Consider the following 57,671-nt stretch of genomic DNA (forward strand, 5'->3'; position numbering starts at 1 on the left):
AACATGTGTTCATTCCTTGATCTCGTCGCCGAAGGCAAGGTCGATGTCAAGTCGTTGATTACCGACACCTACGAAATCACTCGCGCTGCCGACGCGTTTGCGCGCATCGAATCCGAGAAGGTGCTCGGATTGCTGCTTAACTATGGCGAAGCCGTTGTCGAACGCAGACTACTGGTGTCCAATTCGCGCACCACTCACAATTCCGATACCATCACGATTGGATTTCTTGGCGCAGGAAACTTCTCGACCGGCGTCTTGATGCCGGCACTTCAAGGCAATAAGGATTTCCACTTGCAATCACTCTATTCGGCGACGCCGCACAAGGCGCGCGCCGTTGCCGACCAATATCGATTCAACGGAATCGCTGAGTCCGAAAGCGGACTGCTGTCCGACTCGTCGCTTGATGCTGTGATGATCGCAACACCGCATAATCTACATGCGGCCCAGGTCGTGCAGGCACTCAACAATGCGAAACACGTCTTCGTCGAGAAACCGTTGTGCCTCACGGCGGGCGAACTTGATAATATTCGAACTGCATATCAACTCTCAGGCACCACACTGATGGTCGGATTCAACCGCCGCTATTCGACTTGCGCGAACAAGATCAAGAATCACTTGAGCACGCGAGTCAACCCGGTGATGTTCACCTACACCATCAATGCCGGATACATCCCTAAACAAAACTGGATTCAGGACGATAACATTGGTGGCGGTCGCATTCTTGGCGAGGTTTGCCACTTCATCGACCTGATGACGAATCTTCTCGGTGAGCGCGTGGCAACTGTCAGAACCGACTCCATCAAGGGCTCAAGGGGACAGTATCTGAGCGACGATAATATCGTGATTCATCTCACGATGACAAATGGTTCAACGGGAGTTGTGGTTTATACGGCTATGGGTGACAAGTCATTTCCAAAAGAAACTCTCCAGATCTACTCCGATGGACAGGTACTCTCGATGTTAGACTTCCGCGAACTTTCGCTCTTCGCCAACGGCAAGATGCGAACGCTCTATCGCGGTGCCATGAACAAAGGCTTCGACGCAGAGCTAGCCGAGTTCAGCCGCATGATTAAGTCGGGTCAAACTTCCGAAGAAGCTGAGTCATACTTCCATTCAACCGAAGCAACAATTGGCGCGCTCTATTCGCTGCAAACCGGCGATTCGGTGGCGCTCAACTAAGGGACACAACATGACGGCGACAAAGAAACTGCGGATTCTCTATATTAGCCACTACTTTCCGCCCGAAGTCAACGCTCCGGCGGTGCGCGTCTCGCAGTTCAGCCGCATCTGGAAAGAAATGGGCCACACGGTCACAGTGGCTACCGGGTTTCCGAATCATCCGCACGGCGTCATACCTCCCGAATATCGCGGTAAGATCTTCGACACCGAAAATCACGATGGCGTCAAGGTCCTGCGCAGCTATGTCTACGCCGCTCCAAACAAAGGCTTCGTGAAGCGAATACTGAATTTCTTGTCATTCATGCTGTCTGCAATTGTCTCGTGCATTTTCCGCTCGGGCAAGCAGGATATCGTCATCGCCACCTCGCCGCAGTTCTTCGTCGCAGTTGCGGGCTATGTCGTCAGCTTGTTCAAACGCGCGCCCTTCATTTTCGAAGTCCGCGATGTCTGGCCCGAAGAGATCGTTGCCGTTGGCGCAATGAAGCGCGGAATAGTCATCAAGATACTCGAGAAGATAGAGATGTTCCTATACCGCCGCGCCGCCATGATCGTGGCTGTTGCGCAAGGCACAGTTGACATTCTGACCCAGCGCGGTATTCCGGCAGACAAAATCGTGCTCGTACCCAATGGTGTCGATTTCGAGCGCTTCAGCCAGGCCGTCGACGATCACGAAGTTCGCGATCAACATGATCTTAACGGTCATTTTCTCGTGTCATACATCGGCACGCACGGTATGGCGCACAATCTCGGCACCGTCATCGGTGCTGCTAATCGCTTGCGCGCACGCGATGATATTCGCTTCCTGTTCGTCGGCGATGGCGCCGACAAGGAACATCTTGTCTCGACCAGCAACGATTTGAAACTCGACAACGTGACATTTGTGCCGCAGCAGGATCGCAACCGCATAGCGAAATACTATGCCGCGTCTGATCTGTGCCTGGTACCGTTGCGCAAAGCTGACCTTTTCACAAAGAACATTCCGTCGAAAATCTATGAAGTAATGGCTAGCGGCAAACCGATGCTGATTGGCGCCAAGGGCGAATCCAAAAATCTCGTCGAGAAGGCGCATGCCGGAATCGCCGTTGAGCCCGACAATGATCTCGATTTGAGCGAAAAAATCGCTTTGATGGCTGATGACCGCAAGCTCGCACAGCGGCTGGGTGAGAATGGCCGCGATTTTGCCCGCAAGAATTGCAGTCATCAAGACTTGGCTGTTAGATATCTCTCACACCTTAACGACTGCCTCACGACTTAGGCCGGTGATCCCATGTTGCGCAAGAATATCGCACGATTCCGCAAAATCAATTTCTTGCTCGACAATTTCCTAACTCTTGCCGTTCTGGTGAGTTCAGTAGTCATCTACCACGCCATACGCGACTGGAATCATCAATTCGCGATTTCAGAACTGATCAGCTACCGGCACGCAACGTTGCTGCTGTTTGTCTTGAGCGCAGTGATCTACTTGCGCGGCGAACGTTATGTGTATCGCCTCAAAGGTGTGCGTGACTTTGCCCGCGAGGCTGCAACGATCGTAACGTATTCCGGGGCGCTATTCGTTGCCGGTATCTACTTGCTCAAGTTCCCGGTTATCCCGCGAATGCAGTTTGCGATTTTGATTCTTCTCCAGTTCAGTGCGTTGTTCGCTCTGCGTTATACACTCTTGAAGACATTGCATCGCTATCGCGCCCGCGGCTACAACCGCCAGCACGCGCTTGTCGTGGGAACACGCAATCGCGTTCGCGAAGTTGTTGATCAGATGATCGAACAGAAGCAATGGGGATTGAAGGCGGTTGGAATCATATCGCTTGATACCGTCGATCTCAATAAGGCGCTGTATCGCTATCGCGACATTCCCTTGATCGGCTCGCTTGACAAACTGCCCGACTTGATTCGAGAGAATCACATTGACTATGTCTTCTTCACCGTGCCGGGGCGTCGTATCGACGACGTGCGCGAGGCGATGTTGATCTGCGAAGAGATGGGCGTAATGGTCTGCATGCAGGCGGACTTTATTGAACTAACCGCGTCGCGCTATCAAGTATCTGAATTTGCCGGCAAACCGGCTATCGTCTACTCGCGCGAACCGGAGGTCACTACTGCCATTATGCTAAAAGCGATGCTCGACCGGGTAGCAGCCGTTTGTGGATTGCTGGCACTTTCTCCATTGTTGCTGTCAATTGCCGGGGCTGTTAAGCTCACTTCTCGTGGTCCGGTGTTTTTCGGACAGGAACGCTGCGGTCTGCATGGCAGACGCTTCAAGGTACTCAAGTTCCGTACCATGGTACAAAACGCCGAGTCATTAAAAAAGGCGCTGGTTCATCTCAACGAGATGGACGGCCACGCATTCAAAATCAAGGACGATCCCCGGGTGACTCCGGTCGGCAAAGTCCTGCGCAAACTTTCGCTCGACGAACTTCCGCAGTTGTTCAATGTTGCCAAAGGCGAGATGTCGCTTGTGGGTCCGCGTCCGCCGTTGCCTGATGAAGTTCGTAACTATGACTTGTGGCAGCGCCGCAAATTGTCGATGAAGCCCGGCATTACCTGCTTGTGGCAGGTAGGCGACCGCAATGACTCCTCATTCGATCAATGGATGCGACAGGATCTCGAGTATATCGATAACTGGTCGCTGATGCTCGACGCAAAGATTCTTCTACGTACCATTCCGGCAGTAATCAACGCTACCGGACGTTAATCCGCGTTTTCCGCACAGTCTGAGATTTGATTTAGTTGGAGAAGCGCCTGATCGCTACGCGGACCAGTCGCCATCGATGATTGTGTAAGACATTCTGCCGCGAGTCTCGCAGAAATCCTTTAGCCCCAGAATATACGCATGCCACCCTTGCGTGAAGCCCTTGGTGTCTGTCTCAGGAGCAAAGCCGGAATGCTTGACAGTAACGCGCGTCTTCTCGCCGATGCGAAGCAGGTCCCATGTGACCAAATCCCCAGAAGGACCACCGGAGTAACGCCAGTCATATACGAGCTTCTTGTTCTCTACCAACTCCACAATTTTGAGCGAGCCATCGGGATTACCGGCAGAGTCTTTCCAACCGGTTAAATACTTGCCGTCCACTTGCGGGTCTACTTCGGCCTCGCCGGAAAACCAAACGCGCAAATCGCGCTGATCGGTGAGCGCCTTGAAAATCGCCGGAGGCAAAGCTTCGATGAATAACTCGCGTCGAATCGTACCCTTGTCGAGCCGTGCATAATCGAGTCGATACGAAGGACGATTGACGTGAAGCAGCGACTGGAGATTGTAGAGATAAATCAGCCAGGCATCCATCATCATCGAGTTGTCGGGAATCTTGTCGTGTGTTACAAGGAAATCGCAGAAATTCCGTTTCTCGTCGATCTGCCAGGTCACTTCCGACTGCGTACCGTTAATCGGCCAGGTGAATTTGATCAGCCGATTCGGGTCAAGCTCGGTGATACTGCCGACGATTTCCTTCTCGCGAAAAGTCGTAGCCGCGCAGTTCTCGCCTGACATGCGGATAGCGCCGCGAATCTTGAGATTGACCTCGCCTTTATTGCAGAACCATATCGAGAGCTTCAATGGATTGGTGATCGCATCGAATATCTTCGTCGGTTCAGCATCAATGCGAATTTTCATCCGCAATCGTCTCTTCATAACACCCATAGAAAGTAAATATACTCCATTGGCTTGGCATTGCAACAGGAAATGGAGAGTCCTTGCGACCGGGACTCTGACTGTTTTTCGGTTGTCTGGTTGGACCTACATGTCGGGTCTACGATATCGCGTGAAGTTTCAGCATATTCGTGTCGCCATGGACATTGACCGGCGCCGACGCCACTATCACGACATTGTCGCCCTTCTTGACGATTCCGTCCTTTTTGAGGCTCCGTTCAACGTGGTTGATCATCTGATCGACCGACCGGAAATGCGGGACGAAACTCGGGAATACCCCGCGTAGCAGAGCCAACCGGTTCACGATGGCCCGGTGCGGCGTGAAGGCGATAATCGGAACAGACGCCTTCTCCTTGGAAAGCAATCGTGCTGACAGGCCGGATTGGGTAAAACAGGCGATCAGACGGGCATCGATTTCCTGAGCCATAGAAATAGCCGCTTCCGCGATTGCCACCGGGAACTCGCAGGCGGGTTTGCCGACGAAATTGAATACCGGCTCGAAACGGCTCTTCATTCGCGATTCGGTTGTATGGACGATCCTCGCCATCTGCGCAACCACCTCGACCGGATACTGTCCCGAAGCTGTCTCGCCCGAAAGCATCACGCAGTCGGTACCGTCAAGAATGGCATTGGCGACATCGGACACTTCGGCACGGGTCGGCGTGATGTTTTGCGTCATCGATTCCAGCATTTGCGTTGCCGTGATCACCGGTTTGTGCATCTCGTTAGCCGTAGTGATGATCGTTTTCTGAATCATCGGAACTTCGTCAAGCGGCATCTCCACACCGAGATCACCGCGCGCTACCATGATAGCGTCAGCGGCTTCGACAATTTCGGACAGCTTCTTGATCGCTTGCGGCTTCTCCAGTTTCGCGATTACAGGCGTATCGTAGCCGCGCTTGGCGATCTCTTTCTTAAGCTGAATCACATCTGCGGCTGACCGAACAAATGATAGCGCAATCCAATCGACTCCTTCTTCCAGACCAAAAGCGAGGTCTTTCAGATCCTTCTTGGTAAGCGACGGAAGTGTCAACGTCGAATGGGGCAGATTGATTCCCTTGTGCTCTTTAAGCAATCCGCCTTTGATGACTGTCGCCTTGGTAGACTCGTGGCCCGATTCGAGTACTTGCAGTCGGATCATTCCATCGTCGATGAAAATCAAATCTCCTGGTTTGAGATCGGGAATCAAGTTCGCCGGTGAGGCCGAAATCATCTGGGAATTCCCGAGGATATCGTGAGCCACAACGGTCAGTGTTGATCCGGTTTCGATCCTGACCGCGCCATCAGCGACGCGGCCAACACGAATCTTCGGCCCCGAAAGGTCCTGAAGAATGGCAATCGGCTGGCCCAGCTTGCGCGAGACTTTGCGGACGCGGGAAATCAACAATTTGTGGAAGTCGTGCGTGCCGTGAGAGAAATTGAGGCGGGCAACCGCCATGCCGTGGCGGGCAAGTTGCTCTATCGTGCGCTCGTCAGAGCTGGATGGCCCGAGCGTACAGATGATCTTAGTCGAGTCGGAATTATTTAGTTTCATACCCGACAAGTGAGCAATTTCGGATTCAAGTGTCAAGATTTAACACTTGTCGTAGACTGCTACTTAATGCGCAAATTCAGACCGGCAATCAGCTCAGTAATCCTCGCCTCTTCGCGGCTCGACAACTCGCTGTTAAACAGTGTCAGATACAGGTTCGCAGGTCCGAATTCGACTTCAGTCCCGAAATTCAGGAATATTTGTTCGAATTCGGCATAATAATCGGGCACATCCCGATACATCGCACCGACATTCAAATGAATCATGTTTCGGTCGTTCCTACTATACAGCGGCAGATGTATTCCGCCGCCGATCTGATAGAGCTTCTCGTCGTCATAATACGACGACTCGATGAAATAGTACTTAAAATCGACCGAAGCCAGATCGCGATAGACTGCCCCCACTCCCAGTTCTGCCGGAATCTTGACACTGCGTTCACCTGAATTTGTGAAACCGAGGTCCTCTTTGAGACCATAGTCTTCACCGCTCTTAAGCGATACGGCAAGGCGCATTTCTCCGAGTTGTTTGGTCAGGCCGAGCTGGAATAGCAGAAAGCGTTGGTCATCGCTAATGTCGACGATGTGAAACAAATTGTCCCGATAGTCGAGGCTGTAATTCAAGGCATGTACTGCAAAACCGAATCGCAAGTCGCTGTAGATGCGAAAGGCGATCGCGGCTGACAACTGCGTCAACTGCGTTTCCGACTCAACATAAACTGTCCGTCCAGTCGGGCCTTCGTAACCGATCTCAGCGTAGCGAATCGAGTGAGCAAAATCCCTGATGCGCGAAAGCGCCAATCCTCCAGTGAACTTTTCGTTGACTCTAATAGACTGACTAATCGTGCCAAAACTCGCATCAGGGCTCAAGTAGCGGCTTTCGTCCTGTGATCTGCCCAGCTCACCGTCAATGTAGACTTCCCAGCGATTGTGAGAGAAGAGATTTGCCGGATTGACCAGCAATGCCTGCGCACCATTGAGGAATGCGACACCTTCTCCGCCGCGGCTGTATGCGCCGGCACCCATGAATTTCATCGACAGATGAGAATGGCTGAATCCGGTGGCAAACTCATGCCACGGGTACGACGGTCCGCCGACCTTCGCCTGACCCGAAGCCGTCGATGCTCCAGCCATTGTGAAACTCAAGACGACTGCAACAACGAGCCACCATTTGGACGAATTGAAGATTTGTGCTTTCAAAATAGTCTCCCCTGCTCCGCTCAGCGGAGCTTTATTGATACTGCAAATAATGTATGCTATCAGGGCACGTCAAGCGAAAACGTCGACATTGGCAACTGCCACGCTGAAGCAACAAGTACGATCCTGCCCCGACTCGGAGATTGACAGCATCTATCAACTATCGTAGATTTGAAGACTATGAAGAAAACCGACGCCCGCAAACGCATCGACGAACTCGTCGAGCAGATCAGCTATCACAACCAACGTTATTATCAGCTCGATGATCCGGAGATTACCGACGCCGAATACGACCGGCTCTTCGACGAACTGACAAAACTCGAGTCGGAATTCCCTGAGTTAAAGCGCCCAGACTCTCCCACTCAGCGAGTTGGTGCGGCGCCGGCGACCGCATTTCGCTCCGTGCGCCGGGCGATTCCAATGCTGTCACTCAACAAGGCGATTACCCCGGATGAATTCCTCGATTTCGAACGCCGGGTCAATGAGATATTACTCGGCGATTCGGAAACAGTAGAGTACCTGACCGAACCCAAGTTGGACGGCTTAGCGGTTGAGCTAATCTATGAACAAAGCGTCTTCACACTGGGCCTAACTCGCGGCGACGGCACTGTCGGCGAGGATGTCACTGCCAATCTCAAAACCGTGAAGAACATCCCGCTCAAACTTGCCGACAAGAAGGTCTCACTGCTTGAAGTGCGCGGCGAGATCATTATCACCAAACCCGATTTTGCCAAGTTGAACAAGGAGCGCGAAGAAAAAGGCGAAGAACTCTACGCCAATCCGCGCAACACCGCGGCAGGCTCGCTGCGGCAGCTCGATCCGGCCATTTCAGCCTCGCGCCCTCTGCGCTTCCACGCCCATGGCGTCGGCAGGCTTGATGGTGTCGAAATCGGCAATCAGTGGGAGTTACTGCGGCTACTTACCAAACTCGGATTCGAAGTTACTCCCGAGGCTCAATTGCGCTTCTACGCCGAGGAAGTGCTAAAACGATACGAGTACCTGAACGAAAAGCGCGCATCGCTGGAATATGACATCGACGGCATGGTCGTCAAAGTCAACTCCTTCCGACAACAGCAGAAGCTCGGCGAATTGTCGCGTTCACCCCGCTGGGCGATCGCCATGAAATTCCCCCCGCAACAGGAAGAGACTATCGTTGAAGATATCGTCATCCAGGTCGGTCGCACCGGTGCGCTTACTCCGGTCGCCTGGCTCAAACCGGTCCGGGTTGGCGGCGTCGAAGTAAAAAGAGCGACACTGCACAACTATGACGAGGTAATCCGCAAAGACATCCGCATCGGCGACCACGTCATCATTCAGCGCGCCGGCGACGTTATCCCCGAAGTCGTCAAGCCGCTTGCCAACAAACGCACCGGCAAAGAGAAGGTCTTTGTAATGCCCTCGAATTGCCCGGTCTGCGACAGCGAGGTTGACCGCATTGAGGGCGAGGCCGTCCACCGCTGTCCGAATTTGTCCTGTCCGGCGCAAGTCGCCGAGCGAATCATCCACTTCGCTTCCAAAGGCGGCGTCGATGTCGACGGGCTGGGTCCGAAACTGATTGAGCAGATGCTTGAAAGCAAGCTGATTGGCAATTTCGCCGATTTATACAGCTTGCAATTGGACAAATTGACGGCGCTCGAACGGATGGGTGAAAAATCCGCCAAGAACATCATTGCCTCTATCGAGAAGAGCAAAGACGCCGACCTGCCCCATCTGATTGCAGCGCTCGGCATCAACAACGTCGGCGAGCACGTTTCCCGCGTGTTGGCAGTATCATTCGGTTCGCTGGAAGCTATCGCGCAGGCACAGGTAACGGAACTCAGCGCCGTCGAAGGGATTGGCCCGATTGTGGCTTCAAGCATTGTAGATTTCTTCGCCAATCAACAAAATCAGGGTGTAATCAACAAGCTTAAGACTACCTGGGGACAGTTCCCGACGCATGAGTCTTCAGCCGGGCCAAAACCGCTTGCCGGCAAGACCTTTGTCATTACCGGCGGACTGGAGAAGTACTCGCGCGATCAGGCAAAGAAGAAACTTCTCGACCTTGGCGCCAAAGTGTCATCGAGCGTATCGAAAAAAACAGACTATGTTGTTGTCGGCGTCGATCCCGGATCCAAGGCCGACGATGCCGCCCGTCTGAAAGTGGCAACGCTTTCAGAGTCTGAGTTTTTGAAACTTATCGGAGAGTGATGATATGAAAAATGATGACGGTCTTTCGCTAAACGAAATCGCTATACCGATTCTCGCACTCTCGGCGTTCACCGCGCTTTGTTACTTCGCCGCCGTCGTGCTCGTTCCGACAGTAATGGCAATAACCCTGGCCTATGTGCTCTGGCCCGCAATTGCGCGCCTGAAGAGATGGAAAGTTCCGCATCTGGTTGCCGTCATGATCGTAATGATTGTGGCGATTTTGCTGTTGTCACTGGTTGGGCTATTGATCTATGACCAAGGATCGGAATTTGTTGCGTCGGTACCGGCATACTGGGATCAATTCCAGGAATTGCGCCTGCAGAAGCTCCCCAATATGCCCGGATTCCTTGACACGCTGGTGAATTCCAATGTGAATGAACTACTGCAAAAAATTGACGTTACCAGTCTATCTTCAGTACCCAAATACTTCTTCAAGGGGGTCGGCTCGGTGCTGAGCTTCGTTGGTCAGGCAGTCTTGGTGTTCTTGCTTACGATATTCGTTCTGATCGAACAGCCCGCCTATCATCGCCGCCTGAAAAACATTTTCGGCGCCGGACGTGCGAAAGCGACCTCCGGAATGGTCGACGAGGTTTCAAACCGCATCGCGGGATACATCTGGGTGCGATTTATCACAATGGTCGGGCTGGCCATAGTGTTTACGGTTGGCTTGTTGATTGGCGGCGTCAAGTACGCCTATATCTGGGGTCCGTTGGCTGCGATTCTGAATCTCGTCCCCTACCTCGGCGCGTATGTCGGCGCTGTACCGCCGATGATCATGGCTCTGGTGCAGTTCAATTCGATTACCGCAGTGCTTCTGGTATTGGCGTTCTTCATGGCAGTTCAATTCGTGGAGTCGAATATCATCATGCCGCGCATGCTGCAAGGTTCGCTCAATATCAGTCTGCTCGCCCAACTGGTTTCGACAATCTACTGGGGCTGGTTGTGGGGAGCGGTTGGAATCGTATTGGCAGTGCCGATTACTGCCGCAATCAAGGTGTTTTGCGACAACGTTGATTCGCTCAAGCCGGTGGGCATACTGCTCTCGGGAGATGACTCTTGATCCGAGGTGGCTTGCGTCTCGCGGTCCTGATCGTTCGTCGTACATTCTCGCTCGACCGCACATCATCGATGGCGGCATCAATCTCGTTCTTTGCGATACTTTCGTTTCTCCCCTTCATGCTGTTGGCAGCGTCTGTGCTTGGACACGTTCTCGCATCTTCGGAGACTGCGCTCAAAGATGTTCTCGCCTTCATCGCGCAAAACTTCCCCGGAGCAGCGGCAGCCTCGCTTGAGACATTTAAGAATACTTCACATAGCGAAACAGTGTACGGATTCATTGCGGCACTCGGACTCCTATGGGCAGGCTCGAAGGTCTTCGACGTCACTGAGTACGCGATGAACAAAATTTGGCGCTGTCGCCGAGGCCGAACGTTTTGGGCGTCCAAGCTCATCGCGTTTGTTTGCATTCCGACGATGATGATATTCGTGCTCGTTTCAATTTTGCTCACCAGTATCATGCGCGCAGTTCAGCATGGGCAAATTCCGTTTCTGCAAATGTCGATCATCGAAGTTCCTGTCATCGGCGCGGTGATTTCCTTTCTTGCACCGGTCTTGATCTCGACCCTGCTCTTTACTTGGATATTCTACCTGCTCCCCAATCGCTGGGGACATTTGCGCAGTTCATTCTATGGCGCACTCCTGGCGGCGCTCTTGTGGGAAGCCGCCAAATTGCTGTTCGACTACTACGTCCGCAATTTTGAGCAGGCGTTTACCGTCTATGGTTCGTTCACTTCGGCGATCTTGCTGTTCTTGTGGGTGTACTACTCCGCCTTCGTATTCCTGATAGGCGCCGAGTTCGGCTCATTGTTGCAGGCAGTTAGGGAGCGACAACTTCGAATTGAAGCTGAAAAAGAAACGAGCGGATGAAATCACCCGCTCGCCTAAAGTACCTACTCTGAAGTATCTGACTACAGTTTTGCCGCAACCGCGTTAGCGACATCCATCGTCGAGGACTTTCCGCCCATATCGTAGGTGCGGACCTTGCCTTCCTTGATGACTTCGGCAATCGCTGTTTCAAGCCGATCAGCTTGTTTCGTCTCACCAAGCCATTCCAGCATCAACTTCGCCGCAAGGAATGTTGCCACCGGATTGACCTTGTATTGACCGGCGTATTTCGGCGCTGAGCCGTGCGTCGGTTCAAACACGGCATACTTATCGCCGATGTTTCCGGAACTGGCGAATCCAAGTCCGCCGACAAGCTGGGCGCACAGATCGGAGATGATATCGCCGAACATATTGCTGGTCACGATAACCGAGTAATCGTTCGGGTTCTTGATCAGCCACATGCACATGGCGTCGATATTGGTCTCCCACAATTCGATGCCGGGATAGTCGCTGTGCAGCTTGCGACCCTCGCGGACAAACACGCCGGAGGTTTCGCGCAGTACGTTCGGCTTCTCGACAATCGTTACTGCCTTCTTGCCGGTCTTCTTGGCTTCTTCGAATGCGTCGCGAATGATATTGCGCGATGCAGTCTTGGAGATCAGGCGGCACGACATCGCGACTTCGCCCTCGGGCATTTCCGCAAAGCGTTTCATCTTCTTGTTGTGGCTCGCCATCAGAGTCGACAAGTCCTTGGGGATGGGATAATATTCCACGCCGACATACAGGTCTTCGGTGTTTTCGCGGAATACGGTGATATCGATTCCGTCCTTGAAGTTCAACGGATTGCCCGGATAAGCCTTGCAGGGGCGCTTGTTCGTACGCAGATCAAATTCCTGACGCAGACGAACAATTGGAGAAGAATAAATCAGGTTCTTGCCCTTAAGGTCGCCGACAAGCTCTTCCTGTGCCTCTTCCTTTGGCTTGGAAGTTATCGCACCAAACAACGCGCAGTCGGTTTCCTTAAGTAGTTTGATCGTTCTATCTGGAAGCGGATTTCCTTCGCGGCACCAGAACTCCCAGCCGATGTCACCGTGTGGATACTCTGCATCGATCTTCATTTTGTCGAGCACGACGCGCGTAGCTTCCATGACATCCACCCCGACGCCGTCTCCCGGAAGCCACGCTATTTTGTACTTTGCCATACTTTACCCTTCAACTCACTTGAGATTCACGGTCAGGGCGAAGCGGTGAGCCGAGCCCAAACCAGATTTATAAGGAACAAATGCGTAATCAATCTCCCATATCGATTTCTTGAAACCGATTCCGGCCGCGAAATCCTCTTCATCGTAGCCGATCTTATATCCGCCGCGAATCGCCACCATTTTCGCGAAAGTTTTTTCGGCGCCGATATTGATACGGACATCCGACTCTTTTGGCGCAGTGGCTTCGACTGCAAGTATAAGATTATTTACATCGACGCTTGCCCCGCCGGCAAACGTCAACGGCAGATCAATTTCCTCTTCGCCGAATTTTGGCTTGGATCCCATGTGACGAAGCGCCAGACCGATTGTCATCTTGTCCATCGGCACGAATTGCAGACCGGCATCGAACATCACCGCATCAGCGGTGCGAGTTTCGATCTTCTCGGCAGCGTACTTTGCCGTAAACCCGGCAGTCATCTTGGGCGAAAACACCCGCGAATATCCTGCAAATACCAGCATATCTTGCGCATCGAATATCCCGATTGGTTCTTCGGAAGGACCGACTCGCTGTTCGAGTGATCCGACCTTGAAATAGTCGAATCCCGCCGTCACAACGCCGCCCAACATCTGCGTAGCACCGCCGATAAACTCCCGCCGGGTATCGAATATGCCTTCGTGGTGCATGAATCCAATCGATGAACCCGATGTCCGCGCTGTGGCGGCTGGGTTGAAGTAGACACCGAACAAACTCGTGTTGACCGATGTACCGACATCGCCCATACCCGCATTACGCGCTCCGGGCGACACCTTAAGGAAGTTGAACCCGACATTTCCCGGTTCTGCCGCGAGTAAAGATGAACTGAGAGCTACAGTAGCGGCACCTGCCATTATTGCCGCTGCCAATCGAACGAATTTTGACTGCATCAATTTAGAATCCTACCGAAAATCCGGCGATGGTTTCCCAACCGCCGATGTTTGGCGCTTGCTCGATCGCGATATCAAGCCGCGCGTCGAGACGATTCACCGGCACCTTGAAACCAACACCAAATGTCGGCTCGCCTGCCGAAATTCCGCCGCGAAGAGCCAGCTGAGGTACGATATAGAACTCGCCGCCGGCGTGAAATTTGACTGATTTCTGTTCGTCCTTTTCGCCTTCGACCGAAAGCAAGGCGCGCGATTTCAAGAATAACACCGAAGCGCCTGCCCGCACAGATATTGGCACATCGTCAGTGATATCTGAACCGAGTTCGCCTCTTTCCGCCCAGTAGTCGCCCGTATTCCACGGATACTTCGCTGCAATATTGCGAACGACCGCTCCGAAGCGAAGCAGGTCGATTGGTCCATCGAGTGCCAGAACTTCGCGATCGAGATGCACCATACCGCCGATGTCAAAACCAGCCGAGTACGACGAAGTCGATTCGAGTTTCTTGTGATAGTAGCGCACATTGCCGCCGAGCGTTAGATAGCGCGAGAACCGACGCGAGAAGGTTATCCCCAGCACTGCATCGAGATTGTCGAGCTCGCCGGTTTCGACGCCGCGTTCGTCTCTACCCATGATGCCGCTCATTGAAGCCATCTCGCCGGAAAATGCAATAGCCGCCTCGCCGCGCACCGGAAACAGCACCGCAACCTGTTGCAGTGATCGTCCCAATGACAAGTCGCGATAGGCGCCGCCGACACTGATGCGCTGGACCTGCGCTACTGCACCCGGATTGAAGAAAATTCCCGAAATGTCATCCGAGACCGCGGTAAAAGCGTTGCCCATACCCGTCGCACGCGGATGCACTGAGAGCTGCATGAATGCTCCGGCATAGCCGCCATAGTCAGCTGCGAAAGAAGTCGAAACCGTCAGCAGCGTAACTGCAGCAACTATCAGAGATCGTAGTGTCGTTTTCATGGAATCACCATAAACTTTCCCCACAGCTTATCGCCGCCGGTGGATTCAAGCAAGTAGAAATATACCCCGGCAGCCACCTCATCGCCCTGGCTGTTCTTGCCGTCCCAGGTATCGAGATCGTCATACTGAAGATTCGCCTGACGCGGCTCGCCGTCAAGAACCTTCCTCACGACGTTATTCGCAAAGTCATAAATAGTGATCGTTACATCACCCGGCTGCTTCAGCAGATAATGGAACTTCATTTCCTGACTCGCCAAGTACGGTGAAAACGGATTCGGTGTCACGAACGAGCGCTCATCTTCTCCGGCGTCTACGGGAATCTCGACGAATGTGCGAATGATCGTCCAATCGACGAGATTGGTGCTCTTGGCAATACCGTCATCGGTGCCAACCCAATACTCATTTCCGATTAGCGTAATGGCATAGACCTCGACCGAATCAGAAATTGACCGACCCGTGACAGGGTCATTTATAGAAATCTGCTCCCAATTCTCGCCAAAGTCAGTCGTCATGTACAAACCTTGGCTGGCGGCTGCGAAAGCCGTGTCGCCATTGAACTCAAAATTCCAGACCTGTGTATCGTTCAGAGTAAACTTCCACGACAGTCCGCGGTCTGAAGTAAAGGATATTCCGTTCCTGCCGCCTGATTCCAGCGCCGGCCTCACCGCTGCCCAAATCAACGAACTGTCGCCGGTGCGCTGAAGAGCCATTGCCACCACGAAATTGCCGGCAAGCGCGCTATCACCCGGAACCACGCCAGTTGCAGTATAGGACCGCCCCACGAAATCGAATTCATCTGGATCGAGATTTGGGCGCTGAATACGGTAGTTAAAACGGGCAGCATCGACAATGATCCCAAGATAGTGCTGAGCTACGCCGTTTTCTGCCGAACCGAAATGCGATTCGGTCTCACTCATGTAAACACAAAGCTGTTTCGCGTCGGCGTTTATTCCCTGCCCGGTCAAAATGTCGATTGCAGTTGCAACGTCCCAGCGAATGCCGAGATTGGTGCTGATGCGAATCCCCTGATCGGACGCAACCCAGATGACGGTATCGCCATACATCTCGCCAATTTCAATCTGATTCGAAACAAGCGCCGGCGGACCGGTTAAATGATGGTCCCAGGTCAGACCATGGTCAATGCTTCTAAGCACTGCCGGTTGTGCACCAACAGTGGTCTTGTATGGACGAACACACGCCCAATATTCTTCGCCGAAAGTCGTCTTGAACGTCGACAGCGACACCACTTTCTGGCCATACGTTGCGTTATCAAACATCCGCAAATGCGCTGTCGAATCGAGATCTCCCGCTTCGCTATAATAGAATGCAACGACTCCCGAATCGGTGCCGACTGCCATTCTACTGAAATCTTCCCGTTCAGCTATATCGATTGCATGTATGTGGTAAATTGGCAAGTCCACTATTGGCGGGCTAACAATGTTGTTGGGATAGTAAACAGACCAACTTTGGCCCTGATCGGTCGACCGCAACAATCCACCTTGATCGCATGCAGCATAGGCGATGTCGCCATGAAATTTGATGTCTTCAATCTTGTGGTTAGCCCCGACTGCTCCTGCCGGCTCCTCAAGAGTCCAGCTTGCACCGGCGTTATTGCTAACTGCAAATCCAAGCGAACTTGAAGTCAGCGTGTCGTACAATCCCGCAATGACAAGATCTCCCTTGACGGCAATCGCGCTGACATAGTTCGATGGAAAACCGTTGTCGGTGTCGTAGGTATAGAAAATCTGAATGGTATCATTGAAGAAACTGACGCCGCGATCGGTACCATACCACCAGTCGTGGCCATCATTGCCGATATCGTTGACGCGAGTGCTGGCGAGTTTCTTATGCTTGCCGATGTAATACAATCTCTGAACACCCTCGGCCGAGCCTGCCCATACGATAGTAGTGTCATCGTGATACGGATCGATCACTGACGAGAAGTAGCGTCCGCGCTCGTAACCGGTTTCAATGAACGTGCTGTCATCCTCAAAGACGCTGTCCAACACAGCATCAATGAAGATATTATGCCAACTAAGGCCGCCGTCGAGACTACGCAAAAGGCCGCCGTTAAAATTCGTGGAATATGCCACGCTGTCCAACACGGAAAGGTCGTAGGAAAGCTTGCCAAGGTTTGAGAACATCGGGTTATCGACTGCATTGAAGGTTTGCCCGTTGTCATCGGTGTAGTAAAATCCGGAGCCCATACCGTTAATCTCGATATCCGCCGTCGCGACCATCAGGCGGTTTCCGGCAAGAGCCAGTGCAGAAATTCCGCTCCCGGCAAAGGCATTGTCCTTATTGAAGGTAATCCAACTGACGCCGCCATCATTACTGCCCGCGAGTCCGTCACCGGTTGCCAGCCAGATATACTCCCCGTCATAGATGATCTGCGTCACGCTGTTGCTTAGCAGTCCCTCAATCGGGTCCTCCAGCCGGAAACTCATCCAGCCGAATGCCTGGACTGAGGCCAGTATCAACAGCAGTGTGGTGAGTACGAATGTCTTTTTCATTTCGATATTTACCTCAATTCCAGAAACAAAAAAAGCCGCAACCGCGCAATTACGCAAAAAGTCCGGCATTTCTGCAGCACATTATTCAAATTCGTTCCTGAGTACTAAACTTCAATCCTTGCCAATCAATCGATAAGGTTTCCTCCAGCGTCAAATTAGGCCTTTGGAGGCCTTAGTCAAGCTGTTTTATAGACGCCCGGTGCGAGGCTATTGTTCAATTCGCGCTTGTCGCAACTGGGGAAATGCCGTTGTGATAAGCCCCCAGCGTAGTCCGCAATTGGATACCACGACCCGGTCCGCCTTTAGGTTTTCCAGCACAATCAGCACAATGAGCGCCCCGGCAACAATGATGTCGGCGCGATCAGGATCAAACGGCATCAATTCGCGTCGTTCGGCGATTTCAAGGCCATTCAACCGGCTAATCGTGTTCTCTATCCAGATTCTTGAGAGTTGTACACCGTGGATGGTCTTCGGATTAAATATTTTCTGCTCAAGACTCACTGCCGCCAAAGTGGCCGCCGTACCGCCAACCGCCACAACTTCGGTCTCAGCCTCGGTTGATTCGTATTTGCTCCACGCAGTTTGTAGCCCTGACAATACCCCTTCGATGTATGACCGTGCCGATTCCAGATTCGACCCAAATTTATCAGTAATACTGACCGCGCCGATAGGAAAACTCTGACTCCATTCGATCTGGTCGCCCTTGCCGAAAATCACTTCGCTCGATCCCCCGCCGACATCGATTACAACGCGCCTCTCCGCAATCTTGCTTAGTCCTGTTGAAGCCGCACGATACGATAGCTCCGCCTCGCGTTCGCCGGAAATGATCTGCATCTCCCAGCCGTAGCGACGAGTAATCTCTGCGGCCACTTCGCGGCCATTGCTTGCGTTGCGAAATACTTGTGTCCCGCAGGCAACTACCGATTCAACTTGCTTTTCTTTGATTATTTCGGCGAATCTATCGAGCGCTGTAAACTGACGTGCGAGCGGTTCCCCAGCCATAGCCGCGCCACCGTGGGTTCCCGAAGAGAGTCTTGTTGAAGCCTTGGTATCAATCACGACTCTCGCGATACCATCATCGCCAAGTTCGAGAATGAGCAAAAGCGAAGAGTTGGAACCGATATCGATAGCAGCAAATCTTGGGTTCACTTCCCGAATTCCTTTTGGACAGCCGGTGCCCCACCGTCCTGGCCCGCTCTTGTCGGGCTTGGGGACTGTCGAAAAAGCCGCCTTGAATTGGGAATAGTCTCATCCATATCGCCGTCCTACATGTTAGTCATTCCCGCGAAAGCGGGAATCCAGCTTGGGTAATTGCCGGATTCGCACTGATCGGAAAACCGCGAGTTTTTTCAACAGTCCCTTTGCGGTGGTCTCGCTACAGCCCCAGCGAGTTTACCTACCGTCTACTTCTTCAACTCTTTCGCGAACTTCTCCGTCAATGCCGGAACGATCTCGAACAAATCGCCGACGATTCCATATGTCGCGACATTGAAAATCGGCGCATCCGCGTCGCGATTAACGGCAACGATGGTTCCCGAGGACTGCATACCGATGAGATGCTGAATCGCGCCCGAGATTCCCAGAGCGAAGTAGAGCTTGGGATTGACCGTGCGGCCGGTCTGTCCGACCTGATGCTTGTACTGAATCCACCCTGCGTCGACAACTGCGCGCGAAGCACCAACCGCTCCGCCCACGGCGTCTGCCAGGTCCTTGATGAGCTTGAAATTCGCTGGCTCCTTGAGGCCGCGACCGCCGGCTACAATGATGTCCGCTTCGGCAAGCGTAATCTCGCCGCCGCTGCCTGCCGCTCCGCTTTCAACCTGCAGCTTGCTCGTTGCCGAGCTTGCAAAAGCTTCGACAGTGCCGGTGCGCGACGGATTTGCGACTGCTTCGGCAAAGACCTTGGGACGCAGCGTCGCGATTTGCGGAGTCGATTTGAACTGTACCGTCAGATACACCTTGCCGCCAAACGCCGGACGCGTGACTGACAACTTGCCTTCGGCGTCGATATCAACCTGATTACAGTCTGCGGCGATCGAAACGCCAAGCTTCCCCGACACTCTTCCAAACAGCGACTTTCCGTAGACATTGGCAGTGCCGAGAACAATCTGCGGCGACTTGGCTTTGATAACTTCACAGATGATCTGCGCATATGCGTCATCCTGGAATTGATCGAGGGACGGATTCTCAACGGTATAGCAAACATCTGCCCCGCAACTGATCGCGGTTTTCGCCAGCAACTCCGTGCCGCTGCCTATTACCAGCGCCGCGAGTTTGCCGCCAAGTTTGTCCGCGAGTTGACGCCCGGCAGTTAACGCTTCCAGCGACGCACCCAACAGCGCATTGCCCTTCTTCTGTGCGAATACTAATACCTTCAAGTCGCTCATCTCAATTCTCCTTTATCAGATTCGCCGCCATCACCGCCGCATTGTATACTTTCACGAACGGCGCTTTCGCTTTCATGGCCGCGCTAACGACATCTTCATATTCCGGACTGAATTTACGAATATCGCCTCCGAAGTAGAACTTAATTTTTATCTCACCGAACTCAGTTTGGACGGTTTTGAACTCATATTTCAGCTTCCAACGCGATTCCGTTCTCAGCCGCACACCGGCAGTCGAGGACTCCCGCAATAGCACCCGCGCCAGAGCATCAGCCGTCGCCAGCTGGCCGATTACGGTCAACTTGTGCGCCGGACGGCTTTTCTTCATCAGTATCGAAGCAACAAACACATCCAGCGCGCCGGTTTCGAACAGCCGCTGCTGAAGATGCCCCATTTGCTCCGGTGTAGCGTCGTCAATGTTGGTTTCGATGATCGTCACCGTATCGCTCTCGAATGCCCCGGCAGAGTCGCCGATAATCAGCCGCAGCAAATTCGGTCTGTCATCCAAGTCCATCGTACCTGCACCGTAACCGCTCTTCTCCACAACCATCTCGTATCCGGGCGAGCATTCCGCCAGTTCGGCGATCAGTGCCGCACCGGTCGGCGTCGTCATTTCCCTGCCATTGTCGATGCGCTTAACCGGAAATCCCTGCGCGATCTCAAGCGTCGCTGGCGCCGGCAATGGGATCATTCCATGCGCCGACTTGGTCATCCCGCTTCCCAGCAGAATCGCCGAAGAATACAATCGCTCGATTCCCAGATGCTTCAACCCTGCAATCGTGCAGACAATATCACAAATCGCGTCAACAGCGCCGACCTCGTGAAAATGCACTTTCTCAATCGGTAGGTCGTGCATCTTCGCTTCGGCAACTCCAATGCGTTTGAACACCGCAACAGCCTTGGCGACGATTTCCTGATCGAGTTTTGAATTGTTGAGTATCTTTTCAATCGCCGCGAGATGGCGATGAGGCGGGCTGGTTTCTTCCGATTCAAATTCACAGCGATGCCGTGGAGCCCCTGCTTCTTCACGGAGGATGTCACGAGCTTCAGTCCGGGTATCCCCAGAAGGTCAATCTGCGATTGCAAAAAGTCAGCTCCGCATCCGGCATCGATAATCGCACCGACCAGCATATCGCCGGCGGCGCCGGAAAAGCAATCGAGATAGCCTATTTTCATCGCGAGCCGATTATCCTCAAAGCCGCCATTGCCGCGCCATATCCGTTATCGATGTTGACCACAGTCACTCCCGAAGCACATGAATTCAGCATCGCGAGAAGCGCCGCAATTCCGCCAAACGATGCGCCATACCCCACCGACGTCGGCACCGCTATGACCGGCACATCGACCAAACCGCCAACCACCGACGGCAATGCGCCTTCCATCCCGGCGACCACGATTATGACCTTGGCGCGTTTCAATTTTTCGGAACCCGCAAATAAGCGGTGAATTCCAGCCACACCAGCGTCGTAGAACCGCTCAGGCACGTAGCCGAGCGCTTCACAAGTGATCGCCGCTTCCTCTGCGACTGAAACATCCGAGGTACCCGCACTAACGATTAGGACACCTGAGTTGGCTTTGGCTTTTGATTTTCGTATGAATGCTGCCTGCGCGTCCGGTGAGTAGTTGAGTGCCTTCAACGATTTCTTGACGGTCTGAAATTTCTTGTCGTCGATTCTGGTAATGAGAACATCACCCTCGCGCTGTACTATCTTCTTGGCAATTGCAGTAATCTGCGCCGCCGTTTTCCCCTGCGCGAAAATGACCTCTGGAAATCCGCAGCGCAGACTGCGGCCATGGTCAACCTTGGCAAATCCGAGATCTTCAAACTGTGTGGAATTGAGCTGTGCAAGCGCATCGGCGATGTTCACCTTGCCCCGCTTCACATTTTCGAGAAGTTTCGTTAACTCGGTACGGCTGGTCATGCCGCCTTTTCCTGAAGCTTGGTCAATGCCTCGGTGAGATATTTCTCAACTTCAGCAAAAGTGTCGACCTGGAACAACTGCTGGTCGATCCGCTTGCGGCCGCTGATGTACTGGTAGTACCAGCCAATCAATTTGCGCGCCCTGCGAATCCCCGGACCTTCACCAAACAGCTCCGTCATCTTCTTCACGTGTTCGAGACACACCAGGACACGCTCCTGATTTGTCGCCGGTGCTGCCGGATTGCCCGTCTCCAGAATTGATCTGATTTCGCGGAAAATGAACGGATTACCAAGCGATCCGGATGCAATCATCACTCCATCACAGCCCGTTTCCTTCAGCATGCGAATGGCGTCATCCGCCGTCCAGACATTGCCGTTGCCGATTACCGGAATCTTCACCGACTGCTTAAGCTCGGCAATGTGATCCCAATGCGCTTCCGGCAGAAACATCTCCGACTGTGTGCGAGCATGAAGTGTGATGTATGCCGCTCCGCTCTGTTCGGCGATCTTTCCGATTTCGACGTAGTTGATCGATTTTTTGTCCCAACCGGAACGAATCTTGATCGAGAACGGAATCGAAATCCCCCTAACAGACTCTTCTATTATCTTACCAAGCAAAAGGGGTGTCTTGAGCAGGGCCGCTCCGCCATTCTTGTCGACAACCTTATGAACCGGACAACCGCAATTTAAATCCGCAGAGTTAAACCCTTGTTGTTCTACGACTTTCGCCGCATGTGCAACAGCTTCCGGCCTCGTTCCGAACAACTGACAACCGACATTGCTCTCGCCGTCGTAACGGCGCATCATATCCATTGTCCGGCCATTGTCACGGATAAGTCCTTCCGAGGCAATCATTTCCGGAAACGTATAATCGGCTCCCATGCGTTTAACGATCGAACGGTAGGCAATGTCCGATACTCCGGCCAGCGGTGCCGCGAAAACAGCGGGTCTATCTCTCAAGTTTAGCGGTAGCATACCGAAAATATAATGGAATACGGGAAGAGCGGCAAGTCATTTGCAGAGAAGCAGAAAGCCGAGTGACACGGTTGCAGCCGCCCGATTTTGATATTGCTGGAAGTAAAATCAGTATATAAGGAGCGTCTTCGATGCCGGAGATCATTGTCAAATTTGCAGACAAAGTCATCGAGCGTGTAGTAACCGAGAAGGATCATATCAGCATCGGTCGCACTTCCGACAATGACATTGTGTTGGACAACCGGGGCATTTCGCGTCGGCATGCCCGTATCGACTTTGCCGACAACCAGCCGGAGCTTATCGATCTCGATAGCCTCAATGGCACATTCGTCAACCAGATGAAAGTCATTCGCCAATTCTTGCACGACAATGACAAAATCACGATCGGCAAATTCGATCTCATTTTCTTTCAGGATTCGCAAACGTCCGCCAAGATGTCCGATATCGAGGAGACTGCGGTCCTGGATACAAAACGGCAAAGAGAAATGACGCAGGCAGTGAAGAGCAATCCGCTGGAGGACCTCATGGAGACCCGGCCGATTCCGATCCACTCGCACGGCGACAGCAAGTCTGATAGAAAGGAGCATCACTAAAATGCCGGAAATCATCGTCAAATATGCTGACAAGGTCATCGAACGAGTGGTGACCGAGAAGGAGCGCATCTCCATCGGCCGTACTTCCGAAAACGACATCATTCTGGATAATCGCGGCGTTTCACGCAAACATGCGCAAATCGAGTTCTCCGACAAGGGCGCATTGATTATCGACAACGACAGCCTCAACGGCACCTTTGTCAATCATCGCAAAGTCAACGAGACCTATTTGCAGGATCACGACACGATTACCATCGGAAAGTTCGATCTGGTGTTCAATCAGGACTCTCAGCCGGCGCGCAAGATTTCCTACATGGACGGCACAATGGTGCTCAACACGCGCAAGCAGAAGGAACTCGTCGATCAAGACACCGAAGATAAAGAAGTCGCTGCCGCAGCCGGCGGTACGGTGTTGCTGTCTCTCAGCGGTTCCGACAAGAAGAAGCTCCGCGTCAACAACGAGACGACGACTCTCGGCAAATCCAGCTTCGCCAATGTTCAGGTGAAGGGATTCTGGGTTTCCAAGCTTCAGGCGAAGATCATTCGAGAAGGCGAATCCTTTACGTTGATGAACATCGGCCACAGTGGCAAAACCAAAGTCAACGGCGAGGTCGTAACTTCGACAACTCTGAAGAACGGCGACATCATTGAGGTCGGTAAATCGGTATTCCGATTTATCGAAGGATAAGCATGATCGTTGCGCTGATCTCTGACGTGCACGGCAACTTGGAAGCTTTGACGGCAGTTATGAAAGACATCAAGGACAACTCTGCGGCTGAAAAAGTCGTTTTCCTTGGCGATGCCGTCGGTTATGGCGCTAATCCAAACGAGGTCCTGGAAATTATCAGCTCTGAATGTGAAACGAAACTGATGGGAAACCACGATTACTCTGCACTCGGATTGCTCGACGTAGCTGACTTCAACAGCTATGCACGCGACGCTATCGTCTACACTACGAATGTGCTCAATCCTGAATCGATTGCCGCACTCTCGTCATTTCGTCTCACTGCCGAGTCCGCCAATGAACAGTATGTCCACGCTACTCCTGATGCTCCTTCGGCATGGAATTACTGCCTGACAATTCACGAAGCGGAAAAGCAGTTTCGCAGTTTCAAGAAGCGCATTTGCTTCCTCGGTCACTCGCATAAGCCGATCGTTTATGGTCATACATTCGCCGGCGAAACCTATACGATTCGACCGGAAGAAATCAAACTCGAACCGGAATCGCGCTACATCGTTAACATCGGATCGGTCGGACAGCCGCGCGACGGCGATCCTCGATCCTGTTATGTGCTCTACGATTCCGATAACGATACACTTACATATCGCCGCATTGCCTATGATCTGGCAACGGCGCAGGCCAAGATGGCGGCGGCAAAATTGCCGGAATTTCTCATTGAACGACTCTCGAGCGGGAAATAAAGTATGAAGCATTACGTGTCCAAATGGGATAACATGTCTGCGCGATTCAAGAGCGGCATACTCTACTGGTTGATCACGTTGTTCGTGGTCATCATCTATGCCCAGAATCTGCCGCCTCTGCAAAGTCTCGAATACGAGATTGAAGATCAAATTCGCTCTTCGAAGGAATTCGTTCCTGATCACAGCAAAATTTCTGTCGTTGCCATCGACGCCCGCTCAGTCGACAAAGTCGGCAAATGGCCGTGGGATCACGGTCGGATCAGCGACTTGCTGATAACCATCTGCGACTACAAGCCCAAGGCTGTCATGCTCGATTTCCCGCTTGCCGAGCGTGTCGAAGAGTTCGTATCGGGCAATTCCGTAACTCTCGGAACTTCCATGAACGAATGCGGCAATGTAGTTCTCCCCTTCGATATCGTCGTCTCCGATGAAGGCAATTCATCGCGCCCTGTCCCGGAATACTTCCAGGGTTCATCTATACTGCCTTCACAGTATGTACCGATCGAAGAACTCCCGCGCGTCATCGCAGCCTTCGTACCTCCCAAGGTGTTTGCTGCCAATGTCGGTGCTGTTGGTTTCCGCTATTTTGAATCCGATTTTGACGATCTGGTGCGCTCTGCCAATGTCCTTGTCAACTTCGAAGACAAGGTCTTCGTCAGCGCGCCTGTACAGCTTGCAAATATCTATCTTGGCGGCACCGCTTCCGAGATAACCTTCTCCGACAACGGTCGCATTGTTGTCGGCGGTCGTGAACTGCCGACCGATAACCGCGGGCAAATGCTCGTCGATCTCCCGGCCGAAGGCAACACCTATCCGCTGGTATCTGCCATCGACATTCTTACCGGTGACGCCGACAAGAGTGCTATCGAAGGCAAAGCTGTCGTGATTGCCGCAACCGGCCTCGGCGACTTTGAATTTGTCGAAACCGCCACAGCCGGAAGTATCCCGTCCTACCAGTTCTCGGCCGCCTTGGCGCAGAACCTAATCAACGGCGGCACATCGGAGCGCTTTGATTTCCCGATTCCGATCGACTTGCTGTTGATCTTCGCAATCGGCGCATTTGGCGGTCTGGTACTGCCCAAGATGCCGCAGATCTACCGTCTAGTCGCGCTGTTTATCGTCGGGTTCATTCTCTTCAATATCAACTTCGTGTTGTTCAGCTCCATGAACATGGTATTGAGTGTTCTCTACCCAACCGCAACGGTGGTGCTGTTCATTGTCGCTTCGATTCTTGTTAAGCCGAATCGCGAATTCGCGGTCACCTCGACCATTACGCGTTCGCTTGATCTCAAGAAACTGCTCAACGGCGAACCGTTGGCGACGCGTCGCGATGACGGAAAAGAGCTCTCATTTGACGAGATCATCCCGGGCCGCTTCCTTGAAGAAGACCGCCCGTCACCAGAATTGCTCAGCGAAACAATTCGCTTAGACTTCGAAGCGCTTCGCAAAGGCGGAGACTTCATTCCCGAATCGGAAATGCGCAAACACGACAAGACCGGCAGGTACTCTTCAAAAGAGGCCGTAAACGAAACTGTGCGCGAAGTACAGGACGAAGTCGCAGCGACGGAAGCAAACGACACCAAGTCGTTCATTCCCGACTTGCTCGATATCGATATGTCGGCAATAACCAATGAACCGCCTCCGACGCCGAAGAAGCCAGCCAAGGTCGAAGAAGAACTGATCTTGACGGAAGAAGAGAAGAAAATCTACGGCGTGCGCTTCACCACCGAGGGCCAGCCCGTTTCGTTTGGCCGCTATCAGGTACTTGAACCGCTCGGCAAAGGCGCAATGGGTACCGTCTACAAAGGCAAAGACCCGGCAATTGATCGTCTGGTCGCACTCAAGACCATTCGCCTCGACACCATTGCCGATCCGTCGGAATTGAACGAACTGAAGGAACGCCTGACTCGTGAAGCCAAAGCCGCCGGCAACTTGTCACACCCGAATATCGTGACGATTTACGACGTCGGCTTACAGGGCAACTTGCAGTACATCGCGATGGAGTACATCGAGGGCTACACTCTCGAAGCCGTGCTCAAGCGCAACCTACAGTTGAACTACCGCATCTTGGCGTCGGTAATCATCCAAACCTGCTCGGCGCTTGAGTATGCTCACAAGATGGGCATTGTCCATCGCGATATCAAGCCCGCGAACATCATGGTCATGGATGGATTCAAGGTCAAGGTGATGGATTTCGGTATCGCGCATTTTGAGTCGTCTTCAATGACTCAAACCGGCGTCGCGATGGGTACGCCGAACTACATTTCGCCGGAACAGCTCAAGGGCAAGGAAGTCAGCGCCAGTTCCGACATCTTCTCGCTCGGCGTGGTGCTCTACGAAATGCTCACGCATCGCCGTCCGTTCACTGGCGAGAATATCTCTGCGCTGGTGTACAAGATACTCAACGAGGAACCAACTCCGGCCTCAACAATCGACCCGAAAGTTCCGCCGCTGTTCGACATGATCATCCGCAAGGCTTTGGCAAAAGACCCGCAAGAGCGCTACCGCTCAGCGAAAGACTTTGCCGCGGCATTAGAGGACTTCACCGTGTCGTTCTCGCGCAAGCCGGCTATGGCATAGACGTACGTTCGTTGCAACTTCATTCCGTGTAGAAAACGGGCGCCTTACGGCGCCCGTTTTTTTTATGCGGATTACGGAAGTCATACAATCCCGACATTCTCGAGTCGTCAGGCGAAGTTCCCCTTAGGTGAACCACTTCCTGACGAATTTCTCTCGCCCGTCATCCCCGCGAAGGCGGGGATCCAGCCAAGTCCGCGCGCGGTAGACGTCCTGAAGCTGTCTCACAAGTCAAGACCGAGCTAGGTGCCCCACCGCTTGCGGTGGGTTGGTTCCTTCTCAGCCTCGGCGCGGGTAACTGATCACCGCCCTACGGCTCCACCCCACATGGCGGAAGTCCGCCGCTGAAGATGTAAGTAACCAAATAAACCGCATCGGAAATCGATGTCCCCCCACTGCAATCCGGATCAGCCCCGTACTCGGAAAGCGGCGGCGGACCGCCCATGAAGATGTACATGATGATAAGCGCGGCATCAGAAACGGTTATCGTCCCGCTGCTGTTGGCATCACCCGGAACCCCCGCTGTCGTCTTAAGCTGGAAAATGTCAGTTCCTGCACTGTTGCTAGCATCTGTCGAGGTCACCTGATAGTCAAACGTCTCCTCCGTAGTAACGCCTGTCGCATCAACAATCAACACACCGGTTGCCGGATCAATCGATACTGGAAATGTCGGCGGTGTACCGGACAACAATGTCAAACTCCATTCGTGCGTGTCGCAAGTGTCGGCATCGCTCACATCGTAGTCAATTGCCTTCGCAGTACCTTCTTGCACAAAAAGTTTCGGCCGGCAGTTGTTAACTTGCGGCGGCACGTTCGTGCGATTGATCGTAAAGATAAACAGCTCAGGATCGCAGAGAAAATTCGCAAACAAACCAATCGTGTCGACAACTGCTCCAGTCCCGCCGTCTGGAGGCAATTGATAGACGCCGGTAGCGGGGTCGATCACACCAACTGCTGCATCAAAATAGATGAAAAGATTGGGATCCGAGTGGTCTCCGTCGAAATCGAATGTAAAGGTATCACAAGATAGGATCGAGACGGTCGTCGCCGGAGTCGACGTGTAGTACGGCGGCGATAATGGCAGAATGTAGATATCGAAACACTCAGCCGCCGCAGATGGATCAGTCATGCTGTTATTCGAGGAACCATAAAAAGTCGGAGCGTATTCGGCAACGTCGTAGAACATCCATTTCTGTGAAACGGGATGCACAATGTTGTCGATGCAAAGTTCGGCGGGAAAGACCTCTTGCGATTCAAAATAGACTATGAACCTAAACACCAGCATACGCACAGCACCGGTTGCAGGCAGGGGATGATCTATCGTTGAACCGGAAATGAAAATGCGATTCGGCAACTGCGAGATATCAACATCAATCTCATAGTTAGGATGAACAACTGGTTCGAGTCTGATCACAGGAGCCTCAGGAGGCAATGTGCCAATAGGCTGAACAAAATGGAAGTCGCTTACAGGAGCGCTAAAATCAAATCCAAGTGAGAATCCATATAGCGGCGCGTCGTTCTTGAAGTAAACCGAGATTGTCGTTGGTCCGCATGGCCATACTTGATCATTTGAACCGACTTCAAGCTCGACATTCCCGACTCCCGCTCCGAGTGCCATGGCACTCATCAAGACCGAAATGATCAATGCACTTATAAGTTTGCGAAACCACATAATCAAGCCTCCTTCGACAGTCTTGCTGGTGAGCTATCAGTTTTGTTTGTCATATCAACCCCCTACAGCTCCACACCACACGGTGCCAGCCCGCCGCTGAAGATGTAGTTAATCAAGTAAACTGCATCCGACACCGAAGTCCCCCCGCTGCAGTCCGGATCAGCCCGGTATTCGGAAATCGGCTGCGGTCCGCCTGAGAAAATGTACGCGATTAGAAAGACCGCATCAGATACTGTCACTGTTCCGCTGTTGTCGGCATCACCCGGAGCTCCGTGGTTGTCGTGAGTTGAAAAACGCAGGTTCCTTCACCTCCGTGAGCATCAGTCGAGACTACCTGATAATCGAACGTTTCTTCAGTGATAGCTCCTGTCGCATCAACAATCAACACTCCGGTTGCCGGATCAATCGACACCGGAAATGTCGGCGGTGTGCCTGACAACAACGAGTCAAACTCCATCTCGTGTTGTGCGCAAGTGTCGGCTCCGTCACATCGTAGTCAATTGCCTTGGCGGTACCCTCTTGCACAAAAAGTTTCGGTCGGCAGTTAGTCACCTCTGGAGGCGCGTTCGTGCGATTGATCGTAAAGACGAATCGGACAGCACCGCAAGTGAAGTCGGCGTACAGAAAGACCGTATCTACTATCGGACCGACTCCTCCGTCAGGAGCTAACTCATAGTAGCCCGTCAATGTGTCGATGGTCCCCTTTGCAGCGCCAAAATACACATATCCACACAAATATGGATGTACTCCGTCAAAATCGAATGAGTATGCCTCGCACATCGGTACAGACACAGTAGTTGGAGGCTTTGCGGTGAATATTGGAGGACCACACGGCAGTACTATGGGATTGCCACAGATTGCCGGCGCCGATGGATCACTGACGCCGTTGTTGGCGATTCCATTAAACGTCGGTGCATACTCCGTTACATCGGAAAACACCCATTTTCCCGTCATCGGATGAACGACATTGTCAACGCAGAATTGGGCTGAAGGACCTTCAGGCGGGCCGACAAAAATCAGAAATTCAAGGGCAAGCGACGGATTCTGCCCCGAAGGCGGAAGCGGGTTGTTTAGCGCTGATCCGCTAATCGAGATTCGATCAGGTAGCTGTGAAACATCGACTACGATGCCAAGATCGAAAGCATTTGTTGGATTGTAGCTGACTCTCACGGTAGGCTGTGAAACCGGCAGAGTCCCATATGGCTGGATGATTCTCATATAATGATCGGTTGCACTTAACAATAGACTGATAGAGAAGCTGTAGAGCGGTGCGTCATTCTTGAACCGAATGCTCACTGGCGTTGGACCACATGAATAGATATACTCGTCCTGACTATACATGACAATCTCGACATCACCCACTCCAGTCGCCATCAGCGATGAACACATCGCAATCGAAAGCATCAACACCAACAGTGCTTTTCTTACATTCATTTGGAGCCTCCCTGTTTAATAGGGGTTTGGAGGTATACATGAGTTTTGCGCCATAGACATCCTGCGCCTTTATGATATTAGATATTTCAGTATACATTCTACGTCAAAACTTGTCAAGAGCCAGAATATCGCTTCAGCGTGCCGCTCACTTCTCTCTCAATTGGAAAATGCTGGTCAATTATCTCACGCTTCGCCCGAGATGAGATCCCCTTGTAGGGCAGGTCTCCTTACCGAAATCTCTATCCACCCAAAGCTCTCACCCGGAGACCTGCCAATCTCGCCGGTAGGGTAAGGGCTACCGCATTGCAACCATCTCCTCATTGGGGGTTCGCTGGGCGACGCATGGCCCTTGTGGGCGTCAGCGTTTGGCACGCTCGGTTCCCTTGGGAGGCGTCCCGCGTCTCCACGCGCAGTTCCTCCCTCCCCTGGCCCAGGTCCCGCCTTGCGGGAGAGAGTGTCGGGGTGAGGGCATTTCGTGCCAGTACAGTCCTTTCGCTCTCCGCTACCATGCACCGACCACTCGACTCATTTGTCACCAACTCCCGCGCCAATTCCCCTCTATCAAGAGGGGTGGCTCGTCCCGACTTTGTCGGGACGAGACGGGGTCCTCTCCTCTCACCCGCGGCCCCCCCCCCCCCGGGGGGGGGGGGGGGGGGGGGGGGGGGAGGGGGGGGGGACCAAGTTAAGCAAGGAAATCTGTAGTCATCCACTCGAGATTATTCTTTGCCCCAAATAGTAGAGGCACTGATGTTCGCTTGGAAGCGCCAGCTTTGCCGGCCCAACAAGTACTTTGCAGTGAGTTCGCAACGGCCGTTGCGGTTCAACAATCTCGATCTCACTGTAAGTGTTTGCCGGGGCGAGTCTGCAGTAGGTAGCCCCGACTGCAGATGCAAATGGTCTCTGAAGCGAACACCGGTTTCGGTGAATGGCTTTTGCTGTCCCGATTAACCCGGGTTATGCCCGTTTTTTGAGTAAGAAATTGAAGAGAAACAAACAGAGGTTAATGAACTAAGAGACAATCGAATACAGCACGAAGATTCAGAACGTCTTGATCGACTCGCACAAAGTGAGCTCCGCTAACCGGAGTATCGTTACGACTTGTCGTTGAACAAATCTTCGGCAAGCGAAAGTGCTACACCGGAGAGCATCACTTCGACACCGAAGCGCGAGAAATCGGATGAGATCAAATCGCGATTGATATCGGAGTAAAGCGAGCAGGCCGCTTCGCGCTCGACAACCAATCCGGAAATGCGGTCCTTGGTTTCGGCGACGAATGTCACTTCGCCCAATTCTTCGCTGGCGACAAAGCCGGAGCAATTGTGCAATTGCAGATGCGCCCCGCCGGTATAGACGACGATCAGCGCGCCGCGATTATTGCCAAGCTCGGTATCAGGATATACTTCGAGAACAAGCGAGCGCTTCTCCTCGGTCTGGACTACTTTAAGCCGATAGTGGTCGCCCTCCCAGACGGATTCAGTGGCGCCCAGCGTGGCTTGGATTTTCTGAACGTCTTCCTTGGTGAACATCTATTCCTTTTTGTCGCTGCTTTCGGCAGGCTTGTTGGCCGGTGCTTCGGGTGTGGCGGACTTTTGAATTTCCTCGCCGGTGTCTTTCATCGCGCGCTTGAAATCGCGGATACCCCTGCCCAGGCCCGCCGCGATATCTGGAATCTTCTTCGCACCGAAAAGTATCAGTATGATTAAGAAGATTACAATCAGTTCTTGAAAACCGAGATTCGGCATCCTACAATCCTCCGAGGATTAAATATACCACCAGCGAAAATAGATGATGACCATCACCATGAATAATACGCTGACGAAATTGATGTTGAACATCAATCCCAGCGTGAAATTGATTGAGAACAGATCCAGCGTCGATGGACTAAATCCGATCGACAGATGTTTCTGGAACAACGTCTTCGCCGCTCCATCGGGAAGAAACTCCCCGATAATGTCGCCCAGTAATCCGCCGACAATGGCTGCCATCAGAAGCGAAAACACTAAGAAGACGATTTCGCTTTTCTTCAAACAGCTACTCCTGCTTTGGCAAAAGCGACTATCGACTGAAACACCCGCAACCCGTCAGCCGAGCCCAACAGCTCTTCCGAAGCGCGCTCCGGATGCGGCATCATTCCGAACACGTTGCGTGTCTTGTTGCAGATACCCGCGATGTTGTTGAGACTGCCGTTGGGATTTGCCTCGTCGGAAATCTTGCCATCGGCGCCGCAATAGCGGAAGATCACCTGCTTGTTCTCTTCGAGTTCGCGAACGCCCTCGTCGTTCCAATAGTAGTTGCCGTCGGTATGAGCAATCGGAATCTTCAACACTTCGCCGACGCGAATCAAATTCGAAAATGGCGAATCGGAAGTCTCACAGCGCAAGTAAACCTGCTTGCAGACAAAACGAAGTTTGCGGTTGCGCAACATCGCACCCGGCAGAAGTCCCGACTCAAGCAGAACCTGGAAGCCGTTGCAGATACCGATCACCAATCCGCCGTCATTGGCAAATTTGATTACCGATTTCATAACCGGCGAATAGCGTGCGATCGCACCGGTGCGAAGGTAATCGCCGTACGAAAACCCGCCCGGCAGAATCACGCAGTCGACTCCCGACAAATCGGATTTCTTGTGCCAAACAAACTCGGAGTCATGGTGAAGTTGATCGCGAACGACCATCAGCGCATCATAGTCGCAGTTGGAACCGGGGAATGTAACAACGCCGAAACGCATCTATTCCTCTTTCACCTCAAACTCTTCAATCACCGGATTTGCCAGCACCTTGCGGCAAATCTCTTCCGTTTTCGCGCGCAGGTCGCCGTTGACGCCTTCGCGGAAAGTCAGCTCGAACACCTTGCCCGAACGAACATCTACAACATCGGTAAAGCCGAGCTGTTCCAGCGCGTGACGAATAGTGACGCCTTGCGGATCGAGCACACCGTCCTTTAGACGCACCTTGCAGACGACTTTCTTCTTATTCGACATGATTTTTGTCCCTTGAGTTTCGCCGAGTATTATTCATAACCCTAAATCCTTCCCGCACAACGCCATAGAGCACATAGCCGGCGAGGAACGGGAATAGCATCAAGCGCGGCTTAATCAAAACCGCGACCAAAAATACGAAAATAAATGCCATGCGCCAACGGTTTTCTCGGCGGTCAAAACGCTCCGGAATCGAGTCATAGATCACGTTCGAGACCATCAAAGCCGAGCAGGCAATGACCATCGACACCACAAACTCCGGATACATGATCTCTTTGAATTGGCTCATGCACAATATGACATAAGAACAGATCGTGATTGCCGCCACCGGGATTGGCAAACCGACGAAATGCGATTTTGTATGCGGGTCTGAGACAACATTGTATCGCGCCAAACGAAATGCACCCGCCATCAAATAAACGCCGCCGATCATAAAACCCCAGCGATCGAAATTGACAAGCACTGCCGTCCAAACCAGAAACGCCGGTGCGAGACCAAAGCTGACGATGTCCGCCAACGAATCGAGCTCTTTGCCGAATTGGCTGGTGCCTTTTGACAGACGCGCAACCTTGCCGTCCAGCGCATCGAGGAATCCGGCAAGAATAACAAACCACGCCGCGCGCGCCGGTTCATTGTTGTGCGCCGAGAGAATCGAAAAGAATCCGCAGAGCATATTCCCCATTGTGAATGCACCGGGAAAGATGCCGCGGAAGCTTGCCATTTTACGGGAATCGTCCAATGACGCTTTCTCCTCCGACCACGCGGTCGCCAAGTTTGACATCGATTGTTACTGACGGCGGCAGGAAGATGTCAATTCGCGATCCGAATCGAATCAATCCCATGCGTTCTCCGCGAGTCACTTCGTCGCCTTCTTTGATTCGGCAAACAATTCGTCGCGCCAAAATTCCGGCAACTTGACTGAAGCTGACATCACCGTACTTGGAAGCGACCGTAATCTCGGTGCGCTCGTTTTCAGTGACTGCTTCCGGCTGGAACGCCTTGTGGAATTTGCCCGGCACGTGCTTAACATGAGTGATCTTACCACTGATAGGTATACGGTTGACGTGGACGTCAAAGACCGAAAGAAATATCGAAACCAGTGTGTACTTCTTCCCATCCGATCCGGTGCGTTCTTCGTTGATGATGATCTTCCCATCACCCGGTGAGAGCACCAGATTGTCTCCGACCGGCGGTGTGCGCTGTGGGTCGCGGAAGAAATAGACAATGAAGACAGCGAGAATCGTAATAAGTACGCCACCTACGGCGTACGGCCAGCACTTGCAGCAGGCAAAAAGTGTCCATAGCGCGCCAGCAACTAATACCGCCGGTATGATGAATCGATAACCGTCGCGTTCGATCATCGCAGACACTTCTTGTAAATTTTGTCGACGTTGCGGAAGTAGTAATCCAAGTCAAAGCAGGCTGCGATGTCGCGCGGCTTGAGATACTTGGCAATCTCGGTATCGGCATTGACCAGATCAATAAATCTGCCCTTGCCTGCCCAACCGTCCATCGCATTGCGCTGAACTAGTCGATACGCAACCTCGCGCGAGCCGCAAGCTTCAGAGAGCTTAAGCAGCAACCGTCCGCTGAAAACAAGTCCACCAGTCAATTCGATGTTTCGTTTGAGATTCTGCGGATACACCTGCAAGTTCTGCATCACCTGATTGAACAGCTTGAGCATATAGATTATCAGAATTGTCGAATCGGGAAGAATCACCCGCTCCACCGATGAATGCGTAATATCGCGTTCGTGCCACAAGGCGACATTTTCATAACCGGCAAGCATGTTGCCGCGCAGTACCCTCGCCAGTCCGGCGATGCGTTCGCAGGTGATCGGGTTGCGCTTGTGCGGCATTGCCGAGGAGCCTTTCTGTCCCTTGGAGAATCCTTCTTCCATCTCCAGGACTTCAGTCTTCTGCAACGCGCGAATCTCGGTCGCGAATTTTTCCAATGATGCGCCAAGCAACGCAATCGCTCCCAAGAACTGCGCATGGCGATCACGCTGGATTACCTGCGTCGAGATCGGCGCCGGTGTCAGTCCGAGTTTCTTGCAGACGGCGGTTTCTACCTTGGGATCGAGATTGGCATAGTTACCGACGGCTCCCGAAATCTTGCCGACAGCGATTTGCTTCACAGCGTCTTGCATACGCTCGCGTTGGCGAAGCAATTCCTGATACCAGAGCAGGAACTTGAGTCCGAGTATCGTCGGCTCCGCGTGGACACCGTGGGTGCGACCCATCGCCGGGGTCTTCTTGTAGCGGATTGCTTTCTTGCGAACCTCTTTGATTGCATCATCGAGTTTTTTTAGAATCAACTCGCCTGACTCGCGCAGTGTAATTCCCTGCGCAGTGTCGACGAGGTCGGATGACGTCATGCCGAAATGCAGGAACTTCGCAGCGTCGCCGACATTTTCGGAAACTGAAGTCAGGAACGCGATGACGTCGTGTTTGATTTCAGCTTCGATCTTGTCGATGCGCTTGATCGAAAACTTGGCATTGGCGCGCAGTTTCAAAAACGCTGAACGAGGAATGATCCCCATCTGCGCCTGAACTTCCGCGACGGCGAGTTCTACCTTGAGCCAGGTATCGAATTTATGTTGATCGGTCCAGAGAGCGCCGATTTCCGGCGTGGTATAACGCGAAATCATCTGCCCTTTACCTTCTCCCAATCGTCGAGGAATTTCTTAAGACCGATATCGGTCAGAGGATGTTGAATCAACTTCTCAATGACATTGTACGGCATCGTGCAGATATCCGCGCCCAGCATTGCCGCCTCGACAACGTGCATGGGGTGACGGACAGAAGCAACCAGCACTTCGGTTGCAAAATCGTAATTATCGTAAATCTGCACGATCTGCTCGATCAATTCCATGCCATCGGACGAAATATCATCCAACCGTCCGATGAACGGCGAGACAAAACGCGCACCGGCTTTGGCGGCGAAGATCGCCTGCGTCGCCGAAAACACCAGCGTCATGTTGACCGGGATGCCTTCTTCGAAGAAGGTCTTGGTCGCCTGCAGACCGGGCAGAATGCAAGGACACTTGACCACGATATTCTTGTGCAACTTGGCAACTGCCCTGCCCTCGCGCAACATACCTTCATAATCGGTGGCAGTGACTTCGGCAGAAATCGGACCATCGACGATATCGCAAATCTGCTTGAGAATATCCTCGAACTTCCCTTTCTCTCTGGCAATCAGCGACGGATTGGTGGTGACACCATCAAGGACGCCGAGCGAAGCGGCTTTCTTGATCTCGTCGATGTTGGCCGTATCGATGAAAAACTTCATCGTCTCCTCCTATAAGCGAAATTTGACTTTTTCCAGGTACAGTCCCTCCGGCGGCGCTGGGTACTTTGCGCGATGGCTCGCCGGCTGGTTGACCATCTTACGAACATCTTCAACACTGATCTCGCCGCAAGCTGCCTGAATCTGCGCGCCAACCAGAAATCGCACCATGTGATGCAGAAACCGGTCGCCGGTGATTTTGAAATATAGTCTTTTCCCGGTGCGCTTCCAAGTCGCTTGTTTGATGGTGCAGATATTGACCTCTTTGAGCGATCTCGTCACGCAGAATCCTGAGAAATCGTGTTCACCGAGAATCTGCGCCGCACACTGTTTAAGCACTGCAAAATCAGGGGTGCGGTCGGTCTGCCACCAGAAATCGTTGTAGAAAGGCGACCGATCCAGGGCAATCTGATAACGATAGGTTTTTTCATAGCTATTACGGCGTGAATTGAAACTCGCCGGAACCTCGCGTGAACTCTTGATCAGAATACTTTTGGGTAACTTCGATTGCAGCGCCGGTGCAAACTTAGCGGCAGGGATTGTCGACTCGGTGTGGAAGTTCACCAGAAAATCTTCTGCGTGAACACCGGCATCAGTGCGGCTGCAACCGGTCGCGGAGATGTCTTCACGGGTGATCTTCCCAAGTCCAGCTTCGATAACTTGCTGAATACTGACAGCATTTTTCTGCCTCTGCCAGCCGGCGAATCCAGTGCCGACAAATTGAAGACGGAGAAGAATGTTCCTCATCGCGACAAGTACCCCACTCCGGCAACTACTGCTACAACAGCGAGCAGCATGACAGCATCTCCAAGCCCGAAATGACGGCGGCGATGAAAAGTCCGACTTGGGTAAACGCCCCACGCGCGGACCGTCAAAGCATTCGTTGTCGTATCGATACGACGCAGAGCCGAAGCTACGGTCGGGACAAGCATCGGCACAAATCGCCGGACGTTGCCGAAACGGTTCTTGCTGAAGTTGGCTCCGCGAGCGCGCTGAGCCATTTCGATGCGATGATGTTCGCTGAATATCTGCGGGATAAAGCGAATAGCAATTGTCAGCGCCAATCCAATCTCTTGTGCAGGTATTCCGATCTTTCTCAGGGGAGCAATTGTCCGCCAGACCAGCTCGGCCAATTCTTCTTGTCCGATCCAGTGGGAAAAACAAAGTGCGATCAGGAAGAACAGCACGATACGCCAGCAATAGAGCAGACCAGTGTTCAGGGCGAGTTGATTCAGGCTTAGCGGCCCGACTTTGAAATAACTTGAATCGGGCGACTGCGAAAACAACAGGTGCATTACGAGAGTAATCGAGCAGAAGATCAATGCGGGAAGCGCGATCTTGGCAAAACTCGCAATCGGAACACGCACGATTATGACGAGTGCAACGGCGAAGGCAGATAACAATAACAGCACGGAAGGATTGAGCGAGAAACCGATTAGCAAAGCCGGTACGAAGATAGCCGCTATCCGTACTCCGGCATCAAGGCGGCTGGGATGTATTTCTTGTGTGAATAACATTGATTCAGATTTGTCGGCTCTGCACTTGCACAAGTCGCAGCGCCTATCCGAGGCAATGATATACCAAACGGACCCAAGTGTCAATCAGGATGAGGAGCGATTTTGCGGCTGGAAGGACGGCTACTTGGTCAGTATCATCTTCCGATTTTGCGATTCAGTGCCGACTTGCAGACGATAGAAATAGACGCCGGACGATAGCGCCGAGGCGTCAAACTCGAAGATCTGCGTTCCGGTCTGAGCGACTTCCTCGCGCAGACGAGCAACGCGCTGACCAAGGACATTGAAAACATCCAAAGTCAATGGCTTGCCGGCGCTGCGGGAATTGATCGTGAAACTAATCTGAGTCGTCGGATTGAAGGGATTGGGGTAATTCTGGTTGAGCTGAAAGCTCTGCGGCAATGGGATAATGTCAACATAGTCGTCGGCGTCAGTCGAGACATTGTCATCGAGAAATTCCAAAACGCGGCTCAGGAAACTGTCCCGTGTGGCGTAGCCCTGCGATGTCATGGTGCTGGCGATGGCTTCCATCCCGAAACTCGTGAAGACGACGCGGGAGCCATTGGGGCGGGCAAAGATACTGCCTGCCGCACCAAAAGTGGCTTCACCGACTGCAAAGTCGAATGCACGGTCAGCGCCGGGAAGAATCTCAAGAATATCACAATCGTACTGATTAGCAGCCGCGCCGCCGCCGCGAATTCTCAGTCTGAGATTGTCGCCGAGCGGATTGCCCGCGACGCCTTTTGCGTCAAGCGGTTCGTAGTCGGAGAGGTAACGAACACCGAGATAATCGCGAGCGAAAGTAGAATCTGCTGTTTGTGCGAGTCTCTCGACGATATCCTGGCCGCACATGAAGAGTCTGCCGCCTTGATCGAGATAGTTGCGCAAGAATGCGACTTCGGAAGCGTTTATGGCCTGACTAAGTGTTGCCCGGATATTGCCGGTATACCAAATGATATACCGATAGTCTAATTCGCTTGCTCCCGGCGTGTTCTGAGCGCCAATATCCCAATAAGCATAGGGCAATCCAAGTGCATCAAACGGTTCTTTGATAAGCGCCGAACGATCTTCGTGCGCCGGACTGTCGTCGGCATCTACAATCAGGATCTCGACACCGCCAACAAACTTCTGGTAGATGGTGGTAAAGGTGTCGGGCGGAGTCGTGCTGATAATATCGACGGTAAATGTCGCAGTCGTAGGTGAGATGTTCGGGCTAATTGAGAAGGAGAACGGTGAAGTCGAGTTGACACTTTGACCGGAGTTGACAGTGCCGATTATCTGTGTACCGGTTCCCACTGTGACTCCCGGGGTCGAACAACTGAAGTTGACTTTAACTCCGGTCGCTGCCTTCCAGAGATTGGTGAAGCTATACGAGACTTCGACCAATTCACCCTTGTCGAAGATCTGATTGTTGTTCCCCGATGCGGCATCCGAGAAGTTGGCGCCGGTAAGGGTCAAATTCGTGCGGCTGTAGGTCACATCAACATTGCAGGTAATAGATTTGCTGATCAGATCATGACGAATGTTCCAGACGGAGATTTGGTGTGGAGTTCCATACCACGAGTCGGTGCTTGGTAAAGTCAGATTCGTCCATTCGGGGTGGTTGCTAAACTGCCCCGGGAAGAGGTCGTCCGCATCGCCATTGTTCTGATTCGCTTCAAGATGACCCGCGCCGTCCGCTTGTTCGAGCGAGATGCGCCAGTGACCATAGGTAATCTGGTCGTTGGATCCGGAGAGATTATCATCGCAATGGAGAATCATCAGTCCAGAGCCAGGAATATATTCATCGAATCCAACCTTCTGACGGTTCTCGATAATGAAGTATTCCCTGCCAAAGCCGCCGGGGATTTTCATTCGATACCTAATGGAATCTGAGATGGATGCATTCAGTACGAGGTCGGTGAGATTACCGGTAACTTCGATAGTCTTTCCAAACGACCCATGAATGGAATCGAGGACGTGCTTGCACCAGCCGTCAAATTGCGCTGGCGTGCGCTGTGCATCATTCCACGAGCCTCCAGCCATCAAGGACCAGTTGCCAAGTCCGGGTGCATTGGAATTCTGGTTAACATCATACAAGTCGGGAAGACCGAGAATGTGTCCGAACTCATGCGCGTAGACACCAACGCGCAACGCTCCGCCAAGTACCTCTTCCGGGACGGCGATGTAATTCAATACGGACTTGCCGTCGCCGGTAACGACCGGAGCGACTGTCGACCAGCGGTGCGACCAAATCTGCCCAGGACTTCCGGTCTCTTCCGCACCCAGACCGGCATGAACAATAAACACGGCGTCAACAACACCATTGGCATCGTTGTCATAAGGTGCGAAATTTACAGTAGGGTCGGCGGCGATCACAGCGTCTTTCGTGAGTGTGCGGGCATTAGGCTCAGCTGTCTGCATGCCGCTGTTACTGCCGGTATACTGAGCGTAGGTCTTGGGCATACGGAACCAGCCGAAGACATCGCCATCAATTAGAAATTGTCCGTAAGAATTTTCGAGATAGAAATCGGTCATGCTCCCGTGTTGTGTGACTCCCTGCGAGAAGAGAATCTGTTCGACAGTGGCGGGAGTGAGGTTTGCCTGAGCCCCGCTCGAGGCTGTATTGTCGGTGAAGTCGACCAAGAGTACGCAAACGCGGATCGTCTTCTGAGCGCCGGAGGCGGTGGGTTTTGACAATACGTTGTTAAGGTTAATAGCTGACGGCTGATCCGAGAGTTGTTTCTGCCATTCAGCGAATGTGCGGCTGAATTGGTCCCAGGCACCGTTGGCTTCGAGTTTGGCTCGCAGTTCAGGTGAGATTGTAAGCGCAGACGTTGAAGTTGGCGACAACAGAGTTGCGGCAAATATACCGATTGAGAAGAGTATCAGATTTCGAAGCAATTTACCTAAATCCCGTTGCATTGTCACAATCATGTCCCTCACTTCAGTATTAACGAACCAGCCACCCGTTTTGCTTAGTTCTATTTCATTAAAACCATCTTACGAGTTTGATAGTTTCCGTTAAATGAAAGTCTGTAGAAATATACACCGGAAGCGGCATCTTTGCCATCTGAAGTTTTGCCGTTCCAGACGATGCTGTGCGGCCCCGCTGAAACAGACTCATTATAGACAGCTTTTACCACTTGTCCAAGCGAGTTGATAATCTCGAAGCGGTAGCTTCCGGCAGTCGGAAGCGCGAAGTCGATGCGAGTCTCGGGGTTGAAAGGATTGGGGAAATTCTGATCGAGCGTGAAACCGGTCGGAAGTACCGAACCGTCGTTGTCATCGACATCCGTTGCCTGATCGTATGAAGATTCGCCTGCCTGAAGAGCGACGCGGATTTCCTCGATACTATTGCCGCTGGCGACTACGAAGGCGATGTGCAATTCCTGTCCGGAAGTCGCGGAAATAGAGCTTATCCCGGAAATCAGCGCATTGTCTGAGTTGGACGGATTCGGAATCGACTGGCCGGAAGTCATCAGTTCAAACTTGTCGATTGTGGAAATCGCACCGGACTTGATTGACGAACCGTCGACGAAGGCTCCGAAGCGATTCTCATTGGGAAGCACGCGAATTCCGATGTAGCGGTCGAAAGAACTGCTGCGGATGATGTAATCGGTACCATCCTGGACAACTGCTTCGCCGCCGAGGAAGTCGAAGTCGCAGACAAGGGCGATAGCCGAGATCGACTGAGTCGTGAGGTCGGCGTCGCTGATTTCGTACTCGAGCAACATGAAGTTATTCTTGGTGACGTCATCGAACACAGTTACTGAGTGGTCAATGCGGAACGCGTCATCGGATGTGAAGAAGCCCGATTCGACCTTGGTGGCTGTGCCGATTTGGGTCGAGGTGATGCTATCGGCTGCGCGGAAATCGATGCCGTCGGGTAGCGCGTCATAGACATTGCCGTTGACATCGGCGACCATGAGACTCATCAGATTGAGCGGGTCGATTGCGGATGCGATGTCATACAGGCGACGGCTCAAACCGAAATTGGTAAATTCGGCGGAGAGACGATTGGTGGTGATCGTCGCAGAGCCGGCAATAATCGGCTGGCCAATCACGATTTTAAAGTCGGCGCTATTGAGATAGCCAAACTGCGGATTGTAGAAATCTACTGTGAATTCAACCTCGGTACCTTCGATGGCGGTATGGTCAATCTTGACGAGGTACGGGTTGGTGATGTTATCGACCAGAGCTTCAGTCGGCGCACTGCCGAAGTTGGCTTCATTCGACAGGATAAACACGTGCTGGTTGCTTGAGCGCAAGATACCGCTCAGGCTGTTGGTGGCGACACTCATATTGGAGATGGTGAGATTCAGTTCAGTAGTGTTGCCGATTTCGAGCACTGCGGTTTCGCTGTTGGCAAGATTGACATCCTCGACCTGAATGCGCGGCTTAAGCGGTTGCGGCAACAAGTCGATGGCTCTTCTGACGTTGATGAATCCGAATCCATAGTCGTTGTCCTGACCGATGCTGCCAAGATCGCCAGCGGACATCATCAGGGCATTCTTGATCTCGGTGACTGTGGCGTCCGGGTTGTATTCGCGCATCAGAGCGATACAGCCGGCGACGACCGGTGCGGCCATTGAGGTGCCGGACATCATGCGATATCCGCCGCCCTTATAGGATGAACGCAATGCAACGCCGGGACCAACGATCTCCGGTTTAATTTTCGTGTTGTCGCAGTTGGCAGGTCCTCGGCTGGAGAAGGATGCGACGAGCAGATCGGAACGGGTCTGATCTACTGCGCCAATCGAGAACGAATTGGTCGGGCCGGTGGCGCGGTCAGCAGGGTTGCGGATCGTACCGGCATTGGGACCTTCGTTTCCGCAGGCGAAGATGACAACGACGCCAAGTGCTTCAAGATTGTCGATAGCCTGCCAGAAGGTTGCATCGCACGGTGCGAGCAAGCCCTTGGGGATACCCCACGAATTGCAGATTACGTCAGGAAGGTCGCTAACCGTTTGAGGATTGCCATCAGGATCGGCAGCCCATTGGAATGCGGCGATGATATCGGAAACCGTCTTGTTCAAAGATTGTCCGCGGTCGATTACGGAAGCTGACATCCAGGCGGCATTGAACGCAACACCGATTGTGTCGGCGCCATCGCGACCGACCATTAAGCCCATCGTATGGGTTCCATGACCATTCAGATCAACTGGCGTGGTGGTGCCATAGGGATCGAACCAGCTCTGGGCGAACTGACCGTCATTGCCATTCCAGTTGGATGCAAGCGCCGGATGGGTGCCTTCGACGCCGGTATCGAAACTGCAAACCAAACGGCCGTGACCAGTGTAGCCCATCTGCCACAAGTCGCGGACACCGATTTGCGAAACGAACGAGCTGCTTCCGGCATATCCTGACTCTGCGGCGGATTTGGAGACCGGGTCAACAAGCTGAAGCGGTTGGTCGTCGATGATGTATTCGAGATCGGCGTAGTTAGAAAGCTCTTCAAGCTGGGAAGCGACGACAGAAACCGAAACGGCGTTGGCAATCCAGAAGGTTTCGAGATTGGAAGCCAAGCCCGACTTTTCGAGTTCGCGGAGATGATTGACAAAACTGCTTTTTGAAACGTCTTGCTTCTTGAGGATGTCAATGAGTGTGGCGTGACCAGAGTTCTTGCGGGCTTCCTTAAGAAGACCGGAAGTCATCGCTGGTGCTGAGATATCATTCTTGATGATGGCAACGACATTCACCCACTCTTCAGCCTTAAGGCTCTTCTCTACTAACGACGCCGAAACCTTGTCGGTATTGAGCGCCAGAAGGGTGTTGCCGATAAGCATGAGACCGGCGATGGCGAGAGTGGTGATACGTGTCATCATGACCTGCTATTGAGCAAGCGACGTGCCATAGTGGAATATTGCAAGTCTTTGCACACCATCAAGCGGGGCGTGATCAGTGCCGTTGGGGCGAGATGTATAAGCTGTTATAAGACAATGATTTTAGTGAGTCAAACATGCCCGGACCTTCCCAGATTCAATGTCCAAGTCGATTTGAGCTCCGTAAAGAATGAACTGCAATGCACACATTAGTATGCACGGCGATGCATTGCCCAATCCATTTGCGAGTCAATCATTAATGAAGTATTGTTGTTTTCATGTTGGATAATCGAGATAAGCAGACAGTAGTTGTGCTCCTGGCGGTGGGTTTAATTGTCAGGTTGGTGTACTTCCTTGAGTACCGTTCCCTGCTGGAATTCTTGCATCCAACGGTTGACGCGCTGTATCATCACTTCAGCGCAAAAGCAATCGCTGCCGGAGCGTTGACCTCAAGCGAGCCGTTTTTTAGAGCACCGTTTTACAATTACTTTCTCGGATTGATCTACGCCATTGCCGGCGATAGCATCAGTGCGGCGCGTTTCTTTCAACTGCTGATCGGGTCATTTACAGCACCGTTGGTTTATCTGCTCGGCCGTGAAGTTTTTGACCAGCGAGTGGGATTGGTGGCGGCGATCGCTGTGTTGTTGACGGGAGACATTGTCTATTTCGAAGGCGAACTTGTTCTCGAAGCCAGCGCTATGTGGCTGATACTCGTGAGCCTGCTGTTGCTGGTGCGATACATCAAGGAGCCATCGGTGATGACGCTGGCGGGACTTGGGTTGTCGACAGGATTAGCAATTGTTGATCGTCCGAACGCCGTTGTGATTCTGCCGCTGATTGCGTGGGTCATATGGCGCAACAAAGAGCGCAACTCACACTCTCCCCTTCTGCGTCACGCGATAGCGTTCACAACGATAATGATGATCCCGGTCGGGTTGGTGCTCTTGCACAACGGTAACGCGCACAGAGCCTGCGCTGACGATTGCGACACAGGGCGGTGTCAATTTCTATATCGGCAACAATGAAGCGGCTGACGGTGTGAGTGCGGTGATGCCGGGCAGGCTCGGATACAACTGGCAGTATGCGGATATCAAGTATGCCGCCGAGACCGAAATGAAATCGAAGCTCACTCCGTCACAAGTCAGCTCGCATTACTTCGAACTGGGAGTCAAGTCGATAATTTCCAATCCGACTGGCTGGTTGAGCCTCATGGCGAAGAAGACGTACTTGATTTTCTCAGGAGACGATATATCGAACAACAGGAATTTGCCGGCCTTCAAGTCGGAGTTCTTCTTATTCAAGCTGTTGCCGATGGGGATGGGGATTTTGGCGCCACTGGGCATCATCGGAATGTTGGTGCTATGGCGCAGGTCACGAGCGGCACAGGTTGTCATTTTGTTCGTTGTCTTGTATGCCGCGTCATTCATCGCATTCTTTGTTAACTCGCGTTTCAGGTTGCCGCTGTTGCCGATTCTGGCAATTCTCGCGGCGGCTTTGGTGTTTGAATTGTTTGAGCGGTTTCGAAATAGACAGTTACTACAAGGTGCTGTCTCTATCGCCGGGGTCGCAATTTTGGCGGTGTTCTTGAATGTCAATTTGTACGGCATGCAATTCGATAATCGCCAACAGGCTGCATTCAACAAAGGGAATCTGTACCTTGAAACAGGGGAATTGCCTCGGGCGATAGACAGCTACTATGAGGCGATTTCATTCGAGCGACCACTGCAGCAGGTACATCTTAATCTGGGAATTGCGTTTCTCAAGACAGGACAGTTGGATTCGGCTTGGAACCACTTCATTACCGAAGATTCGCTGTTTAACGGCAGTGCAGAGGCAATGAACAACTTGGCCTACTTGTATCGCCAGACCGGTCAAACGGCGGAAGCATTAATTGCGGCTGAGGCTGCGGTTGCAGAGAAACCGTATCTTCCAGAAGCCCGGCTGAATTACTGGTATGCTCTGCGCGAAGCTGGACTCGCGGACTCGGCATATTCTGCAATACTCCGCGAAGCGGCGACCACGTCACTCGGTCGCAACGAGAAATTCATTCTGGCAATATCAGCAATCGACCTGAGGCGATTTGGCGAGGCGGATACGTTGCTTCGGTCGATAATAGCCGAACAGACTCAGTCGCAGGTCCCGACGTATTCGGAAGCTTCGAGCGCATCGTCAATTTCGAGCGGACTCGCGCCGACTGTTTTCGACAGCCGCGTGTTCTACAATTTGGCATTGTCCTTGGCCGGACGCGGCGAGATCGATTCGGCGATAGTGTACTTGGAAGAGGCTGTCAAAAACGATCCGGGTCTGTCTGAAGGCTGGACTAATTTGGGCTCGGCTTACTTCACAAAGAAAGATTATCCGCAAGCAATTGAGGCTTTAGAGCAGGCTCGCAAGTTGAGTCCGGAGTCGGAGATTGTGCTGTTCAATCTGGCGCTGTCTTACTATTCCACCGGCGACAAAGTCAATGCGCGCAAGGTCGTCGAAGAATGCGTGAGACTTCATCCGTCATTTACTCCTTCCCTGCAGTTGCTGGAAACTCTCAAATCGGAATAAAAAATAAACGCGCCGAAGAAGAATCTCCGGCGCGTAGTGATTTGCAGAATCTAATCTGTTAGTCGCGAATTAGTTCAAGAACCAATCACACATTTTGGTTACGATATTGACGGCGTCGTCTTCTTCAACGGACCAGGCACCGAATCCGAAAACGGCACTCTTAAATCTAACATTCTCTTGTCGAACAGCGATTACCGTTCCGTGCAGCGGCTTGATCCAACGTTTGAAATCGTCGGGAATATTGCCGCCAAAATGCGACTTATACAGGTAGAGCGGGGTGCTCAAGACGTCCCGCACAAAGTAGTTGGTATGCGGTGCGCCACGGAAAAAGACCTCGTCATACCAGTTGGTCTGATCGGCTCCGCGTTTGAAAATGAATGTCATTTGGACCTTTTCCAAATTGACATCAAAGTCTTCAAGTCCCGTACCTGCAAGCGCAAGACCGCCAACGAACTGATCCAGATTTTCCGGACGAACGGTATCGGTTTCAGTCGGCGCCCAACCAAGCGAACGGAAGATATAACGGGGGACCCAGCCGTCGCGATACTCGCCAGTTACCCGGAAGTAGCGAATCGGCACTGAGTTCGGCGAAAAATTATTCAATTGTTCCGCCGTGGCTGTGGTTCCGCCGAACGGAGAAGTCGACCAAACCCAAACGCTTCCACCCAAGTCCATGTAAGTTGTAAGACCGGCATAGTCATCCGAGCCGTATGTCGCTGTCCAGCCATCGCCAAGCATGACTATCAGCTTGTACTTCGCTATCTGAAGTTTTGTCGGGCGAACGCGCGTCGTGTCGACATCTGTATACCCGGCGTTAACAAAGATGCGGCGATAGTACTCGTTGATTTCAGCCCAACGGTAGACATTGATACCGTCTGAGCGTTCAAGGCACGGGATTTCTCCGGGCGATGGTCCAAGCGCGCAGTCTTCACGAGCATAAAGCAGTACTCTCTTTTCAAAGCGCGGATAGATAGCACGGAAGACGCGGAAATCGGGAACCGGGTCTGGAGCGGACGCGTCGTCGCGGGCAGTGACCTTAATCACGAAGTAGCCTTCACGCGTGGTGTCGGCAACTGGAGCATTGCGCCAAAGATTGAACACTCTTGCACTGGTAGACTGAACCCATACTCCGCCACGGTTCGGATCTTGCGAAGAAAGGACAAGCTTCTCAGCAACCTGATTAGTATCGATCTTGAAATCATTGCGGAACTTGCCGGTGAGAGTATCAAAATCGAGATCGGACTTATTGTATGGGCCGAATACTTGATAGAAGAAATCAAACTCCGGCTGATCGGTATCGCTGGGGAAATCGATCTTGTCTGAGCCTTTCCAATCGAAACTTATTCCAACGTAGGCAGCGCTGGTATCGGGCAGATCAAAGAAACCGCCGCGCTCGTAGGAGGTCGTGATCTCGGTCTCGGGCGGGTTGTTATTGCGCGAATAAATGCTGAATTCGATTTCGGAGGCGACGGAATCGTTGTCGATGGCGCGCACGAAGAAGAATTGGACAACTGTATCGGCTGGAGTGTTACCGGCAACAAGTCGGACCTCCTGCCGTGTGGGACTGTCGCTGCGTTCGACATCCACAATTGTCCAGCATGCCGGAACGCAGGTGGCGTTCGGGCCGGGCAGCTCGATATTGGCGGCTGCGTAAGCGCGCAGTTGAGCGGCATCGCTGGTATCGATCGACGCTGCAAGTAGGACCTCGGCTGTGACTACGGCGTGCTGATAGGCGACGATATAGCCATCGACGTCGGTACCATACCAGTTAATGACAGGGCTATTCGTGAAGTGCGAACCGGATGCCGGAATATTCACGATCTTGACAATCGGTTTTTCCGCTGGCGGAACTGGCCCATCCGGCGAAGTACTGCACGACGATACGAAAGCAGCCGCCGCGAACAGCAGCAGGATCGCCGCGCTACCTATGAATTTCTTCTGCAAAAACATCTATTCCTCCTCAAACACACATAATTCCACAATTAGAACTTCATCCCGAGGGTGAAGCGGTGGGCTTCGTTAAGCAAGCCCATGTCCTGATAGCCGTAGTCTAAGCGAAGTTCCATCTTGTTGAAGGGAACGCGAAGACCGCCGCCGACACTGAACGTACCTTCATCGTAGTTGAATTTCTCACCAACCCGGATAAAGTAGCGTTCGTCGTAGCCGTATTCAAAGCCGGCATTGTACTTCTCAAGATTGTCGGAAGGATGCGATGCCTCAACGGCAAACACACCTTTGTGTTTCTCACCGTCAAGCACGTTGATCGCGCCGCCAAAACGGAAGTTGATCGGAAGCGGATAGCCCTCTTGAATGAAGGTCATGTCCGGTCCGAAGTTCGAAATCACCATCGAAATCTTGAAGTTGCGGAAACCCGTATCGTAGTTCGTACCGACATCGGCTGCCCAACCGCTGGCGCGTTCGTCTTCAAGAAGTTCATCGATGAACTTCAAGGTCAAGCCGACGCTGAAGCGATCAGTCAAGGCGCGGCCATAGCTCAACGTCGCGGCATAGCTGCGAGCGCCGAAGGTACGACCGGTGCCGTCGAAATACTCATACGTTGTCTCGTCCATGTCGCCGGCATCGAGCGAGTAAAAACCCAATCCCAAAACACCGCCGAAACGATACAACGGATAAGCGATTCCGGCAAAGTCATACCTGATCTCAGCAGGATAATCTACATGTAAACACTACTTCGCGATCATAGAGATGCGTCAGACCGGCAGGGTTGTAATACATCGCCGTCGCATCATTCGACACCGCCACAAACGCTTCCCCCATGCCGATCGCGCGCGCTAACACCGATCTCTAAAAACTGAGCGCCTGCCGTTCCAACCTTCGCCTGTGCCAGCAACATGCCCGGCAGAAGCAAAAGCAGAAGCGACACACCCAGTATCATCTTCCTCACTATCATCGCAGCTCCTCTATCGAAACCGTAAATATTCTTTGTCCTTATAAAGTCCGGAACCCGAAGTTTCGGACTTACTTAATAATAACGAACTTGCCCACTTGGTTGCCCAAAGCGGACTCGACTGAGTACAGATAGACACCTGAAACAGCCGCCTGAGTGTTGCGGGAAATGAGATCCCACGCCATCATGCTTTCGCCTTCTTGAAGCGGCGGACCGCTCGGGTGCTGAAGCTCGCGCACCAAGTCACCATCAAGAGTGTAAATGCGGATCGTCGCTTCCCTCGGCAGATTGGCGAAGTGAATGCGGCGGGCGCGATCCTGGGAGACAACGTTGCCTTCCAGTCGTTCGTAACCGGCATTGAAGTAACCACCATCAACACGATAGGGATTCGGGAAAACGGTAACCTTGAGGTTTTCCTTCTCGACGCGGTCGGCGGAATTGACCGGGTAGATTTGAATCGCATTAGCCAGCGGCGAGCTTTCAAGCGGCGCCAAGCTGGTGGACGGATTACCAAAGTCGAAAGCAGTGACGGACATATAGACGGCCTGCGAAGCAAGAACGCCGTCAATGGTGTATTCATATTCATAGAAAGCGTCTACCGAGTCGTTCAGTTCTTCAACCCAGATCATGTCGCCGGGCTGTGCATCGGGGTAGAGCTTGTAGATGCCGCCTTCTTCGCCCAGATCCGAACGGTTGAAGTCCTGGCTGGTGAAGTAATAGGCGGTTACGCTGTTGTCGGGATCGATCCAAGGCAGTGAGTCGCGCTGTGAGGTGTAGCGACCCGGATCAAAATCTTGGCCGTAAATTAACTTGAGTGAATCCAGGGTGAACGGATTTTCTGTCATTTCCCAGCGCGGCGGAGCAAAGCCGGTATTCAAACGATGACGGCTATAGTTCTCGCGGTCATAGGAAGTAAGAAGTGCGAACTCGCTGAGAATGAGCTTGGAACCCATATAGACGCGATAGCCTTCAAAGTCTTTCTGGAATGAGAATGGATCCAGATTCTGCTCTGTGTCCTTACCATTCCAACGGACGGCGATTCTGCCCGGAGAGGCTGTGAATCTCATAAATGGCGGAGTCGGAGGCGGAGGGCCAGTGAAGTCGGGCACACCGTCACCAAAACGATAGATTTCCTTGCCCGTGCAAGGATTCATGATTGGATCCTCAACGCCAGGAAGTGTACGGATGCCATCATTGTCGGTATCGACGCCCGGGTTGTCATAGACCCATGCCGCCCATTGGGCGTTAGTGGCAAGGTCGGTGAAATCGAGAACGGCATCGAACTTCATTGGGTCGGCTTCATCGTAAAACTTCTTGAAATCATCGGGACGAACATGGAAGCGATCGGCTCCGATGTAGGCCATGGTGACAAGAAGCGAGTCAGCCGGAGCGATATCGAATGGTCCAAATGAAAGCAGGTAACGAGTATCGTAGCCGTCGGCCAGATTCTTGCCGAGAGCAACGTCTGCCGGAGGCGGCAACCAGCCCTGCGCTGTGTAGTTGATAGTCGAGAAGAGCTGGTCGTAGTCGAACTCGCCGTTCTTCATGAAGAAGTACTTATTCTCGTCACCGGCCGGAGTACCCAAACCGCCGGTTCCCAGACTGCGAGCGTTTGACTGAAGGATTGGACCCCAGTCGAGAGTCGGATCGCCCTGCGATACCCACCAGTTAAAGCTGGTTTTAAGTTCCGGGTTCGGAGTACGAACCACGCGCGTGCCTGTGACTGCGGTCGGGCTCTTGGCATCAAATACACCGCCTGCGTTCGGATCGCCGTCATTATCCGCGATCCAGGCAACGTTGATTACGTCTTCCAATTCCGCACATGAGGGCGAAAGAACTGTGTTCTTGAATCCACAGATGTCGTCCTGGAAGAAATTGTTGGTTCCCGGATGTCCGACGTCGGCATCAACATAAATGCCCATGAATGCTTTGCGGATTTCGTTAACTCCGATATTGCGGATGACAAAATCGAGAAGAATAAAATCCTCGGCATACGAATATGACCAAGAGTAGCTTTTCTGTACGATCTCGACGCCAATCGGTGCGTGAGCTCGTCCCTCTTCAGGATTGGTGGCTACATACGATGCATCAGTAAGCGTATCGGAGTAGACGGCAATATAGTCCGCTTCGGAAACAGCGTCGGGTGAATATTCAGGATCCGACTTTCTAATGGTGCGCTTGATCATGTTGCCGCGCGGTGAAGCATCGGCCCACATTTCGAAAGCGCTCTGCCAGCCATCGTGGCCATGGGACACGAGGGTGTCTTCATTGACAATGGCGCCAATCCAAAGAGCGCCCTGGAAGAGATATTCTATTCCGGAACCGGCCGGAAAGACGCACGAAGGAGCGGAGAGCCCGGTTTCGGGGTCGAGAATGCTGGCATCGGCCTGATTGCCGAAAATGCCGTAGTTGGTCACGCACAGGTGCATGTTGCCGACTTTATGAACGCGGACTTCCTGCGACGGAGCAGCTAATGGTTTATTCAAGACTTGTAAGCGGCGCAAATGCTCCGCTCTTGTTTCATTAGTTGCAAGCGCGGCTTGCGCGAGATTGTAACCGGCCAACAAGAAAACAAGGCCAATCACAAACTGCGGCAGCAGCGATCTACTGTAACGATTAAAGTTCACTGACTTCCCTCCGACTCTATCCGAAATGAAATTATCTCACAACCATATCAACAAAGAACAATAACGTTTCTCCTTAGAACTTCATCCCGAGGGTGAAGCGGTGGGCTTCGTTAAGCAAGCCCATATCCTGATAGCCGTAGTCCAAGCGCAGTTCCATCTTGTTGAAGGGAACGCGAAGACCGCCGCCGACACTGAACGTGCCTTCATCGTAGTTGAATTTCTCACCAACCCGGATAAAGTAGCGTTCGTCGTAGCCGTACTCAAAGCCGGCATTGTACTTCTCAAGATTGTCGGAAGGATGCGATGCTTCAACGGCAAACACACCTTTGTGTTTCTCGCCGTCAAGCACGTTTATCGCGCCGCCAAAACGGAAGTTAATCGGAAGCGGATAGCCCTCTTGAATGAAGGTCATGTCCGGTCCGAAGTTCGAAATCACCATCGAAATCTTGAAGTTGCGGAAACCAGTATCGTAGTTCGTACCGACATCGGCTGCCCAACCGCTGGCGCGTTCGTCTTCAAGAAGTTCATCGATGAACTTCAAGGTCAAGCCGACGCTGAAGCGATCAGTCAAGGCGCGGCCATAGCTCAACGTCGCGGCATAGCTGCGAGCGCCGAAGGTACGACCGGTGCCGTCGAAGTACTCATACGTTGTCTCGTCCATGTCGCCGGCATCGAGCGAGTAGAAACCCAATCCCAAAACACCGCCGAAACGATACAACGGATAAGCGATTCCGGCAAAGTCATACTTGATCTCAGCAGGATAATCTACATGTGTAAACACTACTTCGCGATCATAGAGATGCGTCAGACCGGCAGGGTTGTAATACATCGCCGTCGCATCATTCGACACCGCCACAAACGCTTCCCCCATGCCGATCGCGCGCGCGCTAACACCGATCTCTAAAAACTGAGCGCCTGCCGTTCCAACCTTCGCCTGTGCCAGCAACATGCCCGGCAGAAGCAAAAGCAGAAGCGACACACCCAGTATCATCTTCCTCACTATCATCGCAGCTCCTCTATCGAAACCGTAAATATTCTTTGTCCTTATAAAGTCCGCAGCAAATCACGGCGGACTTATCTGATAATCACAAACTTACCGACCTGATTACCTTGTGGCGACTGAACAGAATAAAGGTAAATGCCGGAAACGGCAGCTTGTGTATTGCGCGTAATCAAATCCCAGGCGAGCATACTCTCGCCTTCCTGGAATGGGCAATCGCACGGGTGTTGAATTTCGCGGACCAGATCGCCATCGAGCGTGTAGATGCGAATCGTCGCTTCCTTCGGCAGATTGGCGAAATGAATGCGACGAGCGCGATCGGTTGACGCCGTGGTATTGTCGAGCCGTTCGTATCCGGCTTCAAGATATCCACCATCGACGCGATACGGGTTTGGAAACACCGTGACATTGAGTCCTTGTTCGACTACCCGATCAGCAGAGTTGACCGGATAAACCTGGATGGCGTTTGCCAACGGCGAGCTTTCGAGCGCGGCGAGGCTTGTTGCCGGGTTGCCATAGTCAAAAGACGAGACAGCGAAGTAAAGCGGGCGCGAGGCCAGCAATCCGTCGATGATATACTCATATTCATAATAAGCGTCTACAGAGTCGTTGAGTTCATCAAGCCAGATCATGTCGCCGGGTTGTGCATCGGGGAAGGCTTTCCGGATGGAACCCGCTTCACCTAAGGTGGATCTGTTGAAGTCCTGCTTGGTGAAGTAGTAAGCCGTCTGAATTCCGCCTTCATCGACCCACGCCAGCGAATCCGACTGATTGGGATATTCTGCCGGATCAAATTCGGGACCGTAAATATCTCTAAGCGAGTCAAGCGTGAAGGGCACTTCGGTCAGTTCCCAGCGGACCGGATCGAAGTTGAGATTCAAACGATAGCGATTGTAATCTTCGGTATCGAACGAAGTAAGAAGTGCAAATTCGCTGAGGACGAGCTGTGTTCCCATGTAGACGCGATAACCTTCGAAGTCGCGCAAGAATGAGAATGGATCTTCGGAAGTTTCAGTCTGCTCTCCGTTCCACCGGAGTTCTACGCGTCCGGGAGAAGCCGAGAACCGAAGCTGCGGTGCAGGCGGCGGAGGAGGACCGGCGAAGTCGGGAACGCCGTCACCATACTTGTAGTATTCCTTGCCGGTACACGGATTGAAATGCGGATCGGGATCGGTAATCGGAGCAATCGATTTGACACCATTGCTGTCGGTGTCGATTCCGGGATTATCATAGACCCAGCCTGCCCATAGCGAGTTGGTAACCAAATCGGAGAAGTCGAGCGAAGCATAAAATGCTGACGGGTCAGTTTCATTGAACAATCGGAAGTCGTTCGGATTGCGATGGAACTTGTCGCCGGCGGCATAGGCGATGGTAATCGGGAGCGAGTCGCCCGGGGGAAGTTCGAATGGACCGAACGAGAATAGATAGCGAGTATCGTATCCGTCAGCGAGGTTCGGCGCCAGGCCCGGCTGACCGGACGGAGGCAACCAACCAGCAGCGGTATGATCGACTGCGGAGAAAATCTGGTCATAATCGAATTCGGGGCGCGACATAATATAGTACTTGTTGCGGTCGCCTTCCGGCGTACCGAGATAGCCACCGTAATCGCGGTTATTGTCGATGCGGCGCGGTCCCCAGTCGAGATTGGTGTCGTCACCGTTTGAGACCCACCAGTTGAAAGAGAATTGCAGTTCGGGGTTCGGCGAGCGCACAACTCGAGTTCCGGCAACTCCTGAGGGGCTGTATTCGTTGAAGACGTTATTGACGGGGTCGCCATCGAAGTCGGCAGTCCAGGCAATGTTCACATCTTCAACAATCTCGGGGCAAGCCGGAGTTGGTGATGACTCCAGATATCCGGTGATATCGTCGGCGAAACCGTCTGGCGTGTTGACGTGCCAGATGTCGGCATCGACATAGAGGGCCATGTACATCTTGCGCAGGTCGCGTTGGCCGATATTGACGATCTTGAAATCCATCAATACAAAATCTTCAGCGTAGCTAAACGACCAAGAGTAGCTTCGCTGTATAATCTTGATGCCGAGCGGCTTGTGAGGGCGATTGAGAATGGCATCGCGCTCAGTAAGCGCAGCATCGATAAGTGTATCGGTGTATTCGGAGATGTAATCCTGTTCGCTGACGGCCTCGGTGCTGTAGAACTCCGAGGTCTTGCGTGTCGACATCTGGACGATATCGTCAAGCGGAGCGGGACGAGGGTACATTTCATGGACGCGCTGCCAACCGTCGGCACCAACTGAAACGATGGTGTCGTCATCGGCAACGGCGCCGATCCAGAAGGCTCCCTGGAAGAGATAGTTCACGCCGGTACCGGCTGGGAATTCAAACGACGGCGCCAGTTCACCTTGAGTGACTCCGGGGCCAATGCAATAAAGTTCGGGCAACCAGTCGCTGGCATCATTGAACTGGCTTCCGAAGAAACCCCAGTTGGTAACCGTGAAAAAGACATTGCCGACGCGGTGAGAGCAGTTTTGAGTATTCGGTGTTGCCGTCACTTTGCGCAACGCCTGACGCCGAAGATCGTCGTCATCGGCGCGTTTAGTCGCAGCAAGCCCCGTAGCGCTGATGATTATCAGCGCTACGATCGTCAGTTTACTCACCCGCCACACCAGTCCACCTAACATCATTGTATTACCTCAACTCAGTGTGATTAAAATTCGACTCCAATACCAAGGCGAATATTCCGGCCCGGTCCAAGATTGGTCGGGTCACTGTTGATTGGAGTACCTTCCAGCACGTAGTTCGAGCCGGTAAGTTTCGAATTGGAATTATATCTACCGGTCAGGCCGTAGATGAAATCAATGTTCTTGTTATCAAAAAGATTGTTCACCCACATCGTCACGGTGTAGGTCATTCCCATGAACGGAATGCGCTTGTAAGTTCTGATGTCGACATTGGAGGTCGACGGATAGCGCAGCGAGTTCGTCTGCGGAGACTCGCCCGGAAGCAGACGGAGACCCGGATAATCGCGGTCCGGAGTATACGGGAATCCTGAACCGAACTGCCAGATCAAGTTTGCACCCCAGTTGTCGGGGAGCTTCAAGCCGAACAGTTCCGGATGATCATCAACCGGGATTTCGAAATCGAGGTTGAGTGAAATCTGATGACGGACATCCCAGTTAAGCGGGAATTCCTGAATCGGAATCGAGCGATTGTAGAAATCGTCAAAGTAGTTGGAGCTTTCATCGGAGCTCTTGCCGTAGGCGAAGGAATATTCATAGGTGAAGGTACCCTGAATATAATTGCCATAGAGCTTCTCAAGTTCAGCTTCGAAACCGCGCGTACGAGCGTAGTCAGAATTCTGATACACGTTGCGCTGAAGCGGTCCAGTGCCTTCGCGCTGGGAGTTGATGATTCCGAAAATGTCTTTATAGAAGCCGGACAAACCAAGCACATAGTCATTCGACATTACGTAGTTGACGCCGAACTCATATTGGATGGTTTTCTGATAATCGAGGTTCTCGTTTCCGATGATACCAAAGGCGCTTGACGACTGAGTCGCGCGGCGATACATCACGTTCAAATCCGGCAGCTGGTTGAAGTGGCCGTAGTTGAAATAGACTTTGGCTTTGTCGGAGATCGGATAGCTGAAGCCGATACGCGGGCTAAACCGGTTCTGCGAGCCAAGAATGGTCTTGGTCTCAAGCTGGTCGGTGCTCTCGTTCTGCTTCAGTTCGGCTGACTGGATGAAGAAGTCATAGCGCAAGCCGATGTTGGCAATCATGGCGCCGTACTCCATACGATCCTGCAGGAACACCGCACCGGTGATCGGGCTGCGTTCGTAGAAATCACGGAAGACGCCGCGATCCGGCCAAGCGCCGCCATCCGGCGTGCCGTCATACGGGAAATCAGGATACTGCAGTTCGATGTAGCTCAGCTCATTGATATCGAGGTTCAAGCCGGTCTTGACTTCGTGCTCTTTCGAGAACGCCTTGTTGACCTTGAAGTCAGCAGTGTAACGGACGGCAGAACGATCGTGGTAGAGTGACCACTGGTCGGAGCCGTAGTCATAGAAACCGTCGCGACGATCATAGGAGCCATTCTTATTCAGATCCTTGAACGGCTCGCCGGCATCGTAGATGCTGTTCTTGGCATCATAGATTCCGTTGCCATTGAGGTCTTTGAACGGCGTACCCGGAAGCCAAGCATCCTTGGGACCGTCGTATTTGGAGTTACGATTGAGATCTTGATTGACTGCAGGGTCTACCGCCATCACGAAGATATCGATACCGGCATCATAGACGCCATTCAAGTTCACATCGGTAAACGGCTCGCCGAGAACAAGGTCGCCATCGGTGTAAGGTTCGCCAACGTCGATATTGGTGATGTCGGCGCGATTGCGGTCATACACTCCATTGCGATTTGTGTCGATGAGAAGAATGTCGCCGGAGTTCCATTTGCCGTCGCCATTGACATCGACAAACTGCTCGGATTCGTAAAAGTCGACGACACCGTTTCCGTTCCAGTCGGTATAGATGGTATCAACGACGCCTCTTGAGTTAGCGATGCCCTGATGAGCAGATTCGACACCGCGGAATTCCGGATCGATTTCTTGCGGGATTCTCGGCCAGAGACCATCGGCGGTCGTGTATGCATCACCAAAGGTGTAGAAATCTCCGCCCCAAACCCATGAGGTATCACCGTTAGAATTGACGAACGGCTCAGGGGAATCGAAGACGCCATTGTTATTGCGGTCAAGATAAGCTTCGTAGTCGCTGAACTGGATGAAATCACCAGGAGTCTTACCTTCGCCCGGACGATTCGGATCACCGGGC

The 57,671-nt window shown here is 52.6% G+C and carries 47 protein-coding genes (2 of these 47 running past the window's edge); 12 read left to right on the plus strand and 35 right to left on the minus strand.

What is annotated here, in order from left to right; translation table 11 throughout:
• The 3 genes in view from IPH59_16660 to IPH59_16670 are tightly spaced (at most 12 nt apart) and all read left to right on the plus strand, a layout consistent with a single transcriptional unit that may run on beyond the window.
• Positions 1-1,179: the 3' portion of a bi-domain-containing oxidoreductase gene (locus IPH59_16660; GenBank protein ID MBK7093317.1), read on the plus strand. It extends 966 nt beyond the left edge of the window; only the last 1,179 of its 2,145 coding nucleotides appear in the window; its start codon lies beyond the left edge, outside the window; its stop codon occupies positions 1,177-1,179.
• A gap of 10 nt (positions 1,180-1,189) precedes the next feature.
• Positions 1,190-2,434, plus strand: coding sequence for a glycosyltransferase family 4 protein (locus tag IPH59_16665; GenBank protein ID MBK7093318.1), 1,245 nt, complete (start codon positions 1,190-1,192; stop codon positions 2,432-2,434).
• A gap of 12 nt (positions 2,435-2,446) precedes the next feature.
• Positions 2,447-3,871 (plus strand): sugar transferase, encoded by a 1,425-nt coding sequence (locus tag IPH59_16670; protein MBK7093319.1) that lies wholly within the window; start codon positions 2,447-2,449, stop codon positions 3,869-3,871.
• Between the two features lie 54 nt (positions 3,872-3,925).
• On the opposite strand, the gene IPH59_16675 is transcribed toward IPH59_16670, so the two are convergent.
• The 3 genes from IPH59_16675 to IPH59_16685 all read right to left on the minus strand — a co-directional run bounded on the left by IPH59_16675 (position 3,926) and on the right by IPH59_16685 (position 7,549).
• Positions 3,926-4,786: an SRPBCC domain-containing protein gene (locus IPH59_16675; protein ID MBK7093320.1), complete on the minus strand. Its 861-nt coding sequence runs from the start codon at positions 4,784-4,786 to the stop codon at positions 3,926-3,928.
• A 136-nt stretch (positions 4,787-4,922) separates the two neighbouring features.
• Positions 4,923-6,356, minus strand: a complete 1,434-nt coding sequence (gene pyk, locus IPH59_16680; GenBank protein MBK7093321.1) for a pyruvate kinase — start codon at positions 6,354-6,356, stop codon at positions 4,923-4,925.
• A gap of 59 nt (positions 6,357-6,415) precedes the next feature.
• On the minus strand, positions 6,416-7,549 hold the full coding sequence (locus tag IPH59_16685; protein MBK7093322.1) for a hypothetical protein: 1,134 nt from the start codon (positions 7,547-7,549) through the stop codon (positions 6,416-6,418).
• A gap of 177 nt (positions 7,550-7,726) precedes the next feature.
• Between IPH59_16685 and ligA the strand changes: the two genes are divergently transcribed.
• From ligA to IPH59_16700, 3 genes are read left to right on the plus strand one after another with little or no spacing between them, the layout of a single operon-like run.
• Positions 7,727-9,733, plus strand: a complete 2,007-nt coding sequence (gene ligA / locus IPH59_16690; GenBank protein MBK7093323.1) for an NAD-dependent DNA ligase LigA — start codon at positions 7,727-7,729, stop codon at positions 9,731-9,733.
• Between the two features lie 4 nt (positions 9,734-9,737).
• Positions 9,738-10,793: an AI-2E family transporter gene (locus IPH59_16695; GenBank protein ID MBK7093324.1), complete on the plus strand. Its 1,056-nt coding sequence runs from the start codon at positions 9,738-9,740 to the stop codon at positions 10,791-10,793.
• On the plus strand, positions 10,790-11,659 hold the full coding sequence (locus IPH59_16700; GenBank protein MBK7093325.1) for a YihY/virulence factor BrkB family protein: 870 nt from the start codon (positions 10,790-10,792) through the stop codon (positions 11,657-11,659). The genes IPH59_16695 and IPH59_16700 overlap by 4 nt, the downstream gene beginning before the upstream one ends.
• A 41-nt stretch (positions 11,660-11,700) precedes the next feature.
• Here the strand turns inward: IPH59_16700 and IPH59_16705 are convergent, their stop codons facing one another.
• The 9 genes from IPH59_16705 to dusB all read right to left on the minus strand — a co-directional run bounded on the left by IPH59_16705 (position 11,701) and on the right by dusB (position 22,494).
• Complete coding sequence (locus IPH59_16705; GenBank protein MBK7093326.1) at positions 11,701-12,819, minus strand: isocitrate/isopropylmalate dehydrogenase family protein; 1,119 nt, start codon at positions 12,817-12,819, stop codon at positions 11,701-11,703.
• 15 nt (positions 12,820-12,834) lie between these two features.
• Positions 12,835-13,743 (minus strand): PorV/PorQ family protein, encoded by a 909-nt coding sequence (locus IPH59_16710; protein ID MBK7093327.1) that lies wholly within the window; start codon positions 13,741-13,743, stop codon positions 12,835-12,837.
• Positions 13,744-13,747: 4 nt separating this feature from the next.
• Positions 13,748-14,716 (minus strand): PorV/PorQ family protein, encoded by a 969-nt coding sequence (locus tag IPH59_16715; protein ID MBK7093328.1) that lies wholly within the window; start codon positions 14,714-14,716, stop codon positions 13,748-13,750.
• On the minus strand, positions 14,713-17,229 hold the full coding sequence (locus IPH59_16720; GenBank protein MBK7093329.1) for a hypothetical protein: 2,517 nt from the start codon (positions 17,227-17,229) through the stop codon (positions 14,713-14,715). The genes IPH59_16715 and IPH59_16720 overlap by 4 nt, the downstream gene beginning before the upstream one ends.
• Positions 17,230-17,436: 207 nt before the next feature.
• The gene (locus IPH59_16725) at positions 17,437-18,378 is read right to left on the minus strand and encodes a hypothetical protein (protein ID MBK7093330.1); all 942 of its coding nucleotides are present in this window, start codon (positions 18,376-18,378) and stop codon (positions 17,437-17,439) included.
• 254 nt (positions 18,379-18,632) lie between these two features.
• Positions 18,633-19,616, minus strand: a complete 984-nt coding sequence (locus tag IPH59_16730) for an electron transfer flavoprotein subunit alpha/FixB family protein (protein ID MBK7093331.1) — start codon at positions 19,614-19,616, stop codon at positions 18,633-18,635.
• Between the two features lies 1 nt (position 19,617).
• A complete protein-coding gene (larC, locus tag IPH59_16735; protein ID MBK7093332.1) occupies positions 19,618-20,649 on the minus strand; it encodes a nickel pincer cofactor biosynthesis protein LarC in 1,032 nt (343 codons plus the stop codon).
• A gap of 136 nt (positions 20,650-20,785) precedes the next feature.
• Positions 20,786-21,535 carry a nickel pincer cofactor biosynthesis protein LarB gene (gene larB / locus IPH59_16740; protein MBK7093333.1) on the minus strand — a complete coding sequence of 250 codons (750 nt, stop codon included), beginning with the start codon at positions 21,533-21,535 and terminating at the stop codon, positions 20,786-20,788.
• On the minus strand, positions 21,532-22,494 hold the full coding sequence (dusB, locus tag IPH59_16745) for a tRNA dihydrouridine synthase DusB (GenBank protein ID MBK7093334.1): 963 nt from the start codon (positions 22,492-22,494) through the stop codon (positions 21,532-21,534). The genes larB and dusB overlap by 4 nt, the downstream gene beginning before the upstream one ends.
• 146 nt (positions 22,495-22,640) lie before the next feature.
• Between dusB and IPH59_16750 the strand changes: the two genes are divergently transcribed.
• From IPH59_16750 to IPH59_16765, 4 genes are read left to right on the plus strand one after another with little or no spacing between them, the layout of a single operon-like run.
• A complete protein-coding gene (locus tag IPH59_16750) occupies positions 22,641-23,102 on the plus strand; it encodes an FHA domain-containing protein (GenBank protein ID MBK7093335.1) in 462 nt (153 codons plus the stop codon).
• A 1-nt stretch (position 23,103) separates the two neighbouring features.
• Positions 23,104-23,790, plus strand: coding sequence for an FHA domain-containing protein (locus tag IPH59_16755; protein MBK7093336.1), 687 nt, complete (start codon positions 23,104-23,106; stop codon positions 23,788-23,790).
• A 2-nt stretch (positions 23,791-23,792) separates the two neighbouring features.
• Positions 23,793-24,524, plus strand: coding sequence for a metallophosphoesterase family protein (locus IPH59_16760; GenBank protein ID MBK7093337.1), 732 nt, complete (start codon positions 23,793-23,795; stop codon positions 24,522-24,524).
• 3 nt (positions 24,525-24,527) lie between these two features.
• Positions 24,528-27,104, plus strand: a complete 2,577-nt coding sequence (locus tag IPH59_16765) for a protein kinase (GenBank protein MBK7093338.1) — start codon at positions 24,528-24,530, stop codon at positions 27,102-27,104.
• A 307-nt stretch (positions 27,105-27,411) separates the two neighbouring features.
• Here the strand turns inward: IPH59_16765 and IPH59_16770 are convergent, their stop codons facing one another.
• The 16 genes from IPH59_16770 to IPH59_16845 form a co-directional block, all read right to left on the minus strand.
• The gene (locus tag IPH59_16770) at positions 27,412-28,773 is read right to left on the minus strand and encodes a hypothetical protein (GenBank protein ID MBK7093339.1); all 1,362 of its coding nucleotides are present in this window, start codon (positions 28,771-28,773) and stop codon (positions 27,412-27,414) included.
• 62 nt (positions 28,774-28,835) lie between these two features.
• The gene (locus tag IPH59_16775) at positions 28,836-29,012 is read right to left on the minus strand and encodes a hypothetical protein (protein MBK7093340.1); all 177 of its coding nucleotides are present in this window, start codon (positions 29,010-29,012) and stop codon (positions 28,836-28,838) included.
• 142 nt (positions 29,013-29,154) lie between these two features.
• Positions 29,155-30,207, minus strand: coding sequence for a hypothetical protein (locus IPH59_16780; protein ID MBK7093341.1), 1,053 nt, complete (start codon positions 30,205-30,207; stop codon positions 29,155-29,157).
• 1,091 nt (positions 30,208-31,298) lie between these two features.
• Positions 31,299-31,733 (minus strand): hypothetical protein, encoded by a 435-nt coding sequence (locus IPH59_16785; protein ID MBK7093342.1) that lies wholly within the window; start codon positions 31,731-31,733, stop codon positions 31,299-31,301.
• Positions 31,734-31,949 carry a twin-arginine translocase TatA/TatE family subunit gene (tatA, locus tag IPH59_16790; GenBank protein MBK7093343.1) on the minus strand — a complete coding sequence of 72 codons (216 nt, stop codon included), beginning with the start codon at positions 31,947-31,949 and terminating at the stop codon, positions 31,734-31,736.
• An 18-nt stretch (positions 31,950-31,967) separates the two neighbouring features.
• Positions 31,968-32,234 (minus strand): DUF4321 domain-containing protein, encoded by a 267-nt coding sequence (locus tag IPH59_16795; protein ID MBK7093344.1) that lies wholly within the window; start codon positions 32,232-32,234, stop codon positions 31,968-31,970.
• On the minus strand, positions 32,231-32,935 hold the full coding sequence (gene purQ, locus IPH59_16800) for a phosphoribosylformylglycinamidine synthase subunit PurQ (protein MBK7093345.1): 705 nt from the start codon (positions 32,933-32,935) through the stop codon (positions 32,231-32,233). The genes IPH59_16795 and purQ overlap by 4 nt, the downstream gene beginning before the upstream one ends.
• The gene (purS, locus tag IPH59_16805; protein MBK7093346.1) at positions 32,936-33,187 is read right to left on the minus strand and encodes a phosphoribosylformylglycinamidine synthase subunit PurS; all 252 of its coding nucleotides are present in this window, start codon (positions 33,185-33,187) and stop codon (positions 32,936-32,938) included.
• Entirely contained in the window at positions 33,177-33,923 is a 747-nt protein-coding gene (gene pssA / locus IPH59_16810; GenBank protein MBK7093347.1) for a CDP-diacylglycerol--serine O-phosphatidyltransferase, read from the minus strand. Before pssA ends, purS begins: the two co-directional genes overlap by 11 nt.
• Complete coding sequence (locus IPH59_16815) at positions 33,907-34,545, minus strand: phosphatidylserine decarboxylase family protein (protein MBK7093348.1); 639 nt, start codon at positions 34,543-34,545, stop codon at positions 33,907-33,909. Before IPH59_16815 ends, pssA begins: the two co-directional genes overlap by 17 nt.
• The gene (locus tag IPH59_16820; GenBank protein MBK7093349.1) at positions 34,542-35,834 is read right to left on the minus strand and encodes an adenylosuccinate lyase; all 1,293 of its coding nucleotides are present in this window, start codon (positions 35,832-35,834) and stop codon (positions 34,542-34,544) included. Before IPH59_16820 ends, IPH59_16815 begins: the two co-directional genes overlap by 4 nt.
• A complete protein-coding gene (fsa, locus tag IPH59_16825; protein MBK7093350.1) occupies positions 35,831-36,478 on the minus strand; it encodes a fructose-6-phosphate aldolase in 648 nt (215 codons plus the stop codon). Before fsa ends, IPH59_16820 begins: the two co-directional genes overlap by 4 nt.
• 9 nt (positions 36,479-36,487) lie before the next feature.
• Positions 36,488-37,222 (minus strand): tRNA pseudouridine(38-40) synthase TruA, encoded by a 735-nt coding sequence (gene truA, locus IPH59_16830; protein ID MBK7093351.1) that lies wholly within the window; start codon positions 37,220-37,222, stop codon positions 36,488-36,490.
• Entirely contained in the window at positions 37,219-37,992 is a 774-nt protein-coding gene (locus IPH59_16835) for an energy-coupling factor transporter transmembrane protein EcfT (protein MBK7093352.1), read from the minus strand. The genes truA and IPH59_16835 overlap by 4 nt, the downstream gene beginning before the upstream one ends.
• A 120-nt stretch (positions 37,993-38,112) precedes the next feature.
• The gene (locus IPH59_16840) at positions 38,113-40,872 is read right to left on the minus strand and encodes a M6 family metalloprotease domain-containing protein (GenBank protein ID MBK7093353.1); all 2,760 of its coding nucleotides are present in this window, start codon (positions 40,870-40,872) and stop codon (positions 38,113-38,115) included.
• Between the two features lie 80 nt (positions 40,873-40,952).
• Positions 40,953-43,796 (minus strand): S8 family serine peptidase, encoded by a 2,844-nt coding sequence (locus IPH59_16845; GenBank protein ID MBK7093354.1) that lies wholly within the window; start codon positions 43,794-43,796, stop codon positions 40,953-40,955.
• A gap of 275 nt (positions 43,797-44,071) precedes the next feature.
• On the opposite strand from IPH59_16845, the gene IPH59_16850 reads away from it, so the two are divergent.
• Both IPH59_16850 and IPH59_16855 read left to right on the plus strand, forming a co-directional pair.
• A complete protein-coding gene (locus IPH59_16850; GenBank protein MBK7093355.1) occupies positions 44,072-44,818 on the plus strand; it encodes a glycosyltransferase family 39 protein in 747 nt (248 codons plus the stop codon).
• A gap of 25 nt (positions 44,819-44,843) precedes the next feature.
• Entirely contained in the window at positions 44,844-46,346 is a 1,503-nt protein-coding gene (locus IPH59_16855; protein ID MBK7093356.1) for a tetratricopeptide repeat protein, read from the plus strand.
• A 69-nt stretch (positions 46,347-46,415) separates the two neighbouring features.
• Here the strand turns inward: IPH59_16855 and IPH59_16860 are convergent, their stop codons facing one another.
• From IPH59_16860 to IPH59_16890, 7 genes are all read right to left on the minus strand, one after another.
• Complete coding sequence (locus tag IPH59_16860) at positions 46,416-48,296, minus strand: hypothetical protein (GenBank protein MBK7093357.1); 1,881 nt, start codon at positions 48,294-48,296, stop codon at positions 46,416-46,418.
• Positions 48,297-48,328: 32 nt separating this feature from the next.
• A complete protein-coding gene (locus tag IPH59_16865) occupies positions 48,329-49,006 on the minus strand; it encodes a PorV/PorQ family protein (GenBank protein ID MBK7093358.1) in 678 nt (225 codons plus the stop codon).
• 86 nt (positions 49,007-49,092) lie between these two features.
• Positions 49,093-49,251, minus strand: coding sequence for a hypothetical protein (locus IPH59_16870; protein ID MBK7093359.1), 159 nt, complete (start codon positions 49,249-49,251; stop codon positions 49,093-49,095).
• A 74-nt stretch (positions 49,252-49,325) separates the two neighbouring features.
• On the minus strand, positions 49,326-51,881 hold the full coding sequence (locus IPH59_16875) for a hypothetical protein (GenBank protein MBK7093360.1): 2,556 nt from the start codon (positions 51,879-51,881) through the stop codon (positions 49,326-49,328).
• Between the two features lie 73 nt (positions 51,882-51,954).
• Positions 51,955-52,881 carry a PorV/PorQ family protein gene (locus IPH59_16880; GenBank protein ID MBK7093361.1) on the minus strand — a complete coding sequence of 309 codons (927 nt, stop codon included), beginning with the start codon at positions 52,879-52,881 and terminating at the stop codon, positions 51,955-51,957.
• Between the two features lie 74 nt (positions 52,882-52,955).
• Complete coding sequence (locus IPH59_16885) at positions 52,956-55,523, minus strand: hypothetical protein (protein ID MBK7093362.1); 2,568 nt, start codon at positions 55,521-55,523, stop codon at positions 52,956-52,958.
• A gap of 23 nt (positions 55,524-55,546) precedes the next feature.
• A protein-coding gene (locus IPH59_16890) for a TonB-dependent receptor (protein MBK7093363.1) crosses the window boundary here: on the minus strand, positions 55,547-57,671 show its 3' portion. The gene runs 1,259 nt beyond the window's last position; the window shows 2,125 of its 3,384 coding nt (coding positions 1,260-3,384); its start codon lies off the right edge, out of view — the gene reads right to left on this strand; its stop codon occupies positions 55,547-55,549.

The organism is bacterium, assembly GCA_016708315.1.
Lineage (GTDB): Bacteria > Zixibacteria > MSB-5A5 > CAIYYT01 > CAIYYT01 > JADJGC01.

Excerpts from the sequence above, each read along its gene's own strand:
- IPH59_16665 (MBK7093318.1), top strand. The coding sequence starts at position 1,190 with ATGACGGCGACAAAGAAACTGCGGATTCTCTATATTAGCCACTACTTT.
- IPH59_16670 (MBK7093319.1), top strand. The coding sequence starts at position 2,447 with ATGTTGCGCAAGAATATCGCACGATTCCGCAAAATCAATTTCTTGCTC.
- IPH59_16675 (MBK7093320.1), bottom strand. The coding sequence starts at position 4,786 with ATGAAAATTCGCATTGATGCTGAACCGACGAAGATATTCGATGCGATC.
- pyk (MBK7093321.1), bottom strand. The coding sequence starts at position 6,356 with ATGAAACTAAATAATTCCGACTCGACTAAGATCATCTGTACGCTCGGG.
- ligA (MBK7093323.1), top strand. The coding sequence starts at position 7,727 with ATGAAGAAAACCGACGCCCGCAAACGCATCGACGAACTCGTCGAGCAG.
- IPH59_16695 (MBK7093324.1), top strand. The coding sequence starts at position 9,738 with ATGAAAAATGATGACGGTCTTTCGCTAAACGAAATCGCTATACCGATT.
- IPH59_16705 (MBK7093326.1), bottom strand. The coding sequence starts at position 12,819 with ATGGCAAAGTACAAAATAGCGTGGCTTCCGGGAGACGGCGTCGGGGTG.
- IPH59_16710 (MBK7093327.1), bottom strand. The coding sequence starts at position 13,743 with ATGCAGTCAAAATTCGTTCGATTGGCAGCGGCAATAATGGCAGGTGCC.
- IPH59_16715 (MBK7093328.1), bottom strand. The coding sequence starts at position 14,716 with ATGAAAACGACACTACGATCTCTGATAGTTGCTGCAGTTACGCTGCTG.
- IPH59_16720 (MBK7093329.1), bottom strand. The coding sequence starts at position 17,229 with ATGAAAAAGACATTCGTACTCACCACACTGCTGTTGATACTGGCCTCA.
- IPH59_16730 (MBK7093331.1), bottom strand. The coding sequence starts at position 19,616 with ATGAGCGACTTGAAGGTATTAGTATTCGCACAGAAGAAGGGCAATGCG.
- larB (MBK7093333.1), bottom strand. The coding sequence starts at position 21,535 with ATGACCAGCCGTACCGAGTTAACGAAACTTCTCGAAAATGTGAAGCGG.
- IPH59_16750 (MBK7093335.1), top strand. The coding sequence starts at position 22,641 with ATGCCGGAGATCATTGTCAAATTTGCAGACAAAGTCATCGAGCGTGTA.
- IPH59_16755 (MBK7093336.1), top strand. The coding sequence starts at position 23,104 with ATGCCGGAAATCATCGTCAAATATGCTGACAAGGTCATCGAACGAGTG.
- IPH59_16760 (MBK7093337.1), top strand. The coding sequence starts at position 23,793 with ATGATCGTTGCGCTGATCTCTGACGTGCACGGCAACTTGGAAGCTTTG.
- IPH59_16765 (MBK7093338.1), top strand. The coding sequence starts at position 24,528 with ATGAAGCATTACGTGTCCAAATGGGATAACATGTCTGCGCGATTCAAG.
- IPH59_16770 (MBK7093339.1), bottom strand. The coding sequence starts at position 28,773 with ATGTGGTTTCGCAAACTTATAAGTGCATTGATCATTTCGGTCTTGATG.
- IPH59_16780 (MBK7093341.1), bottom strand. The coding sequence starts at position 30,207 with ATGAATGTAAGAAAAGCACTGTTGGTGTTGATGCTTTCGATTGCGATG.
- IPH59_16785 (MBK7093342.1), bottom strand. The coding sequence starts at position 31,733 with ATGTTCACCAAGGAAGACGTTCAGAAAATCCAAGCCACGCTGGGCGCC.
- tatA (MBK7093343.1), bottom strand. The coding sequence starts at position 31,949 with ATGCCGAATCTCGGTTTTCAAGAACTGATTGTAATCTTCTTAATCATA.
- purQ (MBK7093345.1), bottom strand. The coding sequence starts at position 32,935 with ATGCGTTTCGGCGTTGTTACATTCCCCGGTTCCAACTGCGACTATGAT.
- purS (MBK7093346.1), bottom strand. The coding sequence starts at position 33,187 with ATGTCGAATAAGAAGAAAGTCGTCTGCAAGGTGCGTCTAAAGGACGGT.
- IPH59_16815 (MBK7093348.1), bottom strand. The coding sequence starts at position 34,545 with ATGATCGAACGCGACGGTTATCGATTCATCATACCGGCGGTATTAGTT.
- IPH59_16820 (MBK7093349.1), bottom strand. The coding sequence starts at position 35,834 with ATGATTTCGCGTTATACCACGCCGGAAATCGGCGCTCTCTGGACCGAT.
- fsa (MBK7093350.1), bottom strand. The coding sequence starts at position 36,478 with ATGAAGTTTTTCATCGATACGGCCAACATCGACGAGATCAAGAAAGCC.
- truA (MBK7093351.1), bottom strand. The coding sequence starts at position 37,222 with ATGAGGAACATTCTTCTCCGTCTTCAATTTGTCGGCACTGGATTCGCC.
- IPH59_16835 (MBK7093352.1), bottom strand. The coding sequence starts at position 37,992 with ATGTTATTCACACAAGAAATACATCCCAGCCGCCTTGATGCCGGAGTA.
- IPH59_16845 (MBK7093354.1), bottom strand. The coding sequence starts at position 43,796 with ATGATGACACGTATCACCACTCTCGCCATCGCCGGTCTCATGCTTATC.
- IPH59_16850 (MBK7093355.1), top strand. The coding sequence starts at position 44,072 with ATGTTGGATAATCGAGATAAGCAGACAGTAGTTGTGCTCCTGGCGGTG.
- IPH59_16855 (MBK7093356.1), top strand. The coding sequence starts at position 44,844 with ATGCCGGGCAGGCTCGGATACAACTGGCAGTATGCGGATATCAAGTAT.
- IPH59_16860 (MBK7093357.1), bottom strand. The coding sequence starts at position 48,296 with ATGTTTTTGCAGAAGAAATTCATAGGTAGCGCGGCGATCCTGCTGCTG.
- IPH59_16885 (MBK7093362.1), bottom strand. The coding sequence starts at position 55,523 with ATGATGTTAGGTGGACTGGTGTGGCGGGTGAGTAAACTGACGATCGTA.